Annotated in this window: 55 protein-coding genes and 6 tRNA genes (2 of these 61 only partly in view); 24 read left to right on the forward strand and 37 right to left on the reverse strand. The window is 72.3% G+C overall.

What is annotated here, in order from left to right; genetic code table 11:
• A protein-coding gene (locus RWE79_RS07540) for an SCO7613 C-terminal domain-containing membrane protein (RefSeq protein ID WP_475939239.1) crosses the window boundary here: on the forward strand, window positions 1-87 show its final stretch. The gene continues 2403 nt to the left of window position 1, outside the view; only the last 87 of its 2490 coding nucleotides appear in the window; its start codon lies off the left edge, out of view; it ends in the stop codon at window positions 85-87.
• A gap of 18 nt (window positions 88-105) precedes the next feature.
• On the opposite strand, the gene RWE79_RS07545 is transcribed toward RWE79_RS07540, so the two are convergent.
• From RWE79_RS07545 to RWE79_RS07580, 8 genes are all read right to left on the reverse strand, one after another.
• Complete coding sequence (locus RWE79_RS07545; protein ID WP_475939240.1) at window positions 106-1104, reverse strand: LacI family DNA-binding transcriptional regulator; 999 nt, start codon at window positions 1102-1104, stop codon at window positions 106-108.
• A gap of 5 nt (window positions 1105-1109) precedes the next feature.
• Entirely contained in the window at window positions 1110-3866 is a 2757-nt protein-coding gene (locus RWE79_RS07550; RefSeq protein ID WP_475939241.1) for an exo-rhamnogalacturonan lyase family protein, read from the reverse strand.
• Between the two features lie 67 nt (window positions 3867-3933).
• Window positions 3934-4506 carry a DUF624 domain-containing protein gene (locus tag RWE79_RS07555; RefSeq protein ID WP_475939242.1) on the reverse strand — a complete coding sequence of 191 codons (573 nt, stop codon included), beginning with the start codon at window positions 4504-4506 and terminating at the stop codon, window positions 3934-3936.
• Between the two features lie 6 nt (window positions 4507-4512).
• The gene (locus RWE79_RS07560; RefSeq protein WP_475939243.1) at window positions 4513-5370 is read right to left on the reverse strand and encodes a carbohydrate ABC transporter permease; all 858 of its coding nucleotides are present in this window, start codon (window positions 5368-5370) and stop codon (window positions 4513-4515) included.
• Window positions 5367-6374: a carbohydrate ABC transporter permease gene (locus tag RWE79_RS07565; protein WP_475939244.1), complete on the reverse strand. Its 1008-nt coding sequence runs from the start codon at window positions 6372-6374 to the stop codon at window positions 5367-5369. Before RWE79_RS07565 ends, RWE79_RS07560 begins: the two co-directional genes overlap by 4 nt.
• 31 nt (window positions 6375-6405) lie before the next feature.
• Window positions 6406-7686 (reverse strand): ABC transporter substrate-binding protein, encoded by a 1281-nt coding sequence (locus RWE79_RS07570; RefSeq protein WP_475939245.1) that lies wholly within the window; start codon window positions 7684-7686, stop codon window positions 6406-6408.
• A gap of 228 nt (window positions 7687-7914) precedes the next feature.
• Window positions 7915-7986 (reverse strand) — tRNA-Val (locus RWE79_RS07575).
• 100 nt (window positions 7987-8086) lie between these two features.
• Window positions 8087-8512 carry a TIGR02611 family protein gene (locus RWE79_RS07580; RefSeq protein ID WP_475939246.1) on the reverse strand — a complete coding sequence of 142 codons (426 nt, stop codon included), beginning with the start codon at window positions 8510-8512 and terminating at the stop codon, window positions 8087-8089.
• Between the two features lie 190 nt (window positions 8513-8702).
• Between RWE79_RS07580 and RWE79_RS07585 the strand changes: the two genes are divergently transcribed.
• Both RWE79_RS07585 and RWE79_RS07590 read left to right on the forward strand, forming a co-directional pair.
• Window positions 8703-9116 (forward strand): SsgA family sporulation/cell division regulator, encoded by a 414-nt coding sequence (locus RWE79_RS07585; RefSeq protein WP_003959770.1) that lies wholly within the window; start codon window positions 8703-8705, stop codon window positions 9114-9116.
• 182 nt (window positions 9117-9298) lie between these two features.
• Entirely contained in the window at window positions 9299-9859 is a 561-nt protein-coding gene (locus RWE79_RS07590) for a CGNR zinc finger domain-containing protein (RefSeq protein WP_475939247.1), read from the forward strand.
• Window positions 9860-9881: 22 nt separating this feature from the next.
• Here the strand turns inward: RWE79_RS07590 and RWE79_RS07595 are convergent, their stop codons facing one another.
• Both RWE79_RS07595 and RWE79_RS07600 read right to left on the reverse strand, forming a co-directional pair.
• Window positions 9882-10028 carry a hypothetical protein gene (locus tag RWE79_RS07595; RefSeq protein WP_475939248.1) on the reverse strand — a complete coding sequence of 49 codons (147 nt, stop codon included), beginning with the start codon at window positions 10026-10028 and terminating at the stop codon, window positions 9882-9884.
• 327 nt (window positions 10029-10355) lie between these two features.
• Entirely contained in the window at window positions 10356-10787 is a 432-nt protein-coding gene (locus tag RWE79_RS07600; RefSeq protein ID WP_475939249.1) for a hypothetical protein, read from the reverse strand.
• Window positions 10788-10888: 101 nt separating this feature from the next.
• Here RWE79_RS07600 and RWE79_RS07605 point away from each other — a divergent pair, with 101 nt between their 5' ends.
• On the forward strand, window positions 10889-11416 hold the full coding sequence (locus RWE79_RS07605; RefSeq protein WP_475939250.1) for a DsbA family protein: 528 nt from the start codon (window positions 10889-10891) through the stop codon (window positions 11414-11416).
• Window positions 11417-11436: 20 nt separating this feature from the next.
• Here RWE79_RS07605 and RWE79_RS07610 read toward each other — a convergent pair whose 3' ends face one another.
• The 3 genes from RWE79_RS07610 to RWE79_RS07620 are packed head-to-tail and all read right to left on the reverse strand — an operon-like array spanning window position 11437 to window position 14220.
• The gene (locus RWE79_RS07610) at window positions 11437-12258 is read right to left on the reverse strand and encodes a GNAT family N-acetyltransferase (protein ID WP_475939251.1); all 822 of its coding nucleotides are present in this window, start codon (window positions 12256-12258) and stop codon (window positions 11437-11439) included.
• A 34-nt stretch (window positions 12259-12292) separates the two neighbouring features.
• Window positions 12293-13123 carry an aminotransferase class IV gene (locus tag RWE79_RS07615; RefSeq protein WP_475939252.1) on the reverse strand — a complete coding sequence of 277 codons (831 nt, stop codon included), beginning with the start codon at window positions 13121-13123 and terminating at the stop codon, window positions 12293-12295.
• The gene (locus tag RWE79_RS07620) at window positions 13120-14220 is read right to left on the reverse strand and encodes a chorismate-binding protein (protein WP_475939253.1); all 1101 of its coding nucleotides are present in this window, start codon (window positions 14218-14220) and stop codon (window positions 13120-13122) included. Before RWE79_RS07620 ends, RWE79_RS07615 begins: the two co-directional genes overlap by 4 nt.
• Window positions 14221-14396: 176 nt before the next feature.
• Here RWE79_RS07620 and RWE79_RS07625 point away from each other — a divergent pair.
• The 5 genes from RWE79_RS07625 (at window position 14397) to RWE79_RS07645 (ending at window position 14850) form a co-directional block, all read left to right on the forward strand.
• Window positions 14397-14469, forward strand: a tRNA-Gly gene (locus RWE79_RS07625).
• A 33-nt stretch (window positions 14470-14502) separates the two neighbouring features.
• A tRNA-Cys gene (locus RWE79_RS07630) sits at window positions 14503-14573 on the forward strand.
• A gap of 4 nt (window positions 14574-14577) precedes the next feature.
• Window positions 14578-14649: transfer RNA gene (locus RWE79_RS07635), tRNA-Val, on the forward strand.
• Between the two features lie 43 nt (window positions 14650-14692).
• Window positions 14693-14764, forward strand: a tRNA-Val gene (locus tag RWE79_RS07640).
• Window positions 14765-14775: 11 nt separating this feature from the next.
• Window positions 14776-14850: transfer RNA gene (locus RWE79_RS07645), tRNA-Val, on the forward strand.
• A gap of 50 nt (window positions 14851-14900) precedes the next feature.
• Here RWE79_RS07645 and RWE79_RS07650 read toward each other — a convergent pair.
• The 4 genes from RWE79_RS07650 to RWE79_RS07665 form a co-directional block, all read right to left on the reverse strand.
• Complete coding sequence (locus RWE79_RS07650) at window positions 14901-15215, reverse strand: TFIIB-type zinc ribbon-containing protein (RefSeq protein WP_475939254.1); 315 nt, start codon at window positions 15213-15215, stop codon at window positions 14901-14903.
• A gap of 64 nt (window positions 15216-15279) precedes the next feature.
• Window positions 15280-16185 (reverse strand): phosphotransferase, encoded by a 906-nt coding sequence (locus RWE79_RS07655; protein ID WP_475945656.1) that lies wholly within the window; start codon window positions 16183-16185, stop codon window positions 15280-15282.
• A gap of 635 nt (window positions 16186-16820) precedes the next feature.
• Entirely contained in the window at window positions 16821-17024 is a 204-nt protein-coding gene (locus tag RWE79_RS07660; protein ID WP_475939255.1) for a hypothetical protein, read from the reverse strand.
• A gap of 247 nt (window positions 17025-17271) precedes the next feature.
• Window positions 17272-17514, reverse strand: a complete 243-nt coding sequence (locus RWE79_RS07665; protein ID WP_475939256.1) for a hypothetical protein — start codon at window positions 17512-17514, stop codon at window positions 17272-17274.
• Window positions 17515-17714: 200 nt separating this feature from the next.
• Here RWE79_RS07665 and RWE79_RS07670 point away from each other — a divergent pair, with 200 nt between their 5' ends.
• The 3 genes from RWE79_RS07670 to RWE79_RS07680 all read left to right on the forward strand — a co-directional run bounded on the left by RWE79_RS07670 (window position 17715) and on the right by RWE79_RS07680 (window position 21425).
• Window positions 17715-19007, forward strand: coding sequence for a serine/threonine-protein kinase (locus RWE79_RS07670; protein WP_475939257.1), 1293 nt, complete (start codon window positions 17715-17717; stop codon window positions 19005-19007).
• A gap of 121 nt (window positions 19008-19128) precedes the next feature.
• Window positions 19129-20310 carry an acyl-CoA dehydrogenase family protein gene (locus tag RWE79_RS07675; protein WP_475939258.1) on the forward strand — a complete coding sequence of 394 codons (1182 nt, stop codon included), beginning with the start codon at window positions 19129-19131 and terminating at the stop codon, window positions 20308-20310.
• Complete coding sequence (locus tag RWE79_RS07680; protein WP_475939259.1) at window positions 20307-21425, forward strand: acyl-CoA dehydrogenase family protein; 1119 nt, start codon at window positions 20307-20309, stop codon at window positions 21423-21425. Before RWE79_RS07675 ends, RWE79_RS07680 begins: the two co-directional genes overlap by 4 nt.
• A gap of 37 nt (window positions 21426-21462) precedes the next feature.
• Here RWE79_RS07680 and RWE79_RS07685 read toward each other — a convergent pair whose 3' ends face one another.
• The 5 genes from RWE79_RS07685 to RWE79_RS07705 form a co-directional block, all read right to left on the reverse strand.
• On the reverse strand, window positions 21463-22284 hold the full coding sequence (locus RWE79_RS07685) for a TrmH family RNA methyltransferase (protein WP_475939260.1): 822 nt from the start codon (window positions 22282-22284) through the stop codon (window positions 21463-21465).
• A 53-nt stretch (window positions 22285-22337) separates the two neighbouring features.
• Window positions 22338-23567: a uroporphyrinogen-III C-methyltransferase gene (gene cobA, locus RWE79_RS07690; protein ID WP_475939261.1), complete on the reverse strand. Its 1230-nt coding sequence runs from the start codon at window positions 23565-23567 to the stop codon at window positions 22338-22340.
• Window positions 23568-23771: 204 nt separating this feature from the next.
• Entirely contained in the window at window positions 23772-27194 is a 3423-nt protein-coding gene (gene cobT, locus RWE79_RS07695; protein ID WP_475939262.1) for a nicotinate-nucleotide--dimethylbenzimidazole phosphoribosyltransferase, read from the reverse strand.
• Between the two features lie 275 nt (window positions 27195-27469).
• Window positions 27470-28726 (reverse strand): precorrin-6y C5,15-methyltransferase (decarboxylating) subunit CbiE, encoded by a 1257-nt coding sequence (gene cbiE, locus RWE79_RS07700; protein WP_475939263.1) that lies wholly within the window; start codon window positions 28724-28726, stop codon window positions 27470-27472.
• A gap of 65 nt (window positions 28727-28791) precedes the next feature.
• Complete coding sequence (locus tag RWE79_RS07705) at window positions 28792-29442, reverse strand: GNAT family N-acetyltransferase (RefSeq protein ID WP_475939264.1); 651 nt, start codon at window positions 29440-29442, stop codon at window positions 28792-28794.
• A 219-nt stretch (window positions 29443-29661) separates the two neighbouring features.
• Between RWE79_RS07705 and RWE79_RS07710 the strand changes: the two genes are divergently transcribed.
• Together RWE79_RS07710 and RWE79_RS07715 are read left to right on the forward strand one after the other, a co-directional pair.
• On the forward strand, window positions 29662-30429 hold the full coding sequence (locus tag RWE79_RS07710) for a class I SAM-dependent methyltransferase (protein WP_475939265.1): 768 nt from the start codon (window positions 29662-29664) through the stop codon (window positions 30427-30429).
• Window positions 30426-30815, forward strand: coding sequence for an MmcQ/YjbR family DNA-binding protein (locus tag RWE79_RS07715; protein ID WP_475939266.1), 390 nt, complete (start codon window positions 30426-30428; stop codon window positions 30813-30815). The genes RWE79_RS07710 and RWE79_RS07715 overlap by 4 nt, the downstream gene beginning before the upstream one ends.
• Here the strand turns inward: RWE79_RS07715 and RWE79_RS07720 are convergent.
• The 3 genes from RWE79_RS07720 to RWE79_RS07730 are packed head-to-tail and all read right to left on the reverse strand — an operon-like array spanning window position 30799 to window position 33341.
• Window positions 30799-31626: a MetQ/NlpA family ABC transporter substrate-binding protein gene (locus RWE79_RS07720; RefSeq protein WP_475939267.1), complete on the reverse strand. Its 828-nt coding sequence runs from the start codon at window positions 31624-31626 to the stop codon at window positions 30799-30801. The two genes, RWE79_RS07715 and RWE79_RS07720, sit on opposite strands and share 17 nt — an antisense overlap.
• A 24-nt stretch (window positions 31627-31650) precedes the next feature.
• Window positions 31651-32319 carry a methionine ABC transporter permease gene (locus RWE79_RS07725; protein WP_475939268.1) on the reverse strand — a complete coding sequence of 223 codons (669 nt, stop codon included), beginning with the start codon at window positions 32317-32319 and terminating at the stop codon, window positions 31651-31653.
• Window positions 32316-33341, reverse strand: coding sequence for a methionine ABC transporter ATP-binding protein (locus RWE79_RS07730; protein WP_475939269.1), 1026 nt, complete (start codon window positions 33339-33341; stop codon window positions 32316-32318). The genes RWE79_RS07725 and RWE79_RS07730 overlap by 4 nt, the downstream gene beginning before the upstream one ends.
• 336 nt (window positions 33342-33677) lie before the next feature.
• Between RWE79_RS07730 and RWE79_RS07735 the strand changes: the two genes are divergently transcribed.
• A complete protein-coding gene (locus tag RWE79_RS07735) occupies window positions 33678-34046 on the forward strand; it encodes a hypothetical protein (RefSeq protein WP_475939270.1) in 369 nt (122 codons plus the stop codon).
• On the forward strand, window positions 34039-34509 hold the full coding sequence (locus RWE79_RS07740) for a hypothetical protein (protein WP_475939271.1): 471 nt from the start codon (window positions 34039-34041) through the stop codon (window positions 34507-34509). The genes RWE79_RS07735 and RWE79_RS07740 overlap by 8 nt, the downstream gene beginning before the upstream one ends.
• Before the next feature lie 31 nt (window positions 34510-34540).
• Here the strand turns inward: RWE79_RS07740 and RWE79_RS07745 are convergent, their stop codons facing one another.
• From RWE79_RS07745 to RWE79_RS07755, 3 genes are all read right to left on the reverse strand, one after another.
• Entirely contained in the window at window positions 34541-35056 is a 516-nt protein-coding gene (locus tag RWE79_RS07745) for a GNAT family N-acetyltransferase (protein ID WP_475939272.1), read from the reverse strand.
• 114 nt (window positions 35057-35170) lie between these two features.
• The gene (locus RWE79_RS07750) at window positions 35171-35680 is read right to left on the reverse strand and encodes a sigma-70 family RNA polymerase sigma factor (protein WP_475939273.1); all 510 of its coding nucleotides are present in this window, start codon (window positions 35678-35680) and stop codon (window positions 35171-35173) included.
• A 73-nt stretch (window positions 35681-35753) separates the two neighbouring features.
• The gene (locus RWE79_RS07755) at window positions 35754-36950 is read right to left on the reverse strand and encodes a glycerophosphodiester phosphodiesterase (RefSeq protein ID WP_475939274.1); all 1197 of its coding nucleotides are present in this window, start codon (window positions 36948-36950) and stop codon (window positions 35754-35756) included.
• 218 nt (window positions 36951-37168) lie between these two features.
• On the opposite strand from RWE79_RS07755, the gene RWE79_RS07760 reads away from it, so the two are divergent.
• On the forward strand, window positions 37169-37876 hold the full coding sequence (locus RWE79_RS07760) for a lysophospholipid acyltransferase family protein (RefSeq protein WP_475939275.1): 708 nt from the start codon (window positions 37169-37171) through the stop codon (window positions 37874-37876).
• A gap of 26 nt (window positions 37877-37902) precedes the next feature.
• On the opposite strand, the gene RWE79_RS07765 is transcribed toward RWE79_RS07760, so the two are convergent.
• From RWE79_RS07765 to RWE79_RS07775, 3 genes are read right to left on the reverse strand one after another with little or no spacing between them, the layout of a single operon-like run.
• Window positions 37903-39381 carry an MFS transporter gene (locus tag RWE79_RS07765; RefSeq protein ID WP_475939276.1) on the reverse strand — a complete coding sequence of 493 codons (1479 nt, stop codon included), beginning with the start codon at window positions 39379-39381 and terminating at the stop codon, window positions 37903-37905.
• Entirely contained in the window at window positions 39378-39929 is a 552-nt protein-coding gene (locus RWE79_RS07770) for a TetR/AcrR family transcriptional regulator (RefSeq protein WP_475939277.1), read from the reverse strand. Before RWE79_RS07770 ends, RWE79_RS07765 begins: the two co-directional genes overlap by 4 nt.
• 54 nt (window positions 39930-39983) lie before the next feature.
• A complete protein-coding gene (locus RWE79_RS07775) occupies window positions 39984-41372 on the reverse strand; it encodes a glycoside hydrolase family 43 protein (protein ID WP_475939278.1) in 1389 nt (462 codons plus the stop codon).
• Between the two features lie 303 nt (window positions 41373-41675).
• Between RWE79_RS07775 and RWE79_RS07780 the strand changes: the two genes are divergently transcribed.
• Window positions 41676-42698 (forward strand): LacI family DNA-binding transcriptional regulator, encoded by a 1023-nt coding sequence (locus tag RWE79_RS07780; protein ID WP_475939279.1) that lies wholly within the window; start codon window positions 41676-41678, stop codon window positions 42696-42698.
• A gap of 32 nt (window positions 42699-42730) precedes the next feature.
• Here the strand turns inward: RWE79_RS07780 and argH are convergent, their stop codons facing one another.
• The 4 genes from argH to RWE79_RS07800 form a co-directional block, all read right to left on the reverse strand.
• Complete coding sequence (gene argH, locus RWE79_RS07785; protein ID WP_475939280.1) at window positions 42731-44182, reverse strand: argininosuccinate lyase; 1452 nt, start codon at window positions 44180-44182, stop codon at window positions 42731-42733.
• A gap of 64 nt (window positions 44183-44246) precedes the next feature.
• Complete coding sequence (locus RWE79_RS07790; protein WP_475939281.1) at window positions 44247-45443, reverse strand: argininosuccinate synthase; 1197 nt, start codon at window positions 45441-45443, stop codon at window positions 44247-44249.
• A 92-nt stretch (window positions 45444-45535) separates the two neighbouring features.
• Window positions 45536-47002, reverse strand: a complete 1467-nt coding sequence (locus RWE79_RS07795; protein WP_475939282.1) for a sensor histidine kinase — start codon at window positions 47000-47002, stop codon at window positions 45536-45538.
• 8 nt (window positions 47003-47010) lie between these two features.
• Complete coding sequence (locus tag RWE79_RS07800; RefSeq protein WP_475939283.1) at window positions 47011-47763, reverse strand: response regulator transcription factor; 753 nt, start codon at window positions 47761-47763, stop codon at window positions 47011-47013.
• Window positions 47764-47899: 136 nt separating this feature from the next.
• Between RWE79_RS07800 and RWE79_RS07805 the strand changes: the two genes are divergently transcribed.
• From RWE79_RS07805 to RWE79_RS07830, 6 genes are all read left to right on the forward strand, one after another.
• Entirely contained in the window at window positions 47900-49279 is a 1380-nt protein-coding gene (locus RWE79_RS07805) for a ferredoxin reductase family protein (protein ID WP_475945658.1), read from the forward strand.
• Window positions 49280-49289: 10 nt separating this feature from the next.
• Complete coding sequence (locus RWE79_RS07810) at window positions 49290-49760, forward strand: FMN-binding protein (protein WP_475939284.1); 471 nt, start codon at window positions 49290-49292, stop codon at window positions 49758-49760.
• A gap of 78 nt (window positions 49761-49838) precedes the next feature.
• Window positions 49839-51209 carry a ferredoxin reductase family protein gene (locus tag RWE79_RS07815; protein ID WP_475939285.1) on the forward strand — a complete coding sequence of 457 codons (1371 nt, stop codon included), beginning with the start codon at window positions 49839-49841 and terminating at the stop codon, window positions 51207-51209.
• Between the two features lie 22 nt (window positions 51210-51231).
• Window positions 51232-51789, forward strand: coding sequence for an FMN-binding protein (locus RWE79_RS07820; protein WP_475939286.1), 558 nt, complete (start codon window positions 51232-51234; stop codon window positions 51787-51789).
• Window positions 51790-51871: 82 nt separating this feature from the next.
• Window positions 51872-52606, forward strand: coding sequence for an FAD:protein FMN transferase (locus tag RWE79_RS07825; protein WP_475945660.1), 735 nt, complete (start codon window positions 51872-51874; stop codon window positions 52604-52606).
• A 60-nt stretch (window positions 52607-52666) separates the two neighbouring features.
• Window positions 52667-53446 carry an SDR family NAD(P)-dependent oxidoreductase gene (locus RWE79_RS07830; RefSeq protein ID WP_475939287.1) on the forward strand — a complete coding sequence of 260 codons (780 nt, stop codon included), beginning with the start codon at window positions 52667-52669 and terminating at the stop codon, window positions 53444-53446.
• 66 nt (window positions 53447-53512) lie between these two features.
• Here the strand turns inward: RWE79_RS07830 and RWE79_RS07835 are convergent, their stop codons facing one another.
• On the reverse strand, window positions 53513-54064 hold the full coding sequence (locus tag RWE79_RS07835) for an arginine repressor (RefSeq protein WP_475939288.1): 552 nt from the start codon (window positions 54062-54064) through the stop codon (window positions 53513-53515).
• A 7-nt stretch (window positions 54065-54071) separates the two neighbouring features.
• Window positions 54072-55141, reverse strand: partial view of an acetylornithine transaminase gene (locus tag RWE79_RS07840; protein WP_475939289.1) — the 3' portion only. The gene runs 124 nt beyond the window's last position; only the last 1070 of its 1194 coding nucleotides appear in the window; its start codon lies off the right edge, out of view — the gene reads right to left on this strand; its stop codon occupies window positions 54072-54074.

Consider the following 55141-nt stretch of genomic DNA (forward strand, 5'->3'; position numbering starts at 1 on the left):
GTACTGCTCCTGGTCGTCGGCGGCACGTACGAACGGCGGCTGCGGGAGGTACGGCGCGTACGCGATCTCCTGGGGCGGCTGGGCTGAGCGCGTCCGCGCGGCGGGCTACCCGCGGCCCGGGGTGGTGGAGCGGCGGATGGTCAGTTCCGGGGTGAGCACGACGCGGTGGTGGGTGTGGCCGGGGTCGGGCTCGGAGAGCAGGAGCCTGGCGGCGCGGTGGCCCATGAGGAAGGCGGGCTGGCGGACGGAGGTGAGGGGGACGGCGGCGGCCGCCGCGAACTCGATGTCGTCGTAGCCGACGACGGCGAGATCCTCGGGGACCCGGACGCCGGCGGTGTGCAGGGTCTGGAGCAGGCCGAGCGCGACGAGGTCGTTGGCGCAGAAGACCGCCGTGGGGCGGGGGACGAGGCCCAGGAGGCGGGCGCCGGCGTCACGGCCGGCGGCGACGTCGAGGCGGGGGACGTCCAGGACGTGGAGGCCGGGGTCGGCCTCCAGGGCGCCGGCGAGGCGGTCCCGGCACTGGGTGAGGTGGAGGGGTCCGTTGACGTAGCCGATCCGCCGGTGGCCGCGGGCGACGAGGTGGCCGACGGCGAGCCCGGCTCCGGCGTGGTCGTCGACGGAGACGGAGCAGGCGGCCTCGCCCGGCCCGGCGAGGCGGTCGACGCAGACGTACGGGATGCCCTGGCGGCGCAGCGGGTCCAGGTTCCGGCCGGTGGTGTCGACCGGGGTGACCAGCACGCCCCGGACCCGCTGCTCGGCGAAGACGTTGAGGTATTCGGCCTCCTCCGCCGGGCTCTGGGCGCTGTGCCAGACCATGACGCCGAGCCCGGCCTCCCGGACGGCCGCCGAGGCGCCCTTCGCGACGGCCACGAAGAAGGGGTTGGCCAGGTCCATCATCACGAGCAGGGCGATCATCCGGCTGCGCCCGGCCCGTAACTGGCGGGCGGTCTCGCTGCGTACGTAGCCGAGTCGCTCGATGGCGTCGAGGACCCGGCCACGGGTGGCGGGGGCGACGAGATCGGGCCGGTTGAGCACGTTGGAGACCGTGCCCACCGAGACGCCGGCGTGCCGCGCGACGTCCTTCATGCCCACCGGCCCGGTCATCGCGTTCAGCCGGTGATCTTGTCGCCCAGCAGCGCGAGGTTCTGGATCGCCGCCAGGCCGTACTGGGCCGTGGTGTTGGTGGAGACCCAGGCCGCCTCGCTGCCGGGCACCAGGACGTCGGGGCCCTGGAGATCCTCGGTCTTCCAGTCCGTCGCGGACTCGACGTAGCCGTCGCTGTTCCAGAACTTGCTCCAGGCGCGGGTGGCCAGCGTGTCGTCGCCGGTCTGCACGGCGGCGTACGCGTCGAGCCGGGAGTGGCCCTGGAAGAGCAGCAGGGTGCCGAAGTTGGAGCCGTAGCGGGCGGCCTGCTGGGTCTTGGTGGCGTTGAAGTAGCGGCAGTAGTCCAGCCAGGCCTCCTTGAAGCCGTCGACCTCCACCAGGTCGATGACCTCGGCGCAGATCTCGACCAGGCCGAACACCGCGGACAGGTGGGAGACGCCGACGACGGGTTCGGTGGCGACCGCGAACCTGCCCGTGTCCAGGTCGTACAGGCCGCTGCCCTGGACGAAGCCGTTGGGCTGGGCGGCGATCGTCTCCATGGTGCCGAGCAACCGCGCCTTGGCCTTGTCCGCCTTGGGGCCGCCGCGTTCCCACTCGGTGAGCCAGGCGGAGGCCAGGCCGGACCAGTCGGTGCCGAAGCCGATGGACAGGGCGTTGCGGTCGGGGGTGTAGGGCTCGGTGCGGATCTTGCGGATGGGGTCGAGGACGAGGAAGGTCTCGTCGGAGTCGACGTTGGCGTGCATGAGGTCGCCGACGCGTTCGTCGGCGGTGAGGAAGTAGTAGTAGCGCCGGTAGGTGGTGTTGCTGATGCGCTGCTGCTTGGCGCTGTCGGCGTAGTGCTGGACGCCGTGCCGGGTGCCCAGGCCGGCCCACTGGCCGAGGTGGTAGACGTCGACCTCGCCGGTGTGGCGGGTCATGGCCTCGGCGAAGCGGAAGATGTCGGCGCGGCCGGAGCGCAGATAGGCGTACCAGAGCCACAGGTCCGGGGAGAGTTCGGAGTTGTCCCAGGCGTAGCCGCCGACGTCGTAGCACCACTGGTGCCGGGACGGGTCGTAGGTGTGCATGATGTCGCCGTAGTCCCAGAAGCCGTACCAGCGGCGCTGTTCGACCTGGTCCTGGTAGTAGGTGAAGAGGAAGTCGAGGTGGTCCTCGATCTTCGCCTTGGTGGCAGTGGAGCGGTCGACGGGGGCGAACAGCCCTCCGAAGACCTTGGCCTTGTGCAACTGCGCGGGGGCGGCGACGAGTTGGGCGGGGGTCCGGACGGTGGCGGCCTGTTCGGCGAGGACGGCGGCGGTGGGGGTGGCGGCGTTGGCCCAGAAATGGAGTTCGCTGGTGCGCGCGATGCCGTACGGGGTGCCGAATTCGGGCTCGTAGTCCTCGTAGGTGATGTTGAGGCCTTCGAGCTGTTCCGCGTAGGTGTCCTGGCCCATGCCGTCGTGGTAGAACCGCAGGTCCATGGGCTGGGCTTCGGGCGACCAGAGCCAGAGGGTGACCTCGGCCTCGTCGCTCGCGGCGCCCCGGATGTCGAGCTGCGCGGGGTGTTTCTGCCAGAAGTCGCGCAGGCCGAAGGAGAGTCCGCCGCTCGCGCCGCCGATATAGCCGAAGCCGGTGGCGCGGCGCCCGCCGCCGGCGGCTATCCAGCCGTGGCCCTCCGAGGTGCGCTTGCGCAGGGTGAAGCCGTCGGCGGAGAGCTGGCTGAGGGTGTAGTCGCCCCATTCGGGGATGTACTGGAGCCGGGTGGTGACCCGCTGGTCCCAGGTGGCGGGGTCGGCCAGCTTCTCGCCCTTGACCTGGGCGGCGCGGATGGCGGCGCCGGGGTCGCGGCGCAGACCGGTGATGCCCTTGACGGCCTCGCTGAGGAAGCCGGTCTTCCCGGCCGTACCGTCGGTGGACTGGCCCGCGAGGCGGATGTGGCGGTCGTACGCCTCGTCGCGCATCGGGACGGTGAAGCGGACGCCCAGGCCCCGGATGAAGTCGCCGGAGTTCTTGCCGGGTTCCTGGGTGCCGTCGTAGGTGATGGTGTGCACCATCCGGAAGGAGTCGGCGCCGGCGTAGAAGTAGAGCCGGACGGAGAAGGGGAGCCACTGGCGGCTGCCCTTGCGGTGTTTGCCGTCGATGCGCACGACGGCTCTGACCGGGCCGTCCTGTTCGACGGTCACCTCGCCGATGACGCTCTCGAAGCGTTCCCACTTGTCGCTGCCCTGGTCGCCGTCGCTGATCTCGGGCTGGCGGACCAGGACGAGCCTGCCGTCCTTGGCGATCTCGGTGCCGTCGCGGACGACGGACTTGACCAGGGTGCTGCCGCTCTTGCCGATCCTCGTGGTGACCACGCCGGTGTCGATGTCGACCGTGCCCCCGTGGCGGTCGACGGTGACGGTGTGCTCCGGCGCGGTGGTGGTGCCGGGGGCGAGGGTGTAGGCGGTGGCGGACCCGCCGTCGGGGCCCACCGCGTGGGCGGTCCACTTCAGGGTGCCGTCGGGCCAGTAGGCGGTGGGCCAGCTCTGTACGGGGACGTCCTCGCCGTTGTCCGCGGTGAGCGCGAAGGCCGTGTCGGCGGCGTACCTGCCCTTGGGCCAGGGGACGCCGAAGGTGCTGCCCGCGGCCTGGCCGAGCCCGCCGTCCTCCAGCCAGCGGATCTCGGCCGGTGAGTCGTCGGCGGCTTGCGCGGTGGGGGCGTTGGCGCCGAGCGCCCAGCTGAACTGGGCCGCGGCTCCGGCGATCGCGGCGGCTTTGAGCACGGTTCGCCTGGGGATCGGGGACATGGTCCTTCCCTTCCTTGACTGCGTAAGCGAAAAAGAATCAGGTGCATGACATGCGTAGGGCCGGCCCTCAGCCGCCGACGCGGCGCTCCACCGCCACCGCGGCCCCGGCCAGGGCGCCCAGCGCGGGCACCGCCAGCGGCAGCAGCATCCAGCCCGCCACCGCGACCACCGCCAGCCCGCCGGCCAGCAGCAGCGAACCGCCGGGGTCGGCAGCGCTGCGCCGGACCGCGACCCGGACCCCGTACGGCCGGCAGGCCGCCGTACGGAGCCCGACGACCGCCAGCGCCACCATGACCGTCACGGCCACGGCGGCCAGGACCCGGCCGCCCGGGAGCAGACCCGAGCGGGCCACCGTCAGATCGAAGGCCAGCAGAGCGAGCCCGGCCCACCACAGCAGCGACCAGCGCCACCCCGTCCGGGTCCCGGTCACCACGCCGGCCGCGAACTCCCGCCATCCGGCCCGCTCACCCGCCAGATACCGCCGCAGATGGCCGCAGGCGGCGGCGAACGCGGGGAGCAGCGTCACCAGCGGCAGCGCGGCGATCACCAGCCACACCCCGGTGAGCATGCACTCGGCGAAGAGCCCGAATCCGGCGTGGAGCCCCGTCCTTCGCCGTACCGACCGGGTGGAGGTGGCCACCGGCGCTCAGCCCTTCAGTCCGGACGTCGCCGCGCCCTCGACCAGATACCGCTGGAAGGCGAGGAAGAACAGCAGCACGGGCAGCAGCGCGGCCATCGACATGGCGACCATGCCTCCGTAGTCGGCGATGCTGTCCTGGTCGATGAACATCTTCAGGCCGAGCGAGACGGTGTACTTCTCCGGCTCGTTGAGATACAGCAGCGGCCCGAGGAAGTCGTTCCACGACCAGATGAAGGTGAAGATCGCGCTGGTGATCAGCGCCGGCCGGCACAGCGGCAGCACGATGCTCCAGTAGATCCGCGGATGCCCGCAGCCGTCGAGCCGCGCCGCCTCGTCCAGCTCCCCGGGAAGGCCGCGCATGAACTGCACCATCAGGAAGACGAAGAAGGCGTCCACCGCCAGGTACTTGCCGAGCAGCAGCGGTACATAGGTGTTGATCAGCCCGAGCTTCTGGAAGAGCACGTACTGCGGGATGATCAGCACGTGGTACGGGAGCAGCAGGGTGCCGATCATCAGGGCGAAGAGCAGATCGCGCCCGGCGAACCGGATCCGCGCGAAGGCGTACGCCGCCAGCGAGCAGGAGAACAGCACCCCGACGACCGAACCCAGCGACACCAGGAGCGAGTTGACGAAGAACGAGTAGACCGGGATGTCGGCGATGCCCTCGGTCAGCCGGCGGTAGTTGTCGGCGACGGGGTGTCCCGGCAGCAGTTGCAGGCTGCCGATGATCTCGTCGCCGGGCTTGAGCGAGGCACCGATGACCCACACCACCGGGTAGAGGACCACGGCCAGCAGGGCGAGCGCCCCGAGGTGCCAGGCGACGGACCGCGCGTTGCGGCGGCCGGCCGCGGTGAGTGTGCTCATGAGGTCCCCGTCCCTCCTTCCTCGTAGTGCACCCAGAGCCGCTGGGTCCGGAACAGTACGGCCGTCATCAGGGCGATGCCGAGCAGCAGCATCCACGCCATGGCGGAGGCGTAGCCCATACGGAGCTGCTGGAAGCCCTGGTCGTAGAGGTACCAGGTGTAGACCAGCAGCGAGCCGCCCGGGCCGCCGGCCTGGCCGCCGCCGGGACCGGCGATGACCAGGGCCGAGGTGAAGACCTGGAAGGAGTGGATGATCTCCAGGAGCAGGTTGAAGAAGAGCACCGGGGAGATCATCGGCAGCGTGATCGACCGGAACCGCCGCCAGGCACCGGCGCCGTCCACCTCCGCCGCCTCGTACAGCTCGCGCGGCACCTGCTTCAGCCCGGCCAGGAAGATCACCATCGGGGCGCCGAACTGCCAGACGGACAGGGCGACAAGGGTGGGCATCGACCAGTCCGGATCGCCGATCCAGCCGCCGGTGTGCAGCCCGAACAGCTTGCCGGTGGAGTCGACGACGGCGTTCTCGCTGAACAGCGCCCGCCAGACGATGCCGACGCTCACGCTCGCCCCGATCAGCGACGGGGCGTAGAACGCCGAGCGGTAGAAGCCCTGCCCCTTGCGGGGCCGGGCCAGCAGCAGGGCCACACCGAGCGCGACGGCCAGCTTGAGCGGGGTGGCGACCAGGACGAAGACCGAGGTCACCCGTACCGACTTCCACCAGCGCTGGTCGGCGAACATGTCCTGGAAGTTCTGCAGCCCGACCCACTTGGGGGAGTCGAAGAGGTTGTAGGAGGTGAAGGAGAGATAGAGCGACACCAGCATCGGGCCCAGCGTCAGCAGCAGTACCCCGACGCACCACGGGGACAGGAAGAGGTAGCCGGCCAGGGTCTCCCGGCCGCCGCCCCGCCGCCGGGCGGCGGCGGGGGGGGGCTGCTGGGCGGCGGTGTCGTGCGGCACCGCCGCCGCCGTGACGGGGCTCGCGCCGCGGGTCTGGGTTCGTGACACGGGGGGTCTCCTCAATGGTCTCCTCAGTGCCTCAGGAGCCGAGGGCGGTCTTCGCCTCGCTGAAGAAGGTGCTCACGCCCTTGTCCACCGAGGTGGTGCCCTGCGCGATCTCCCCGTAGATCCGGAGGAAGGACGCCTCGCAGACATCGGCGCCGGCCGGATGCGGGGTGATCTGCTCGATCACTCCGGCGTCGGCGATCTCCTTCTCGTACGCGGCGACCTTGGCGTCGACGCCGGTCGGCTTGTAGGCGTCGAACTGGGCGTTGGTGGGCAGCACGCCGCGGTTGTAGCCCATGATCCTGCCGACCCCGGGGTCGTGGGTCATGAAGTCGATGAACTGGGCGACCTCCTTGGGATGCCGGGTGCGGGCCGAGCCGCTGAGCATCAGGGAGGAGATGTACTGCCCGGTCTTCCTGCCGTCCTCGGTCGGGATCGGCGCCAGGGCGAGTTCGGTCTTGGTCTCGGCGGCGTACCGGACCAGGAAGTTGTCCCAGGTGAACTCGGAGGCCGACAGATCGGCGCTGACCGAGGACTTGGGCTTGACCTGTTCGCTCTTCTTGGCCGGCACCAGGTCGCCGGCCTTGTTCTCGGCGAGGTGGTCGCCCCACCACTGCTTGAGGTCGGCCTCGGTGAAGCCGAGCTTCCTGTCGGCGGTGAAGAACGCCTTGCCGTGCTGGCGCAGGTAGAGGTCGTACAGATACATCACGCCGCCGTTGTCGCTGGCGCCGTAGAGCTCGCCCTTGGCATCGCTGATCTTCTTGACGGCCTGGTCGTACTCGTCCCAGGTCCAGCCGAGCTTCGGCGTGACACCGGCCTTCTTGAACTCGGCCGGGTTGTAGACCAGCGCGAAGGTGTTGCCACCGACCGGGACCCCGAGCAGCCTGCCGTCGATGTCACCGGCCTTCTCCAGGCCGGCCCGGAAGTCCTTGAGGCTCAGATTCCCGGCCTTGACCTGCGAGTTGAGATCCAGCAGAAGATTCTTTTCACCATACTTGCGCAGGAATGCGACCGAGTTCTGGAAGACATCCGGCGCATTTCCACCGGCAGCCTGCGTGTTGAACTTCGTCCAGAAGTCGCCGTATTCCTGAAAGTCCGTCTTGACCGTGATGTTGGGGTACTTCTTCTCGAAGAGAGCGATCGTCTTCTTGATCAGCTCGGCCCGGTCCTGAGCCCCCCACCATGAGTAACGGATCGTCACCTTCCCGTTGGCCGAGCCCCCTCCGCCGCCACCGCATCCCGCGGCCAGCAGACCGAGGGCGGCGATCCCGACTCCTGCGGCTCTCAACGCGCGCGTACTCCGTCGAACGCTCACGACATGTCCCCTTCGGGCAGAGTCCCCCGCACCGTTGCGCGGGTTGAAACGTTTAAGGCAAGCGCTTGCCGTGAAACGTTAAAAGGTGACTCCCAGGACGTCAATGGTTCTCACAGAGGAACATGACAAGCGTGACAAGCGCTTGCCGGAAGACCCCGCCCACGAGGCCCGCACCCCACAACGCCGAGGGCCCGGAAGCCTCTCGGCTTCCGGGCCCTCGGACCGGGGTGGGCGATACTGGGATCGAACCAGTGACCCCTTCGGTGTGAACGAAGTGCTCTCCCGCTGAGCTAATCGCCCTCGCGCGGGACCAACATTACCGCACCTCAGACGGCGCCCCGACCACCCCCGCGGTCAGCCGCGGCCCTGATCAGCCGTGATCAGCCTCGGGCGGTCGCGGTCAGTTCGCGTTCCACGGCATGACCAGGCCGTAATGGGCCACGTAGATCCACAGCAGCACGCCGACGATCACCAGGCCCAGGGTGGTCAGAGTGATGTTCCGGCGCCGCACCTCGGGCTCCAGAGCCCGCTTCGTCACCTCGGTCACCTTGCGCCTGGTCCAGCGCAGCACCAGCTGCGCCCAGACGAACTCGGTGGCCCAGATCGCCATGCCACCGAAGATCACCACCCAGCCCGGCCCCGGCAACGGCAGCATGACCACCCCGCCGGCCACCACCGCCAGACCGACCAGGAAGACCCCCACCTGCCAGCTCAGGTGAAGCGCCCGGGATCTCCGGATGAAGCCGGGCGCCTTCGACCCCAGCCCGCTCCCGGCGTCGGAGGCCTCCTCCGAAGCCCGCGCCCGCTCGTCACTCTCCGCAGTCATATCTCCCAACTTACCCGACTCACGGCGATCACCGGAATGGCCTTCCGGGCGATAAAGGAACTCGGCCGGACGAGGTACCAGAAGCCTCACAAACCAGTCAGAGGGGTTTACAACGTCCCCGCTGGTGGCATGTCGATTTCGCCGACGTGCGAATCCCCGAGCGCACACTGAGCGAAAGGCCCTGGCGCTTATGAACACCACGGTCAGCTGCGAGCTGCACCTGCGCCTCGTTGTGTCGAGCGAATCGTCACTGCCCGTCCCGGCGGGCCTGCGGTACGACACGGCCGATCCGTATGCCGTGCACGCCACCTTCCACACCGGTGCCGAGGAAACGGTCGAGTGGGTTTTCGCCCGTGACCTGCTGGCCGAAGGGCTGCACCGGCCCACCGGCACCGGCGACGTCCGAGTCTGGCCGTCCCGCAGCCACGGCCAGGGCGTCGTGTGCATCGCCCTGAGCTCCCCGGAGGGGGAAGCCCTGCTGGAGGCACCGGCGCGGGCCCTGGAGTCGTTCCTGAAGCGGACCGACGCCGCGGTACCGCCCGGCACCGAGCACCGTCACTTCGACCTGGACACCGAGCTCTCCCACATCCTCGCGGAGAGCTGACCGCACCGTCCGCCGCAGTCCGCGGCCGTACTGATCTCGGGGGTACGCAGCGGACACGACCCAGCGCGACCGCACGACCGTGAGAGCCGCTGTCCGGAGCCCAGCTCCCGGGCGGCGGCTCTCGCGCTACAGTCACCGGAACGCAGACCGCAGACCGCCCTATCCGGCCAGGGAGCGATTCCGTGCTGATCAGCCACGACACCAAGTACGCCCTCGACACCGTCGTGGACCTGATCAACACCGCACCGGAACACAACGGGCCCGAGGGCCTGCCCGATGTCGCCGCGCTGCGTGACTACGTCGAGCGCAACGACGTCAGCGACGTCGGCCCGCTCACCGGGCCCGACCTGGAGGCGGTGCGCGAGATCCGCGGGCGCTTCGCCCGGGTCTTCGCCGCCGGCACCACCCCCGAGGCCGCCGCGCTGATCAACTCGCTGGTCGCCGAGGCCGGCACCACGCCCCGGCTCACCGACCACGACGGCTACGACTGGCATGTGCACTACTTCGCCCCCGGCGCCTCGCTCGCCGGGCACCTCGCCGCCGACTGCGGCATGGCCCTCGGGTTCCTGGTGGCGGCCGGCGAGCGCGAGCGGCTGCGCCGGTGCGACGCCCCCGACTGCGGGCGCGCCTTCGTCGACCTGTCGCGGAACCGGTCGCGCCGCTACTGCGACAGCCGGACCTGTGGCAACCGCTTGCACGTCGCGGCGTACCGGGCCCGCCGGCGCGAGGCCGGGGCGCTGTAGCGCAAGCGCTTGCGAATCCCGCTCAGAAGAACGGGCCCAGGTCGTACAGCGCCCCGATGCCGAGCAGTCCGCCGATCACGGTCAGGAAGAGCATCAGCGGCGGCTGGGAGAGGGCGAACAGACAGCCGCGCGGCTCAGTGGTCTCTGCTTCTGCTTCTACTGCTTCCATGGCCCTAGAAAGGTGCTCAAATGATCACTCGACGGGGGTGTGAACTCGCACAACCGTACGCCCCTGGGCTCGCCAAATGCCGTTCGGATGGCGGGAGTTGAGGTCGTCAGGGCGATGATGGCGCAGCCTTTGCCGCAGGCCCGGCCAACACGCGCCCCTTATGGGAGTGATCTCAAAGTCGCAGGGCCGAAATCTCACGATGTGGACACCGGGGAGAGCTCCCGGCGAGCGCGTCAGCCCCCCGCCGGACGCCGCCCGGCGTGAGCCCGGGCCGCCCGGACCCGGGCGGCCCGGGTCCGGGCGGTGTGAACCGGCGCGCGGTGGGGGTCAGATGCCGCGGCGTTTGAGGATTTCCTCGATCTCGCCGAAATCGGACAGTGCCGGGTCCTTGGCGGTGATCGCGCGGCTGCCGTCGGCGGCCTTCGGGGTCACGGCCTTTCCGCCCGCCGGGGCCGGGCCGACGCCCCGGCCCCGGCGGCGGGAGACCAGGCGCGTGCCCGCGTACAGCACCACCGACAGCGCCAGCACTCCGAAGCCCGCCCAGACGGAGGGCTTGAAGACCAGGTCGGCCGCCCAGTCGCCGACCGCCTTGCCGACCTTGCTGCCCAGCGTGACCAGACCGGTCATGTAGAGGCCGACCGGCAGCAGCGCCCACGCGGTGGTGCGGAGCGCCGCCAGATAACGCCTGCGGTAGGCGGTGAGCGCAGCGATCGCCAGCCCCGCCGCGGAGAGCGCGACACACACGGTCGAAGTGAGCATGTCTCCATCGTGCACCCGGCAGGCCCCCGCCGACCACGCCCCGGAGCCCGGATCAGGGTCATCTCCGGGGTGGGTCCTCCCCGGGTGGGAGACTGTCCGTCATGAACGATGCCTCTTCCGCCCCCTCCCCCGCCGGTTCCCCGGCCGTCGTCCTCGAGTACTGGTGCGAGCTGCAGTGCCCCGACTGCGCCGGCGCGCTGGAGGACCTGCGTGCCCTGCGGGCCCGGTACGGCGACGCGCTGGAGATCCAGCTGCGGCACTTCCCCCTGGAGAAGCACAGGCACGCCTACGCCGCCGCGCAGGCCGCCGAGGAGGCGTTCGTCCAGGGACGCGGCTGGGAGTACACCGAGGCCGTGCTGGCGCGGGCCGGCGAACTCGGTACGCGGGGCGAGAAGCTGCTCGTCGACATCGCGGCCGGGGTCGGGCTCGACGCCGAGGAGGTGGACACCGCGCTGGTGGACGGCCGTCACCTGCTCGTGGTCGACGCCGACCAGGCCGAGGGGCGGGCGATCGGCGTCACGGGCACGCCCACATATGTCATCGGCGGCCACCGCCTGGACGGCGGCAAGAGCCAGGAGGGCCTGCGGGAGCGGATCGAGGCCATCGCCGACGGTCTGCTGGCCGGCTGAACGGCCCGCCCCTCGCGGCGTCAGAGCAGCGGCTTGAAGAAGTGGTGGTCGGTCGCCCGGTAGCCGAGGGACTCGTAGAGCCGCCGGGCCGGGGTGTTGGCGGTGAGGACGTTGAGGCCCAGGCCGGTGACGCCGGAGGCGAGGCATTCGCGTTCGGCGGCGAGCATGAGGGTGCGGCCGTGGCCGTGGCCGCGGTGCGCGGCGGAGACCTCGACCATGAAGACCCAGGGCCGGTCGGCGAGTCGGACCCACAGGTGGCCGACGTCGGTGCCGTGGTGGGAGAGGATCCGCAGGGCCGTGCCGGGGGTGGCGGGGCCGTCGGGGAGGGTGGCGCGGTAGTCGGCGTCGGCGACGGCGGCGGCACGCTCGGCGGCCATGCCGCGGTCGATCCAGCTCCGGATGTACTCGGCGCGTTCGTGCTCGTGCCAGGCCGCGTAGCCGGCGTCGTCCATGGGGCGGACGGTGCTGCCCTCGGGAAGGGCGGGCGGCCGGTCCGGGAGCTGCTTGGCCATGCCCCGGTTGCGTTCGGTGTAGCCGAGCAGCGTGACGAGCCGCAGGGCCACGGCGGCGTCGGCCGGGACGCTTGCCTCGACCCGGCGGCAGCCCCAGCCGCGCAGGACCTCCTCGGCGGCCAGGGCGGCCACGGTGCCGCGACCGCGCCGCTGGTCGCCGTGGTCGATGCGCAGCGCGACGATCCGGCCCACCTCGGAACCGAAGCGGGCGTCGGTGCTGACGGTGACCTCGCCCACCGGGCGGCTGTTGACGCAGACGGTGTAGCGGCGGGCGCGGACGCCGCCGCTCCAGCGCTGCTCGGGCTCGGCGGGGCGAAGGGTGGTGGTCATGGAGTGGATTTCTACCGGGTCGGCGGCGTCCGCGTCACGGGTTCGGGTGGGCGGCGGCCCGCTCGGCGAAGATCCGCATCGCCTTGGCGGTGACGGACCCCGGGGCGGCGGTCATGGCTCCGACGGCCCGGCCGTCCACGGAGTGAACGCCCTGCACATCGCGCAGGGTGGAGGTGAGGAAGATCTCCTCGGCCCGTTCCAGGGCGTCGAGGGGGAGGTCGGCCTCCTCGGCGCCGCTCCACTCGGCGACGAGTTCGCGGGTGATGCCGGCCAGGCAGCCGGAGGCGAGCGGGGGCGTGAGCAGTTTGCCGCCGATGACCACGAAGACGTTGGTGCCGGTGCCCTCGCACAGCCGGCCCCGGGTGTTGGCGAAGAGCGCCTCGGAGGCGCCGTGCCGGTGGGCGCGGGCCAGGGCGACGACGTTCTCGCCGTAGGAGGTGGTCTTGAGGCCGGCCAGGGCGCCCTTCTCGTTGCGGGTCCAGGGCACGGTGACCACGGCGGTGGTGTCGGGCCGCACGGCGGCGGTGCCCAGGGCAACGACCAGCGTCGGGCCGGTGTCGCCGCGCTCGGAGCCGAGCGGGGAGGTGCCGCCGGTGTAGGTGATCCGGAGCCGGCCGAGCGGTACGGGGTTGTCGGCGAGCACCGCGGCGCAGGCCCGGCGGACCTCGTCGAGGTCGGGTTCGGGCAGGCCGAGGCCCTGTGCGGAGCGGGCCAGCCTGCGCAGGTGCCGGTCCATGGCGAAGGCGGTGCCGTCGACCGCCTTGAGTGTCTCGAAGACGCCGTCCCCCACGGTCAGCCCGTGGTCCAGCACGGACACCGTCGCCGCGTCCTCGTCCCGCAGCCCGCCGTCGACCCAGATGCTCACGGTGTCTCCTCGCTCGTCTCGCTCGTCGTCTCGCTCGTCGCTTCGCCCGCGCCGTCGTACGTGTCGTATGTGTCGTACGTTCCCGACGCTACCGCCAGCAGCCGGGCGGCCTTGAGTTCGGTCTCGTCCCACTCGCGTGCGGGGTCGGAGCCCCAGGTGATGCCCGCGCCGGTGCCGAAGCGCAGAAACGGTCCGCCGGGGCTCGTACGGTCGACCCAGAACGTCCGGATGCCCACCGCCAGCTCGCCGGTGCCGCGGTCGGCGTCGACCCAGCCGATGCCGCCGCAGTAGGGGCCGCGCGGGGCGGTCTCCAGCTCCTCGATGATGCGCAGGGCACTGGACTTGGGGGCGCCGGTGACCGAGCCGGGCGGGAAGGCGGCGGCCAGGAGCCCGGCCCAGCCGGCCGATTCCGGCAACTCGCCGCGCACGGTGGAGACCAGGTGGACCAGGCCCGGGTGCTTCTCGACGAGGCACAGCTCGGGGACGGTGACGGTGCCGGTGGCGCAGACCCGGCCGAGATCGTTGCGGACCAGGTCGACGATCATCACGTTCTCGGCGTGGTCCTTCGGCAGCAGGTCCGCCTCGGTGCGCCCGGTGCCCTTGATGGGGCCCGACTCCACGGTGGATCCCCGGCGGCGCAGGAAGAGTTCGGGCGAGGCGGTGGCGATCTCCACGCCGTGCCCGGGGAGCCGGATCGTCCCCGCGTACGGGGCCGGGTTGCCGCGCGCCAGGACGGCGGTGAGGGCGTCCACGTCGGCGTCGGGCGCGACCGGCGCGGACAGCACCCGGCACAGATTGGCCTGGTAGACCTCGCCGGCGGCTATGTACGCGCGGATGCGGCGTACACCGGCGGTGTAGGCCTCCCGGTCCAGGGAGGAGGTCCAGTCGGTACGGGCCGGCCCCCGCCAGTTCCCGGCGGGGTGCGGCCCGGGGTCCTCCCGTACGTCCGCGAAGCGCGCGCAGACGGTCCGGCCCTCGAAGTCGGCGGTCACCGCCCAGAAGCCCGAGGAGTCCAGGGCGGTGGGGTCGGTGGTGACATCGCGCAGGTCGGAGGCGACGCGGCCGCCGAACCTGGCCATGGGGGCGAGGTCGGGCACGGGGGTTCCTGGGTCGGTCGGAAGGGTCTGGTGCGAGTCTAGAACCGCGGCCGCCGACGAGATCGGCCGGTCACCTGCCCGGCACGCTGCGGAAACGCGTTTTGGAGGCGGCGCGGGTATCCGCTAGAGTTCAACACGTCGCCGGGACGCGGAAGCGCCCCGGAGTACCGGCACCTGCGGACGTAGCTCAGTTGGTAGAGCGCAACCTTGCCAAGGTTGAGGTCGCCAGTTCGAACCTGGTCGTCCGCTCGGAGTGGGGGTTCCTTACCGGACCCCCGCGTTGGTGGAGTGGCCGAGAGGCGAGGCAACGGCCTGCAAAGCCGTCTACACGGGTTCAAATCCCGTCTCCACCTCTACGGACGATTAGCTCAGCGGGAGAGCGCTTCCCTGACACGGAAGAGGTCACTGGTTCAATCCCAGTATCGTCCACTGGACTCCTCGTGGGTCCTGGCAGTAAGTCGCAGTAACCCCCGCGCGATTAGCTCAGCGGGAGAGCGCTTCCCTGACACGGAAGAGGTCACTGGTTCAATCCCAGTATCGCGCACGCAGCACCGCGGACGATTAGCTCAGCGGGAGAGCGCTTCCCTGACACGGAAGAGGTCACTGGTTCAATCCCAGTATCGTCCACCACCGCACGGCCCAGAGCCCCAGGTCAGTCACTGACCTGGGGCTCTGTGGTTTCAGGACGAGAAGAGCATGTGGCCCAGGCTGCGGTGCTTGTGGTGGCCGCCGTAGTGGCCACCATGGCCGCCGTGGCCGCCCTGGTGCGGGGCACCCCAGGCGGGGGCGTGCTGCTGCGGGTAGGCCTGCGGCGAAGCGGCCGGGTAACCCTGCTGCGGCGGCGCGGGCTGGGCGGAGTACTGCCCCTCGATACGGGTCAGCGCCTCCAGTTCCCCGTAGTCCAGGAAGATCCCCCGGCAGTTGCCGCACTGCTCGATCTGGACACCGTTGCGGTTGTACGTCTGCATCGGGCCGTGGCACTTGGGACAGAGCATCGTCGGCTCAACTCCTTGCTTGCGCTGGTTCACCCGCCGGAACGCCTGTCCGGCGGAGGTCGGTTCACGATACTTCCGCCATGCGGCGGCAGGCATCGAGGACGGCTTGTTCCGTTTCGTCGAGTACGCGGCCTTCGGCCGAGGCCCGGGTGACCGCGAGCGCCGCGGTCTGCACGGCCAACGCCCGCGCGGGGACGTCGAGATACGGCCACGGGTCGCCGTCGGGCGGCACGGCGGGCCCCCCGGCGGCGCGGTAGGCGCCCAGGAAACGGGCCCAGACCTCGGGCGCGAGCACCCCGGCGGCGAACCACATGGCCGGGCGGGCCAGATCCCAGGCGGGCTCGCCCGGCCCGAGGTCGTCCACGTCGATCAGCAGCCACGGGCCGTCCGGGGGCGGGTGCCGTACGAGTTGGCCCAGGTGCAGGTCGCCGTGGCACAGCGCCCGGCGGCGCGGGGGCTGCGGGGCCTCGGCGCGGGCCCAGGCCGGCAGCAGCGACCACGCCGCCAGCGGCGCCGGGTCCGGGTCCGCGCACTCCGCCAGCATCCTGGCCACCGCCCGCGCCGCCTTGGCGGGACCGCGCATCGCGGGCGGGAGCCACGGGCCCGCGGCGAGCGCGGTGAGCGGCACCCGGTGCAGCCGGGCCAGCAGCACGGCGGCCTCCTCCCACGGCGCGGCCTCGGGTTCGCTGTCCCGGTCCACCGGGACGCCGTACGGCCAGGCCGACACGGGCCTGCCCCGCACGGCCGCGGTCGGCGGCAGGCCGGGCAGCGGGGCCAGCAGTATCCCGGCCAGCAACGGATCCGCCGCGACGGCCAGCCGCGCGGCCAGCGCCCCGCGGTCGGTGTCGGCGGCGTGCGCCTTGACCACGGTGCCGCCACTGCGGACGACGGTACTGTCGCTGCGCTCGGCGAGCATGGCGGCTCCCTGCGCCGCGCCGCCCGGGTCGACAGCCGCGGCCTCCGCCAGCAACGCCTCGGCCAGCCCCGGCCCGGCGGCCGTGCCGGTGCGCGTGCGCGCGCCGGCGCCCACGCAACTGCCGTTGCCGGAACAGCTGCTGGCGCCGGAGGCCGCAGGGGCGCCCGCACCGCTGCCGGGGCCCGCGCCCGTGCCGGCGCCAGAACCCGGACCGGCGTCGGCGGCGCTGCCTGAGCCCGTCTCGGTGCCGCCGCGCACGCCGGGGCCCGCGCCCGTGGCCGTGCCCGCGCCCGTGCCCGTGCCCGCGTCGCCGCGCGGGCGGCTGCCCCCGTCGCTGTCGGAGCCCCCGCCCACGGCGGTGGCGGCGGTGACGGCGGTGACGGCGGCGGTACGGCCCGCATCGGTACCGCTGCGTGGGCGGGTACCGGCGGTACCGCCGGAGGCCGGGCGGGGGGCCGTGGTGATGTCCGCCGGTTGCTCTGCCATGCCCTCCCCGTCCCTTTCCCACCGTGCCGTCGGTGTGACGGCCGACCAGTCAAGCATGCCCGTGACCGGCCGCGACGCGGCAATGCCCGGGCATCATCGCTGATGCCCGGGCATTACATGCCGTCCGCCGGACCCCCGTCCCCACGGGATTTCGACACCGGTCTCTCCACCCGGACCGCTCTTCCGGGCAGTGGGGCGATCTGTCAGCGCCCCATGAGACCGGCCACGGACGACGCTTGGGTGACCACGGCCTGCCAGCCTCCGAAGGCCACGGCGAGCAGCACCGCGAGCGGCAGCACCATCGCCACCGCCACCAGCGGATGCCGGGTGCCGGACGGACGTATGCCGATCGCGGCGATCCTGCTGCCGCGGGTCGGCCGTACCGAACCGCTCACCGTGTTCGCCATGACCCTCTCCTGTGGTTCGTCGCACTTCCGCACGTCTGGGGCGGCGGGCGTGTTGACCTCGGGGGACGAGTGCTTGCGCCCGCCGCTTGACCTCAAGACTAGGGACGGGCGCGCTCCGGGTCGTCATGCCCTCGTACCGATTGCCGGGCCTCCCGGAGGATGACTCCGGGCGGCCGGCCTACTCCCCTGGGTGGAGGCGGCCGGCCCTTCCCCCTGGGGAATGTCAGGGGGAAGGTCCGGGCCACGGTCAGGCTGCCCCCTTCTCCTCCGACTGTTCGCGCGGCACGGGCTGCTCGACCAGGGCCAGCACGCGGGTGGCCATGAAGCGGGCCGTGCGCACGACGGTGCCGCTGCGAGTGACCTCGCTCACTTCCACCACCCCGCGCCTGACCGCCGTCTCGACCCGTCGACCGGCTCGGGTGGCGATCACCTCATAGGTCCGGGTGGTGTCCCCGGCATCGACGACTATCTCCACACGATCACCTTTCATGGCGTCAATCTCCTTTGCCCGAAAGACCGTTGACGACGGAAAGAACTGCCAGGAGCTGCCTTCGGCGAGCTGTTTCCCGTACGACAAGGATCCCACCCGGCACTGACAATCCCCCGTCCGGCGCATGCGCGGCCTATCAGCACACCGGGCGGTCAGTCCGTAAGCTGTGGGCGTCAGAACTGGCCAGGCAGGCAGCGGGGATGGACATGACGATGATGCGGCTCCGGCGCGAGGACCCGCGTGTCGTCGGCTCGTTCCGGCTGCACCGCCGGCTGGGCGCCGGCGGCATGGGCGTGGTCTACCTCGGTGCGGACAAGCGCGGCCAGCGGGTGGCGCTGAAGGTGATCCGGCCGGAGCTGGCCGAGGACCAGGAGTTCCGCTCCCGGTTCGCCCGTGAGGTGTCGGCGGCGCGGCGGATCCGCGGTGGCTGTACGGCGCGGCTGGTCGCGGCCGATCTCGACGCGGACCGGCCGTGGTTCGCCACCCAGTACGTGCCCGGGCCCTCGCTGCACGACAGGGTGGCCCAGGACGGCACACTCGGCGCGGCCGAAGTCGCCTCCATCGGGGCGGCTCTGGCGGAGGGTCTGGTGGCGGTCCATGAGGCGGGCGTCGTGCACCGGGATCTGAAGCCCTCCAACATCCTGCTGTCCCCCAAGGGGCCGCGGATCATCGACTTCGGCATCGCGTGGTCGACCGGTGCCAGCACGCTGACGCACGTCGGTACGGCGGTCGGCTCGCCCGGATTCCTCGCGCCGGAGCAGGTGCGGGGCGCCGCGGTCACCCCGTCGACGGACGTGTTCGCCTTCGGGGCGACGCTGGCGTACGCGGCGACGGCCGACTCGCCCTTCGGACAGGGCAGTTCCGAGGTGATGCTCTACCGGGTCGTGCACGAGGAGCCCGATCTGGGCGGCGTGCCGGACTCGCTGGCCCCGCTGGTCCAGGCCTGCCTGGCGAAGGACCCCGGGGACCGGCCCAGCACGGTCCAACTGTCCGAGCGGCTCGCGGAGATCGCGGCGCGGGAGGCCCGGGGCATCGGCACGGGCGGCACGGGTGTCCCGCGGCTCCCGGAGCGGCCCACCGGCGCCCGGGCGCAGGCGTACGCGGATCAGCGGACGGAGCGCCGTATCTCCGGCGGCGGCGCTGCGGGGGGCGCGGCCCCGGGTCCGGCCTCCGGCGCGCGGCCCACACCCCGGCACACCCCGCGGCCCACGCCGAGGCCGACGCCCCGGCCCACGCCGAGGCCCTCGCCTCGGACGCCGGCGGGGCGGCGGCCCGCCCCGGGGTCGGGCCGCAGGCTGCTGCGGCAGCGGCTCATCGTCTTTGTGACCGTGACCCTGCTGGTCGCGCTCGGCATCGCGGCCGCCCAGGGGTGCCAGGGGCCGGCGCGGGGCCTCGGGGTGCCCGGGGCGCCCGGGGCGCCGGCCGGCGAGGCCCCCCGTATCTGCGCGACCGCCGCCGGGTCCGCCCCGGCCGCCGGCTGCCCGGCGTTCTAGGCCTCGCCCAGCCCTCCCCCGCCGGGCGCCGGCGGGGGTATTTCACCGGTGTCCCTTGCTCCCCTGCCACTACCGGCGTAGGTTACCAAGCGCTTGCTTAGGGATGAGGAGGGCTCGGCGTATGACCACGGCGGAGGAGCTGCGGGAGCGGGTGCGGGCGCTGGTCGCCACGCACGACCCGGGGCGCACGGAACGGCTGGACTTCCTGCGGGCCCGGTTCGACGCGGGGCTGGCCTGGGTGCACTACCCCGAGGGGCTCGGCGGCATCGGTGCCCCCAGAGCCCTGCAGGAGGTCGTCGACGCGGAACTCGCGGTGGCCGGGGCGCCCGGCAATCAGCCGGAGCGGATCGGCATCGGGCTGGGCATGGCGGCGCCGACGATCCTGAAGTTCGGCACCCAGGAGCAGCAGGCACGGCTGCTGCGGCCCCTGTGGACCGGCGAGGAGGTGTGGTGCCAGCTCTTCAGCGAGCCCGGCGCCGGATCCGACCTGGCCGGGCTGCGGACCCGGGCGGTCCGCGACGGTGACGGGTGGGTCGTCAGCGGGCAGAAGGTGTGGACGTCCAACGCGCACAACGCCCGGTGGGCGATCCTCATCGCGCGCACCGATCCCGACGTGCCCAAGCACCGGGGCATCAGCTACTTCGTCTGCGACATGACCGACCCGGGCGTCGAGGTGCGGCCGTTGCGGCAGATCACCGGCGAGGCGGAGTTCAACGAGGTCTTCCTCACCGACGTCCGGATTCCCGACTCCCTGCGGCTCGGCGAGGTCGGCGACGGCTGGCGGGTCGCCCAGACCACGCTCAACAACGAGCGGGTGGCGATCGGCGGCATGGCACTGCCGCGCGAGGGCGGCATGATCGGCACCGTCGCGAGCACCTGGCGCGAGCGGCCGGAGCTGCGCACGCCGGATCTGCACGACCGGCTGATGCGGCTGTGGGTGGAGTCCGAGGTGGCCCGGCTGGCCGCCGAGCGGCTGCGGCAGCAGCTGGCCGTCGGGGCGCCCGGCCCGGAGGGGGCGGGCATGAAGCTGGCCTTCGCCCGGCTCAACCAGCAGGTCAGCGGGCTGGAGGTGGAGCTCCTCGGCGAGGAGGGCCTGCGGTACGGGGACTGGACCATGGTCCGCCCCGACATCGTGGACTTCTACGGGCGGGACGCGGGCTACCGCTATCTGCGCGCCAAGGGCAACTCCATCGAGGGCGGTACGTCGGAGATCCTGCGCAACATCATCGCCGAGCGGGTGCTCGGACTGCCCTCGGAACCCCGTACGGACAAGGACGCGGCGTGGAAGGACCTGCCCCGATGAGTGATCTGCTGTACAGCGAGGTCGAGGACGACCTGCGGGCGGCGGTGCGGGGCCTGCTGGCCGGCCGCTGCACACCCGGTGACGTGGTGGCCCGGGTCGAGAGCGAGCACCCGTACGACCTGGGGCTCTGGCGGACGCTGGCGCAGGAGGTGGGCCTCGCCGGGCTGCTGGTGCCGGAGAAGCTGGGCGGCCAGGGCGCTTCGGCCCGGGAGGCCGCCGTGGTGCTGGAGGAACTGGGCGCCGCGGTGACGCCGGTGCCGTTCCTGGGCAGCGCGGTGCTGGCGACAGCGGCCCTGCTCGGGGCCGGTACGGAGGCCGCCGAGGGCCTCGTCGGCCGGCTGGCGGCGGGCGAGGCGGTCGGCGCGCTCGCCGTGCCGCTGACGGCGGCCCCCGGGGCGGCCTTCCCGCAGGGCGTACGGGCCGGGGCCGACGGCACCCTGTCCGGCCGGGTGACCAGCGTGGCGGACGCCTTCGTCGCCGACGTGCTGGTGGTGCCCGCCGTCGGGTCCGACGGGCCGGGGCTGTACGAGGTCGCGGCGGGCGCCGCGGGCCTGAGCGTCGAGGTCGCGGTGTCCTTCGACCTGACCCGGCCCATCGCCGACCTGGGCTTCGACGGCGTCGCGGCCCGGCGGCTGGCCGGTCCGCGGACCGCGGCGGACGCCCTGGACGGGGCGCTCCTGACCGGCGCGGGCCTGCTGGCCTCCGAGCAGCTGGGGGTGGCCCAGTGGTGCCTGGACGAGACCGTGCGGTACCTGGGCGAGCGGCATCAGTTCGGCCGCGTCGTCGGCTCGTTCCAGTCCCTGAAGCACCGTCTGGCCGACCTGTGGCTGGAGGTCGTCTCCGCCCGGGCCGCCGCGCGCAACGCCGCCGACGCCCTCGCCTCCGGTGCCGCCGACGCGGCCCTCGCCGTCGCGGTGGCCCAGGCCTACTGCGGCCCCATGGCCGTACGGGCGGCGGAGGAAGCGGTCCAGCTGCACGGCGGCATCGGCATGACCTGGGAACACCCCGCCCACCTGTACCTCAAGCGGGCCAAGGCCGACGAGATCGCGCTGGGCACCCCGGGCCGCCACCGCGCCACCCTGGCCGGGCTGGTCGGGCTGCCGCCCACCGGCTGAGCGGAGCCGCCGTCCCCGGCCGGCCCCGGTCGTCGGGTCAGAGGGGGCGGCGGGTGGCCACGGCGTAGAAGGCGACGGCCGCCGCGGCGCCGACGTTGAGGGAGTCGACCCCGTGGGCCATGGGGATGCGGACCCATTCGTCGGCGGCGACCAGGGCCTGGGTGGAGAGGCCGTCGCCCTCGGCGCCGAGCATCAGGGCCACACGGTCCAGGCGGTCGGGGGCGGCCTCGTCGATGGCGGTGGCCTTGTCGTCGGGGGTGAGGGCGAGCAGCTTGAAGCCGGCCTCGCGAACCGCTTCCAGACCGCGGGGCCAGGTGTCGAGCCGGGCGTACGGGACGGAGAAGACCGCGCCCATGGACACCTTCACGGAGCGGCGGTAGAGCGGGTCGGCGCAGTCGGGCGAGAGCAGTACGGCGTCCATGCCGAGGGCGGCGGCGCTGCGGAAGATCGCCCCGATGTTGGTGTGGTCGTTCACGGCCTCCATGACCACCACCCGCCGGGCCCCGGTGCCGGACAGCAGTTCGTCGGCCGTGGGGAGGGTGCGGCGCTGCATGGAGGCGAGCGCGCCACGGTGCACGTGGTAGCCGGTGACCCGTTCGGCCAGCTCCGGGCTGACGGCGTAGACCGGGGCGGGCACCTCGTCGATGACGTCGCGCATCACGTCGACCCACTTGGCCGACAGCAGCATCGAGCGCATCCGGTACCCGGCGTGCCGGGCGCGCCGGATGACCTTCTCGCCCTCGGCGATGAACAGGCCCTCGGCGGGCTCGCGTCTGCGCCGCAGGTCCACGTCCGTCAGCGACGTGTAGTCGTGCAGTCGCGGGTCGTCGGGGTCGTCGATCGTGATGAGCTCAGCCACAGGGTGATACTGCCTTGTCCGAAGTACGGTGCCAACGCCGGGGACACCGGAAGTTACCGGCGGTTACTCGCACCTATCGACACGACCTCGCCGATGACGATCACCGCCGGCGGCCGGATCCCCTCGTCCGCCACCACCTGGGCGACGGTGGCGAGCGTGCCGTCCACCCGGCGCTGGGCGGCCATGGTGCCCTCCTGAACGACCGCGACCGGGGTGTCGGGCGAACGGCCGTGCTCCACGAGGGTGGCGGCGATCGCGCCGATCCGTTCGACGGCCATGAGCAGCACCAGCGTGCCGCGCAGCCTGGCCAGTGCCGTCCAGTCGACGAGCGAGCGGGGGTCCTCCGGGGCCACGTGGCCGCTGACGACGGTGAACTCGTGCGCGACCCCGCGATGCGTCACCGGGATGCCGGCCGCGCCCGGCACACTGATCGAGCTGGAGATACCGGGGACGACCGTGCACGCGATCCCGGCTTCGGCGAGCGCCTCGGCCTCCTCCATGCCCCGCCCGAACACGAACGGGTCGCCGCCCTTGAGCCGCACCACCGCCTTGCCGGCCTTGGCGTGGTCGATCAGCGCCTGGTTGATCGCCTCCTGCGCCATGGCCCGGCCGTACGGGATCTTCGCGGCGTCGATGACCTCGACATGCGGGGGCAGTTCGTCCAGCAGGTCGCGCGGGCCGAGGCGGTCCGCGATCACCACATCGGCCTCGGCGAGCAGCCGACGGCCCCGGACGGTGATCAGGTCGGGGTCGCCAGGACCGCCGCCGACCAGCGCCACGCCCGCGCTGCGCGTGCGGTGGTGGGGTGCCGCGAGGGTGCCGTCGCGCAGGCCCTCCACCACGGCGTCCCTCACGGCCGCCGACCGGCGGGGGTCGCGGCCGGTCAGCACGGCCACGGTGACGCCCTCGGTGCGCCCGGTGGCCGGCGTCCAGGCGGTGGCCGCCTCGGCGTCGTCGCTGCGCACGCACCAGACGCGGTTGGCCTCGGCCTCGGCGGACGCCCGCCGGTTGGCCGCGATGTCGTCGGTGGCGATCAGCGCGTACCAGGCCTGGGCGAGGTCGCCCTCGCGGTAGGCGCGACGCTCCCAGCGCAGCTCGCCCGCGTCCACCATCGCCTCCACGGACGGCGTCGCCGAGGGCGACACCAGCACGATGTCGGCCCCCGCCGCGACCAGGGGCGGCAACCGGCGCTGCGCGACCTGGCCCCCGCCCAGGACGACGACCCGTCGTCCGGACAGGCGCAGCCCGACAGGGTAGGCGGGCGCGTCGTCGTTACGGTCCATGGCTGTGCGGCTCCTTGCGTTCTGCTTTTACGGCAACCATAGGCGTACGGCCGGTTCCGGGGTGTGGGCAGGCCGTCCTGCCCCGGCCGGACGCCGCGAGGTGCCCCGCCGCCGGGCGCGGACGGGTAGGGACGGGTGAGGACCGGTGGGACCCGTGGTCCGTGGGAAGGGTCGGGGGCAGGCGGTCTCCCCCGACCCTTCCGGTCAGCCCTTCTCGGTGACCCCGGCGGAGTCGAACGTGGCGACCTCGTGCATCGCGCGCGCCGCGCTCTGCACCAGCGGGAGCGCCAGCAGTGCGCCGGTGCCCTCGCCGAGCCGGAGGTCGAGCTCCACGAGGGGGCGCAGGCCGAGCTTGTTGAGCGCCGCGCGGTGGCCGGGCTCGGCGCTGCGGTGACCGGCGATGCAGGCCGCGAGCACCTCGGGGGCGATGGCACGGGCGACCAGGGCCGCGGCCCCGGCGCTGACGCCGTCCAGGATCACCGGCGTGCGCAGCGAGGCGGCGCCGAGGAGCAGACCGACCATGGCCGCGTGCTCCAGGCCGCCGATGGCGGCGAGGACCTCGACCGGGTCGGCGGGGTCGGGCTGGTGGAGTTCGAGCGCGCGGCGGACGACATCGACCTTACGGGCGTGCATCTCGTCGTTGATGCCGGTGCCGCGGCCGGTGACCTCGGCCGGGTCGACCCCGGTGTAGACCGAGATCAGCGCCGCCGAGGCGGTCGTGTTGGCGACCCCCATCTCACCGGTCAGCAGGGCGCGGTTGCCCGCCGCGACCAGGTCGCGGGCCGTCTCGATACCGACCTCGATGGCGCGCAGCGCCTCCTCGCGGCTCATCGCCGGGCCGAGGGTGAAGTCGGCGGTGCCGGGCCTGACCTTGCGCGGCAGGAGTCCGGGGGTGCTGGGCAGTTCGGAGGCGACGCCGACGTCGACCACACAGACCTCGGCGCCCACCTGGTTGGCGAAGGCGTTGCAGACCGCGCCGCCGCCGAGGAAGTTGGCCACCATCTGGGCGGTGACCTCCTGCGGCCAGGCGGTGACGCCCTGGGCGTGGACGCCGTGGTCACCGGCGAAGATGGCGACGGCGGCAGGCTCGGGGATCGGCGGCGGGCACTGCCGCGACAGACCGCTGAGCTGGGCGGAGATGATCTCCAGCATGCCCAGCGCGCCGGCCGGCTTGGTCATCCGCTTCTGCCGCTCCCAGGCCTCGCCGAGCGCCTTGGCGTCCAGCGGGCGGATACCGCGCAGGGTCTCCTCCAGGAGGTCGTGCGGGGCCTCGCCGGGCAGGGCGCGGTTGCCGTACTCCTCCTCGTGGACGACCCAGGCCAGCGGCCGCCGCTTGGACCAGCCGGCCTGCACCAGTTCGGGGTCGTCCGGGAACTCGTCCACGTATCCGACGCACAGGTACGCGACGACTTCGAGGTGGTCCGGGAGTCCGAGCTCGCGCACCATCTCGCGCTCGTCGAAGAAGCTGACCCAGCCGACGCCGAGGCCCTCGGCGCGTGCCGCCAGCCACAGGTTCTCGACGGCCAGCGCCGACGAGTAGGGCGCCATCTGGGGCTGGGTGTAGCGCCCGAGGGTGTGCCGGCCGCCACGTGTCGGGTCGGCGGTGACCACGATGTTGACCGGGGTGTCGAGGATGGCCTCGATCTTCAGCTCGCGGAACTGCTTGGCGCGGCCCTTGGGGAGGGACTTGGCGTACGCCTCGCGCTGGTGCATGGCCAGTTCGTGCATACGCTCGCGGGTCTTGGCCGAGCGGATGACGACGAAGTCCCAGGGCTGGGAGTGGCCGACGCTGGGCGCGGTGTGCGCCGCCTCCAGGACCCGGATCAGCACCTCGTGCGGGATCGGGTCGCTGCGGAAGCCGTTACGGATGTCGCGGCGTTCGCGGATGACACGGTGGACGGCGTCGCGAACGGCGTCGTCGTAACCCTCCGCGGCGGGGACGGGAACGGGGACAGGGCCGGAAGCGGCGGCGGAGTCGGCGACGGGGTCGGAGTCGGCGGCGGACACCGCTGCGACCGCCTCCTCCTCGTGCTCCCGCGGCTGCTCCTCGGCAGGTTCCGCGGGCCCGGCGGGCTCGGCGGGCTGCTCGGCCTCGGGGGCGCGGGACTCCTGCGGCTCCTCGGGGGCGGGCTCCGCCACCGCCCCGGCGGGCGCGTCGGCGGCACCGGACACGGCGACCGGCTCGGGCACGGGCTCGTGCTCCGGTTCCGGCTCGGGGGCGGGCTCTGGGGCGGGCTCTGGGGCGGGGACGACCTCGGCGACCGGCTCGGGTTCCGGCTCCGGCTCCGGCTGGAGCTCCGGCTCGGGCCGGGGCTCGACGGGCGCGAACTCGGGGACGAACACCGCTTCCTCGACGGTCGGTTCGAGCCCGAAGGGCAGCGGCGCCACCTCGTCGTCGGGCTCGGCCACCGGGGCCGGAGCGAACTCCTCCGCCGCAGGGACCGGTTCGGCGACCGGGACCGCGACGGGAACCGGCTCCGGATCCGCGACGGGAACCGGAGCGGCCCCGGGGAGGGTCGCGGACGCCGGGGCGGGCCAGGCGACGCCGGCCACCGGGGTCACCGGGACAGCGGAGTCCGCGGCGACCGGCGCCGGCGGCTGTGCCTGCACAGGTTCCTGGACGGGCTCCGGCACCGGTTCCTGGACGGGCTCCTGGAGCGGGGGCGCGGGCTCCTCCACCGAGGGCTCGGGACGGACGGCCGTGGTGTCGTCACGCGGCACGTCGAGGTACTCGGGACCGGTGGTCGGCGGGCCGACCTGGCGCACCGGCACCGGGTTCGGCGGCGTCGACGGGACGACGGGCGGCGGCACGGGAGCCGCCGTCGGCGCCGCGGCCGGAGCCTGGGCCTGGGCGGGGACCTGGACCTGCAGCTGGGTCTGGGTCTGGGCCGGACCCCGGTCGGCCAGCGAGCGCACGACACCGCCCGTGGCGGGTTCGGGCAGCGGCGGCCCCATGTGCAGGGGCCGTCGTACCGGCGCCGGTACGGGGGCCGGCGGCGGGGTGGGCTGCACCGGTTCCGGGGCACGGACGGCCCCGAGGTCGATGGAGCCGGAGTCGGAGCCGGAGTCACGGCCGTCCGCCTCGTGTTCCTCCGGCGGGGCCGGTGCCGGAACCGCTGTCGACACGGGCGCCTCGGCGGCGACGGGCTCGGCCACGGTGGCGTCCGGCGCCGACGGCTCCGTGGCGGCGGGCCCGGCCGGGAGGGTGCCCTCCACGGGCACCTGGATCAGTGTGACCTCGGGCGTGGCCACAGGGACGCCCGGCGGGGGTGTCCCCAGCTCGAAAACCGGCTCGGGAACCGGTACCGGCACCGACAGGGTCGGCGACGGCTGCGGCGGGACCGGCTGCGGGTCGCCCCAGGAGGCCTGCGGACCCGGCATGAGAAGCAGGTCCTCGTCCTCGTCGGGCGAGCCGACGGCCATCGGCTCACCCGGCTGGTCGATGAAGGTGTAAGCGGGCGGGACCGGCGCGGTCAGCGGATCGGAGTCCCACGTGGGGGCACCCGTCGGCTGCTGCGCCGCCATCGCGGCGTTACCGGGGAGGTCGGCGTGCTGCGGGTGCAGAACCGCTTCTTCGCCTGCGTTCCCCGGCAGTCCCTCGCCCGGGAACTGGCCGGTGTCAGTCATGCGTGCCCCTCGCCCATCGGTTACTCCTTCCGTCGCCGCACCGCGCGCACCCCCACAGCATCAACGAGCGCGCGCTGTCGGCGGCACCGTCGGCGAAGAGTGCGAAGGGTGACCCGGCGCGCTGCCCCCTCTGACAGCTGCTCCGACAACCCGTCAACGCGCGACGACGGCACAACGATCCGCCAGCCTACCGTGCGGACGGCGTCCCGCATGCCCGAGGGGGTGCACCGCAATACGGACGCAAAGAACCGGCCAAACAGCCGTTCACCTGGCCTTCACTGCCGGTGGCCGCACAACGCGAAGGCCACCGCGCGCTCGGTTTCACCCCATTGGGAGTCGAGTTCGACAGCCTGCAGAAGAGCTCGCTCGACGCGGTAACCGCCGTCCTCCAGAGCCTGGCTGACGGCCTCGGCCTCATCGCGGTTGACGGCGCTGGCGGCGATCCGCTCGGGGCGGCGGGCCACGCACGCGGCGACCACATCGGCCCCGCAGCCGGCGCCCAGCCGGACGACATCGGGCTCGGGAAGATCTTCGAGAACCTGCGGGGCGGCGCCGTGCACGATCTGCACCTGTACGCCGAACTTCCGTGCGCTCGCCTCGATCCGGCCGCAGGCGCCGGCGTCGAGGTCCACCGCGATGACGGCCGCCCCGAAGCGCGCGGCCTCCACGGCGGCGGCCCCGCTGCCCGCCCCGATGTCCCAGACGAGGTCGCCGGTGCGCGGGCCGAGGTGGGCCAGCTGCAGGGCGCGCAGAGCGGCCGGGTCCCCGTCGGCCGGCGCGTCGGCCGACGGCACGTCCCGGTACTCCTGCGCGGGCAGCGCCCAGCCGCGTACGGAGCCGGGGAAGGCCTGGTCGCGGCCGGCGATCCAGCCTCCCCCGCGCGGCGCCGGGAGGGCCGCCGTGCCCGGCTCGGCGGAGGCGGCGGAGCTGACGCCGCCGACGACCAGGACCACGTTGGGGTCCCGCCAGACATGGTCGGCGACCTTGTCGGAGGTCAGGACACTGACCCGTTCCTGCGCGGTGCCCAGGGCCTCGCAGATGACGAAGGTGCGGTGCACTTCACCGAGCAGCAGCGCGAGTTCGGCGGGACCGGCGCCGGGCGCGGTGAGCACGGCGACCTTGGGGTGGGCGCGGCAGACGTTGACGGCGCGGCGCAGGGTGCGTTCGTGGGCGACCACGACGCAGGCGTCGTCCCAGGCCATTCCGGCCCGCGCGAAGGCCTGGGCGACCGACGACACGCCGGGCACGACCTCGACCTCCAGGCCGTGTTCCGGTGCGCGCAGCGCCCGTACGACACCGAAGAAGCCCGGGTCGCCGTCGGCGAGGACCACGGCGGTGCCCCGGTGCCCGGCGATACGGCGGGCGGCCAGGTCGATACTGCCGAGGACGATCCGCTCGGCGTCCGGCGGGACGAACGGCAGGGAGAGGTGGTGGCGGGTGCCGGCCACCAGGGTGGCGGCCACCAGGGCCGACCTCGCGGCCTCGGTCGGTGGTGAGCCGTCCCACCCGATCACCGTGACCCGGTCGGCCATGTGGTCTGCCTCCTGGGCGAGTCGCGGGTGTTTGCCCGCAGACTACCCCGACGGGATCTTGCCCGTCAGTGCCAGTCGGCGAATGCCGCGTAGTCCGATCCGTCCTCGTTCGTGGGGTGGCCGTCGGGACCCTCCAGGTCCTCGGGCAGCAGGCTCCAGACGATGAGGTCGGTGCGGATCTCCGCCCATCGCCCCTCGGGGTCGTCCTCGGGGCGGCTGCGGACGATACCCGCGTTGCGCAGCACGCCCTCGCTGATGCACCCGAGTTTCTGCGCGACCTGCTGGGACGCGGTGTTGTCGGCGGCCGTGCGCAGTTCCATGCGCTCGAACTTCTGGTCGTAGAAGAGCCACTGCGCGGCGCCGAGGACCGCCTCCGCCGCGTAGCCCTCGCCGCGCGCCCAGGGGGCGATCATGTAGCCGACCTCGCTGCTGCGGATGCGCCAGTCGGTGTTGTCCAGGTGGCAGATGCCGACCAGGCGCTGGGTGAGGAACTCGGTCACGGCGAAGACGATGCCGCGGCCCTCGGTGCGCACCGCGTGCGAGCTCACGGTCGCCCAGTCGTGGGCGACGGCCTCGGTGTACGGCTGGGGCACCGAGGTCCAGGCCGTGACGAGTTCGTCGTTCATCATCTCGGCGAGCGCGGGGATGTCCGATTCCTCGAACGGGCGCAGCACCAGCCGCTCCGTACTGATGGAGATGTCCGGAAAGGTGGTCATTCGCCGCTCCGTAGCCAGGGCACGTGTGCCTGATGAAGAGCACAGCATGCAGCATCGGCCGGGTCACGCGCAGGGCAGGGCCATGGGGGCTCGCCGCGGCCGTCGCTCAAGAATACGGCCAACCGTTCCTTCGCCGCGTGCAGTTGGCACGCTGTTCCCCAGGTCTTTTCGCAGGTCCGGTACCACACATGTCATACGGTCCTGCTAGCGTCAGCCCGCGTGACGGTGCACCACGCAGCAGGACTCGGATATCAGCGGGCCGCGGGTGTGTACGAGCGGTCCCGGCCCTCGTACCCCCTGGCGGCGCTCGCCGAGCTGGCTGACGCGCTGCCCCTGGAGGCCGGGCGCACGGTGGTCGACCTGGGCGCCGGCACCGGCAAGTTCACCCGGTTGCTGGCGCTGACCGGCGCCGAGGTGACCGCGGTGGAGCCGGTGGCGGAGATGCGTTCGCGGCTGGCCGAGCTGCTGCCGGGGGTCGCGGTGACCGCCGGCACGGCCGAGGCCACCGGGCTGCCGGACGGCTGCGCGGACGCGGTGGTGGCGGCCCAGTCCTGGCACTGGTTCCAGGAGGGCGAGGCGCTGGCCGAGGTGGAGCGGCTGCTGCGGCCCGGCGGCGCGCTGGCCCTGGTGTGGAACACGTACGACACCTCGGTGCCCTGGGTGCGCGACTTCCAGGACATCTACTTCCGGCTCGCGCCCCGCGATCTGCCCAGTCCGCTGGACGGCGGCTGGCGGAAGGCCTTCGCGGGGCGGCCCGGCTGGTCGTCGATAAGCGAGCGGCACTGGGCGAACCCGCACTCCACCACGGTCACCGACGTGGTGGAGCGGATGGTGTCCTCCAGCCATGTGACCGTGATGAGCCCCGCGGAGCAGGAGCGGGTGCGGGCCGAGGTGCTCGCGGTCCTCGGCTCCCACGACGCGACCCGGCTGCCGGGCAACATCGAGATGCCGTACACGACCGACGTCTACTGGGTGCGCTACCGATGACCGGACCTGATGAGCTCAGGGCTTTCTGCCTCGGCCTGAACGGGGCGGCCGAGGAGTTCCCGTTCGGCCCCGGGACCTCCGTCTTCAAGGTCGGCGGCAAGATCTTCGCCATCAGCGGGCTCGACGGCATTCCACTGAAGGTCAGCCTGAAGTGTGATCCCGAAGTCGCGGTCCGGCTGCGTGCCGGGCACTCCGCGATCGTGCCGGGGTATCACCTCAACAAGCGGCACTGGAACACCGTCACCCTCGACGAGTCGCTCCCCGGCCTCCTGGTCCGCGAGATGATCGAGGACTCGTACGACCTGATCGTGGCGAAGCTGCCGCGGGCGCGGCAGCTCGCCCTCGACTGGCCGGGAGCGTCGGCGGAGGTCAGAAGGACGGAATGACCGATCCTTCGTACTTGTCCTCGATGAACTTCTTCACCGCGTCGGAGGTCAGCAGCTTCTTGAGCTTCAGGACCCGGGGGTCCTTCTCGTTGCCCTTCTTCACCGCGAGGAAGTTGCCGTAGACGTTGTTCTCGGCGGACTCCAGGAGGAGGGCGTCCTTGGCGGGCTTGAGGCCGGCGGATATGGCGTAGTTGCCGTTGATCACCGCGGCGTCGACGTCGCTGAGGGAGCGCGGCAGCTGGGCCGCCTCCAGCTCCTTGAACTTCAGGTTCCCGGGGTTCTTGGTGATGTCGGCGGGGGTGGCGTCGTTGCCGACGCCGGACTTGAGGGTGATCAGGCCGTTGGCGGCGAGCAGCTTGAGGCCGCGGGCCTCGTTGACCGCGTCGTTGGCCAGCGCCACGGTCGCGCCGTTCTTCAGGGCGCCGGCCGACTTGAGCTTGTCGGAGTACAGGCCGAGCGGCTCCAGGTGCACGGTGACGACGGGCACGATGTGGGTGCCCTTCTTCTTGTTGAAGTCGTCCAGGTAGGGCTGGTTCTGGAAGTAGTTGGCGTCGACCGAGCCCTCCTCGGTGGCGGTGTTCGGCGTGACGTAGTCGCTGAACTCCTTCACTTCGAGGTTGAGGCCGGCCTTCTTCGCCAGGTTGTTCTTGACGAAGTCGAGGATCTCGGCGTGCGGGGTGGGGCTGGCCGCGACAACGAGAGGGTCGCTCGCGCCGTCCTTGGAGCCCGAGTCCGAGCCGCACGCGGTCAGGCCGAGGGTGAGCCCGGCGGCGGCGAGGACAGTGGTCGTGATCTTGACGGTGTTACGCACGAAAAGTGCCTTTCTTGACGGGTGTTACCGAGTGCGGGTGCGGTGCGAGACGCCACGGGCGGCCAGGTCGCCGGCCAGCTGGACGACGGTGACCAGGACGATCAGCAGGGCGATGGTGACGAGCATCAGATCGGTCTCGAAGCGCTGGTAGCCGTAGCGGATGGCCACGTCGCCGAGGCCGCCGCCGGCGACCGTGCCGGCCATCGCGGAGTAGCCGACGAGCGCGATCACGGTGGTGGTGAGCCCGGAGATCAGTGAGGGCAGCGCCTCCGGGAGCAGGGCCTTGCGCACCACGGTCCAGGTGCTGCCGCCCATCGCCTGGACGGCTTCGACGAGGCCGCCGTCGACCTCGCGGACCGCGGTCTCCACCAGCCGGGCGTAGAAGGGGATCGCGCCGATGGCGAGCGGCACGATCATCGCCTCGGCGCCGATGGTGGTGCCGATCACCCAGCGGGTGAAGGGCAGCAGGGCGATCAGCAGGATGAGGAACGGCAGCGAGCGGCCGATGTTGACGACCACGCCGACCACCTTGTTCACGGGGGCGTTGCGCAGCAGCCCGCCCTTGTCCGTGAGGACGAGGAGCACGCCCAGCGGCAGGCCGCCGGCGACGGCTATCAGCGCGGACCAGCCGACCATGGTCAGGGTGTCCCAACAGGCCTGGGACAGCAGGGGCTGCATCTCGGACCAGGTCATTTCACGGCCTCCTTGACCAGGGCCGGGGCGACGGGTGCCACGTCGACCTGGAGACCCTTCTCGCGCAGGAAGCCGATGGGCACCACGTTGTCCTCGAAGCGGCCGGGCAGCTCGATGCGCATCCGGCCGACCTGGCGGCCCCCGATGGTCTCCAGCGCGGCGCCCAGCACCGAGATGTCGATGTTGTACGTACGCGACAGCTGGGAGATGACCGGCTCGGTGGCGGACTCGCCGTGGAAGGTGAGGTCGACCACGGTGCCGCTCTCCGCCGAGGGCACGCCGCCCACCGGGAACAGCTCGTGGGCGAGTTCGGAGCCGGGGGTGGCGAGCAGCTCGGTGACCCTGCCGGCCTCCACGACGCGGCCGTCCTTCATCAGCGCGGCGGAGTCGCAGATCGTCTTGACGACGTCCATCTCGTGCGTGATGAGGAGCACGGTGAGGCCGAGCTGCTGGTTGAGGTCGCGCAGCAGCTGCAGGATCGAGCGGGTGGTCTCCGGGTCGAGCGCCGAGGTGGCCTCGTCGGACAGCAGCACCTTGGGGTCGCCGGCCAGGGCACGGGCGATGCCGACGCGCTGCTTCTGACCGCCGGACAGCTGCGCCGGGTAGGCGTGGTGCTTGTCGCCGAGACCGACCAGGTCGAGCAGCTCGCGGGCCTTGCGGGTGCGTTCCGGGCCGGAGACGCCGAGGATCTCCAGCGGCAGTTCGACGTTGTCCTGCACGGTGCGCGAGGAGAGCAGGTTGAAGTGCTGGAAGACCATGCCGATCCGGCTGCGGGCGGCCCGCAGCGCGGAGCCGGGCAGCGCGGTCAGCTCGGCACCGTCCACCTGGACGGTGCCGGAGGTGGGGCGCTCCAGCAGGTTGACGCAGCGGATGAGGGTGCTCTTGCCGGCGCCGCTGCGACCGAGGACGCCGTAGACCTCGCCCTCGCGGACGTGCAGATCGACGCCGTCGAGAGCGACCGTGGTTCGGGGATCCCGTCCACGCGAGCGGTAGACCTTGGTCAGGCCCGTTGTGGTGATCACAGGGGTGAGTCCGTCACTGTCGAGTGCGCGGCGCGCGTTTCAGCCGGGCACGAGGTTCTTGTGGGCAACATGAGCAACGCGGCATGACACGGCCCCGGGAAAGGGCGTGGGGGTCAGCGGCGGCAGGAGGGCAGGGCCCTCAGCGTGCGCACATTCGACACATACAACGAACACCGGGCGTCATCGCCTCGGTCGCGCGGGAGCGGCAGTTCGTCGTGGTCATGAGCACCAGTAAAGCAGACAGCGTTCCGATGTCCCACATTGCGGTCATGTCGTCCGCATTACGGACGGCCGCCCGCGCGCCCGGTCCCCTCCCGCCCGTATTAGAGTCACCGCATGCTCGACGCGCTCACCATCACCGTCTCGGTAACGGCGCTGCTGCTCGCCGCCTGGTGCGGATTCGCCGCCTTCCGGGACCAGTCCACCAAGGACTGGCACTTCATCGGCATGGCGGTCGTGTCGCTGCTGGTCCTGGCGCAGCTGGTGGTCGGCGTGGCCGAACTGGCCGCCGGCGAGAAGCCGCACGACGGGACCGTGATCTTCGTCGCGTATCTGGTCGGCGCCGCCTGCACCGTCCCGGCTGCCGCGTTCATGTCGCTGACCGAGCGCAGCCGCTGGGGCTCGGCGATCGTGGCGGCGGGCGGGATCATCCTGGCCGTACTGGAAGTGCGGCTGTACGACATCTGGGGAGGCATCAGTGCCTGAGGCCGAGACCGCGCCGGAGAACGCGCCGGAGACAGCGCCGCGGACCACGCCGGGGCAGGACACCGGGATCGGCCGGGGGCCCGGCCGGCTGCTGCTGTCGCTGTACGCGGTGTTCACCGTGGCCGCGCTGTCGCGCGCCATCGTGCAGATCAGCATGCAGTTCGACGAGGCGCCGCTGGCGTACACGCTGTCACTGGTGGCCGGGATCATCTACGCGGTGATCACCGTCGCCCTGTGGCGCGGCGGCGAGGCGGCCCGCCGGGTGGCGCTGGTGAGCTGCGCGGTCGAGCTGATCGGTGTCCTGGTGGTCGGCACCCTGACCGTGACCGACTCCTCGGCCTTCCCCGACCAGACGGTGTGGTCGGACTACGGGATCGGCTATCTCTTCCTGCCGGTCGTCGTCCCGGTCACCGGTCTGCTGTGGCTGCGCCGCTCGGGACGGCAGCCACAGCAGAACGCGTAAGGGCGTACGGCGTGAGCCGGACCGCCGCCGGTCAGGCGCTGGCGGCGTAGCTGGCCGCGATGGCGGGCTTCTCCATGTGCACCAGGCTCAGCCGGCGGGTCACCTCCTCGGTGAGGCCGATCTGGGCGTATCCGAGCTTGCGGTAGAGCCGGAGGTTGACCTCGCTGCGGTGCCCGGTGAACAGCCGGAACCGCGCGACGGAACGGGCCTGGGCGCCCTCGGCGAGCCGCTGTTCGATGGCCCGCAGCAGCCGGCCGCCGAGGCCGTGGCGCTGCATCCGCGGATGGACTATGAGCTTGGCGATCCGGGCGGTGCCGTCGGGATCGACGACGCCCCGCACCGAGCCGACCACCTCCGGGCCCAGCCGCGCCACCAGGACCGTGCCCTCGGCGAGCTCCGCACGCAGCGCGTCGAGGGTCTGGGTGAGCGGTTCGATGCTGTAGTCGCCGTACAGCTCGGCTTCGCTCTGATAGGCGAGATACTGCAGTTTGAGGATGTTCTCGGCGTCGCCTTCGGCCGCCGTAGAGATGGTCACGCTCATGCCCATGTGCGCAGGCCTCCCCTTCGAGTCGCCCGGACGCTGGAGGGTGAGGGTCGCGCCCGGGACGTGTGCCCTGATGGAGCCGGCGCAGGTTGCCACCGCCTCCGTGGCGCCGTCTGTTTACGGTGCCTTACCCGGGCCTGCAGCAGTTCGAACCCGGGTGTTCAGGATCGTACGCAGACACCCCAGGCAGCGGGAACGGAGCGGGCCCAGGCTCCCCTGTGAGATACCCAACTCACGGGCGATCTCCGGATACGTGGGATCCGCGCGGGAGATGAGCGCCGACACCAGCTGCGGGCAGCGGCCCGGCAGCCGGGCGACGGCCGCCCGCAGGTCGCCGCGCCGCTCGGCGTCGATCAGCTGCTGCTCGGCGGACGGCCCCGCGCAGGCGGGTTCCAGGGCCGTCTCACGGCGCAGCCGCCGTGCCGCGCGCCGCACCTCGGCCCGTACCGCGGCACGCAGCCAGGGCGCGGGGTCGGCCGGCGGCCCGGGGAGTTCCAGGAGCCGCAGCCAGACGGCCTGTTCGAGGTCGGCGGCCTCGATGCCGCCGGGGACGGCCTCGGCCGCGGCCTCGGCCACCAGCAGCGGGCGCAGGCGGGTCAGTTCGTGGTCTCGTACGCGCGGGGTCATGCCGTACGGGACACGGCGGCCGCGCCGGGTGGTTGCCGTGCGGCGCCGCAACCACCCGTACGCGGCAGCGGGATCAGCCGGCGTTGACCCCGTCGGCGTCTCCGAGGAAGTCCGCACGGGCCAGGACGGCGGTGTCGGCGTTGTCGGAGAAGATGCCGTCGATGCCGGTCGCGAAGTAGGTCGCGAAGGCGCCGAAGGGGTCGCCGTAGGCGTTGGGGTCGGTGCCGGTCCGGTAGTCGGCGGGCAGGAACTGGTTCTCGTTGCGCATGGTGTACGGGTGCAGGACGAGACCGGCGGCGTGGGCGTCGGCGACCAGGGTGGTGGGCGTGGTGAGCCGGCCGCTCGCGTCACGCGGGATGACCAGCAGCAGTGTCGGCCCGATGCCCTGGGCGAAGCCGGCGATCCACTTCAGGCCCTCGGGGGTCACCAGGTCGGCCACGGTGCGCGGGTCGCCCGCGACCACGAAGTCGTACGGGCGGGTGGTCGCCGCGTCCAGCAGGGCGATCTTGGGGGCGGCGACGCCCAGCCGCCCGAGCCGCTGGAGGCTGCTCGGCTCGAAGGACTGGAGGAACTGCGGCGCGTGCCTGGTGTGCCGGCCGTACGGGCGGAGCAGCTTGACCAGCCGCTCCTCGATGCCGAGGCCGATGGAGCGGAAGTAGGTGGGGTGCTTGGTCTCGGTGTGCAGCCAGACCGCCTTGCCGCGCCGGCGGCCCTGCTCGTCGGCCCACTTGAGCACCTCCTCGAAGGTGGGGATCTCCCAGCGGCCGTCGTAGACCGTGTTGCGCTGCCGGACGGCGGGCAGCCGTTCCACGGCGCGCAGCGTCTTGAGCTCCGCGAGGGTGAAGTCCTCGGTGAACCAGCCGGTGGTCGCGACGCCGTCGATGGTCTTGGTGACCTTGCGGTCGGCGAACTCGGGGTGGTCGGCGACGTCGGTGGTGCCGCCGATCTCCGGCTCGTGGCGGCAGACCAGATGGCCGTCCCGGGTCGGGACGAGGTCCTGCTCGACGACGTCCGCGCCGAGTTCCAGCGCCAGCTCGTACGAGCCGAAGGTGTGCTCCGGGCGGTAGCCGCTCGCGCCCCGGTGGCCGATCACAGCGGGCACCGGGAGGCGGCGGACCGGCGCCGCGGAGCCACCGGAGGCGGCGGAGGTGCCGGCGGCGGCCGCCGCCCGTGCCGTGCCGGGCACCGCGACCGCTCCGAGGGCGGCCGCGCCCGCGATGAGGGCCCTGCGGCCCGGGCCCCGTCGGCTGCCCTGTTGATCCTGCGTCATGAAGCGCTCCCTCGTGTCCCTGACAAAACGACGGGCGCATCGTAGGCGTGTCCTGCTTTCCTCCGGGAGGCATCGGCCGGAACATGGCGGAAACGCACGTCAACAATGCGTACCGGTCGTGTGAACCCGGTGTGCGTTCGACCGGCCGACGGAAGTATCGTCGGCAAGGCACCCTTTTCGATCCGTTCCGAGCCGTACCGACCCCGACCGGAGGACCCGTGTCCCGCATCATCCTCAAGGCGCTGCTCGGACTCGTCATGCGCGTCCTGTTCCGCCCCAAGGTCGAGGGAGCGGAGCTGATTCCGGGTGACGGCCCGGTCATCCTCGCCGGGAACCACGTCACCTTCATCGACTCGATGTTCCTCGGGCTGGTCGTCAAGCGGCAGGTGTTCGTCATCGGCAAGGACGAGTACGTCACGACGCCGGGCGTCAAGGGCTGGTTCATGGCCAAGTGGTTCACCGCCATGGGCATGATCCCCGTCGACCGCGACGGCGGCCACGGGGGTGTCGCGGCCCTCATGACCGGCCGCCGCATCCTGGAGGAGGGCAAGGCCTTCGCCATCTACCCCGAGGGCACCCGCTCCCCCGACGGCCGGCTCTACCGGGGCCGCACCGGCGTCTCCCGGCTGGCCCTGATGACCGGCGCCCCCGTCGTCCCCTTCGCCATGGTCGACACCGACAAGGTCCAGCCCGGCGGCGCGGGCGTGCCCCGCATCCACCGCTTCACGGTCCGCTTCGGCGCCCCGCTGGAGTTCTCCCGCTACGAGGGCATGGACCGCGACCGCTACGTCCTGCGGGCGGTCACCGACGAGGTCATGAGCCACGTCATGCGGCTCTCCGGTCAGGAGTACGTCGACATCTACGCCACCAAGGCCAAGGCCACGCGCGCGGCCGCCGACGCCGGCGGGCACGCGAAGGCCGCGTGACCCCGCAGGGGCGGTGACCGTACCGGTCAGCGGCCGCCGGCGAGCCGCTGACCGCGCAGCAGGTGCCAGGCGGTGGCGGAGCCGAGCAGCAGGACGGCCGCTCCGACGGCGGACGCGGTCCGCAGGCCGGCGGTGAAATCGTGGCCGGAGCCGGTGACGATCGAGCCCAGCACAGCGATACCGAGGGCGGCGCCCAGCTCGTAGGCGGTCTCGGAGACCGCCGACGCGGCACCGGCCCGGTCCGGCGGAGCGCTGGAGAGGATCACGTCGGCGGTGACGGTGAAGGAGAAGCCCGCGCCGGCGCCGATCACGAACAGCCCAGTGCCGATCAGCGCGTAACCGGAGTCGGGACGCAGGGTGCTCAGCGCGGCCAGGGCCAGGCCGGTGGCGGCGAGGCCGCCCGCGACGACGGTACGGACGGACAGGCGCCGGGCGGTGAACCCGGCGACGAGGCCGGTGCCGACCGCGCCGAGGGTCGCCGGGAGTTCGGCGGCAGCGGCTTCGACGGGTGAGCGGCCCTGCACGAGCTGGAGGAACTGGGAGAGGAAGAACACCATTCCGGCCAGGCCGAAGACCGTCGTCAGGTCGGCCAGCACCGAGGCCGAGAAGCCCCGGTCACGGAAGAGCCGCATGTCCAGCAGCGGTGCGGGCAGCGTGAGTTGCCTGCGGATGAAACCGGCCAGGCAGAGCAGCCCGACCGCACCGGCGGCCAGCGGGACGACGGCGAAGCCGTGCGCGGCGATGTCCTTGATCGCGTAGACGACGCCGCCCATGCCGAACAGGGACAGCAGCACTCCGGCCGGGTCCCAGGGCCCGGGCGCCGGGTCGCGGGACTCGGGCAGGTACCGGGCGCCGACCACCAGCAGGACCGCCATCACCGGAATGTTGATGAGGAAGACCGAGCCCCACCAGAACCGTTCCAGCAGCACGCCCCCGATCACCGGGCCGAGCGCGGCACCGGCCGTGGAGACCGCACCCCAGACGCCGATGGCGAAGCTGCGCTCACGCGGCTCGGTGAAGAGGTTCCGGATCAGCGCGAGGGTGGAGGGCATCAGGGTCGCCCCGGCGACCCCCATGAGGGCACGGGCCGCGATGAGCGTGCCGGGCGTACCCGCGTAGGCGGCCGGCAGCGAGAGCGCGCCGAAGGCGGCGGCACCGGTGAGGAGCAGCCGCTTGCGGCCGATGCGGTCGCCGAGGCTGCCCATGGAGACCAGGAGGCCGGCGATGACGAAGGAGTAGGCGTCGCCGATCCAGAGCAGCTGGGTCGAGGACGGGTGGAGGTCCGCCGCCAGGAAGGGAATGGCGAGCCCGAGCACGGTCGCGTCGACCGTGACCACCAGCAGCGCCAGCGTGAGCACCCCGAGCGCCAGCCACCGAGCCGGATGCCGAGGATCCGCCGGGCCTGTGGCGCCGGTGGCGGTGGCGGTGGCGGTGGCGGTGGCGGTGGCGGTGGCGGTGGCGGTGCTGGAGCCGGAGCCGGAAGCGGTGCCGGAGGCGAGGCTCATGACGCCGGGCCTCGCAGCATTCCGCCCAGGAGGAGCTCGGCGACCATCCGGCCGGAGTCGCGGGCGGCGAGGCGGCCTTCCTGGACGGACCAGCCGGAGGCGGCGATCAGGGCGTAGAGCGCCTCGCCGAGCCAGGCGGGGGTGAGGTCGTAGCGGAAGGCGCCCTGTTCCTGGCCTCGGCGGATGAGCCGGCTGACGCGGTCGTCGATGCGGGCCCAGCCGGCTTGGGTCTCGGGCAGGTCGTAGAGCTGGTTCTCGCCGTAGAGGAAGCCGAGGAAGCCGGAGACGGGGATCGCCTCGTCGATGAGCCGGCGGACGGCGTCGACGGGGTCGCCCTCCTCGGTGCGGGCGGCGTCGAGGGCCTCCTCGACCTGCTGGATGCCGAGCGCGCCGAGGGCGCGGACGAGGGCGTCGCGGCCGGGGAAGTGCCGGTGGAGGGTGGCGCGGCTGATGCCGGCCGCCCGGGCGATGTCGTCCATGGAGGCGGTGGCCCGCCGGGAGAGGAGGGCCGCCGCGTCCCGGAGGACCTGCTCATGGTCGAGGCTCATGAGACGAGACTACCTCGCATGAGACATCAATGTCTCATGCGCGTCGCGTGCCGCTCAGGCCCAGGCGGTCACCGCCGCGAAGGAGCTGTCGGCGCGGAAGAGGTCGGTGTTCGCCTCGGGGTCGAGGCGGAGCACGTAGTTGTAGTGCCGCAGGTAGTAGCCGGGGTAGTTGTACGACTCCAGGCGGACGGCCCCGGTGGTGGGGCTGGTCCGGGCGACGAACGTGGCGTCCTTGGCGAAGGTGCCGGTGCCGTCGTCGGCGTCGAAGCGGCCGGCGTAGTTGTAGTGCCGCAGGTAGTTGCCGGAGGCGTCGCGGAAGGAGTAGGCCGACGCGTCGGCGAGCCCGGCCACGACGGTGAAGGTGGCGGCCGATCTGGCGGCGGCGGTACTGGAGGAGGTGATGACCGCGAGGTTGACCGCCCCGGTGGCCTCGCTCCAGTAGCGGGTGGGGTAGTTCGCCGACTGAAGGGAGCGGCTGACACCGGTGGGCAGGGTCACCCCGCCGGAGACGGTCTCCTTGACCACGGTGAAGTGGCGGACGGTGCCGCTGACGCCGGGCAGTTCCCTGGGGGTGCTCCAGGTCGCGAAGGTGTCGTAGCTGTCGCTGAAGTAGTACTTGCCGTCGCCGTAGCCGTCGAAGAAGATCCGCCAGCCGCCGTTGTCCAGCTGCACCAGGGCCGGACCCTCGCGGTAGCTGCCCCAGCCGGCCCAGTCACCGGTCTTCCGGATCGTCCAGGTGCCGCTCAGGCTCGAAGCGGTGGCGTACTCGATGTACTTGGTCGTCTCGTTCTTGGTGAAGGCGTGGTAAGTGGAGCCGGACTTCACGATGAACGTGTCGATGTGGTTGCTGCCGATGCCGGTGAGGGCGGCCGGGGCGGTCCAGGCGGTGAGGGCGCTACTGGTGGCGGTGAGGCGGTAGGGCGTGAAGATCCACTCGTCGTCGGTGGTCGAGCAGGAGACGATGATGTTGACACTGCCGTCGCTGTCGACGAACCACTCGGGCGCCCAGGCCCGCGACAGGTTGGTGATCGGGACGGTGTAGTCGTACAGATGGGTCCAGGTGGACCGGTCGGAGCTGCGGGCGAAGCCGATGGTGGTGCTGGTGTCCTGCCAGGTGTGGGTGGTGTAGGTGAGGTAGTAGTAGCCGTCGGTGTGCCGGAAGACGCTGACGTCGCGGATCCGGTCGCTGGGCGGGGTGTAGGCAGAGGCCTTGAGCAGGGTGAAGCCGGTGGCGTCCTCGGCCTGGTAGACGTTGACGGTGTAGTCGCTGCTGTTGGTGAACGCCACGATGGTGTACCGGTCGGCGTATCCGGCGGCGGGGGCCGCGGCCGCCGCCGAGCCGAGCACGCCGGGCAGGCGGCTCAGGACGAGGACCGACAGGGGCAGCGCGGCGGCGGCGCGCAGCAGTCCACGACGGGAGGTTACGGGGGTGTGATCGCTCATCGGGCCACGCTCCGGCGTGAGTGGGGGGTTACTGATGTTTGCGCAAACATGGGTGGGCTGAGCGCGAGTGTCGTGCCGTCAGTCGCCGGACGTCAAGAGGTTGTTGCGTTTTCCGAAACACGAAGTGCCGTGTGGCGTAACGCGTTTGACATCCCGGCGCGCCCCCGGCGCGTCCCCCGCCCGTCCCCCGTGCGCCCCCGCGCCTTCCCGGCGTTCGGCCCGTCGTACGAGGCCTATGGATCAGCGAACTTTCCTCGTTAGAGTGGGTGTTTGCGCCAACACGAGCAAGGGGGACTCACCCGCATGAACGCTGCCCGCACCCGTCCGCCGTCCCAGGCGGACGTGGCAGCCCTGGCCGGTGTCTCCGCCCAGACCGTCTCACGGGTCGCCAACGAGCGGACGAACGTCGACGAACAGACCCGGGAGCGCGTGCTCTCCGCGATGCGCACCCTGGGATACCGGCGCAACAGCGCCGCCCGCGCACTGGCCACCGGGCGCTTCCACATGCTCGGGGTCATCACCTTCGACCTGAGCGCCCACGGCAACGCACGGACCCTGGAGGCCATTTCACGGGCGGCCCGCACCGCCGGCTACGCGGTGAACGTGGCCAGCGCCCAGGACCAGACCGAAGGGGCCGTCCGGCAGGCCTTCTCGCAGCTCACCGGGCAGGCGGTCGACGGCATCGTGCTCATCGAGGCGCAGATCCTGGACCGCCCGGGGCTCACTCCCCCGCCCGGTGTGCCCGTCGTCGTCGCCGACGGCGATCCCGAACAGCGCTTCGCCTCCGTGGACATCAACCAGGCGGCGGGGGCCCGCGCGGCCACCGGGCATCTGCTCGGCCTCGGCCACCGCACCGTCTGGCACATCGCCGGGCCGCAGGACTCGTACTCCGCCCGCCGCCGGGCCACCGCCTGGCAGGCGACGCTGGAGGAGGCGGGCGCCGTCGTCCCGCCGCTGCGGATCGGCGACTGGACGGCGGACTCGGGCTACCGGATCGGCCAGGACCTCGCCGCCCGCGACGATGTCACGGCGGTCTTCGCGGCCAACGACCGTATGGCGCTGGGCCTGTTGCGCGCCCTCCAGGAGGCCGGCCGTTCGGTGCCGGGGGACGTGAGTGTGGTCGGCTTCGACGACGTGGCGGAGTCCGCGTACTTCCACCCCGCGCTCACCACCGTCCACCAGGACTTCGAGGAGGTGGGCCGCCGCTGTGTGGCGCTGCTCCTGGAGGAGATCACCACCGGACGGCGCGGCGCCGCCGCCACGGCCTCGCTGGTCGCGCCGCGACTGGTGCGGCGGGCCAGCACGGCGGCACCGGCGGCGGGCTGACACTCGGAGCCTGTGTCCGGCGTCCCGGCGGGTCAGCTCCGGGCCGTCGCCCAGGCGAGCTGGACGGCCAGGTTGTCGCGGATCTCGACGAGCTGCACGGCGACCGCCGAGGGGGCGGTGCCGCCCCGCCCGTTACGGGAGGCCAGGGCGCCCCGGACGTTGAGCACCGTACGCACCTCGGGGGTGAGGTGGGCGGAGATCTTGGCGAACTGCTCGTCGGTGAGCTGGTCGAGCTCGATTCCCTCGCCCTCGCAGACCTTGACGCACTCGCCGGCCACCTCGTGGGCGTCACGGAACGGGACACCCTGCTTGACCAGCCACTCCGCGATGTCGGTGGCGAGTGAGAACCCGGCCGGGGCCAGCTCCTCCATCCGCTCGCGGTTGACGGTGAGGGTGGCCATCATGCCGGTGAAGGCGGGCAGCAGCACCTCCAGGGTGTCGCAGGAGTCGAAGACCGGCTCCTTGTCCTCCTGGAGGTCACGGTTGTACGCGAGCGGGAGGGCCTTCAGCGTGGCCAGCAGCCCGGTGAGATTGCCGATCAGACGGCCGGACTTGCCGCGCGCCAGCTCGGCGATGTCGGGGTTCTTCTTCTGCGGCATGATCGACGAGCCGGTGGAGAAGGCGTCGTGGAGGGTGACGAAGGAGAACTCCTTCGTGTTCCAGATGATGATCTCCTCCGCGATCCGGGACAGGTCGATGCCGATCATCGCCGTGATGAAGGCGAACTCGGCGACGAAGTCCCGGGAGGCGGTGCCGTCGATGGAGTTGGCGACCGAGCCGTGCTCGAAGCCCAGGTCCTTGGCCACCGCTTCCGGGTCCAGGCCCAGCGAGGAGCCCGCCAGCGCCCCGGAGCCGTACGGCGAGACGGCGGTGCGGGTGTCCCACTGGCGCAGTCGCTCGGCGTCCCGGGACAGCGCCTGGACGTGGGCCAGCACATGGTGGGCGAAGAGCACCGGCTGCGCGTGCTGGAGGTGGGTGCGGCCCGGCATCGCGACGTCCGGGTGGGCTTCGGCGAGGCCGACCAGGGCCTGCTGGAGCTCGGCGACCAGGCCGCCGATGACGCGGGCGTGGTCGCGCAGGTACATCCGGAAGAGCGTGGCGACCTGGTCGTTGCGGGACCGGCCGGCGCGCAGCTTGCCGCCGAGGTCGGGGCCGAGCCGCTCCAGCAGCCCCCGCTCCAGGGCGGTGTGGACGTCCTCGTCGGCGATGGTGCCGGTGAAGGTGCCCGCCGCCACGTCGGTTTCGAGGGCGTCGAGGCCGGCCAGCATCCGGTCCAGCTCGTCCGCGGTCAGCAGCGCGGCGCCGTGCAGGACCCGGGCGTGCGCCCGGGAGCCGGCGATGTCGTACGGGGCGAGACGCCAGTCGAAGTGCACCGACGCGCTGAGCTTCGCGAGGGCCTCCGAGGGCCCGTCGGCGAAACGGCCGCCCCACAGGCGTACGTCGCCGCCGGTCGCGGCGGGGGTCTGCGGGGCGTTGCTGGTCACCGGTGCTCCTCGGGTGGCGGTCGTACGTGCGGTGCGTGGGGGGCGGACGGGCGGGCGGCTGCGGTCAGCCCTGGAGGTCGCGCTTCGCGGCGATCTTCGAGGACATGCCGAAGATCTCGATGAAGCCCTTCGACAGGGACTGGTCGAAGGTGTCGCCGGTGTCGTACGTGGCCAGGTTGAAGTCGTACAGCGACTCCTGCGAGCGGCGGCCGTTGACGACGGCGCGACCGCCGTGCAGGACCATCCGGACGTCCCCGGAGACATGCTGGTTGGCCTCGTCGACGAAGCCGTCCAGGGCGCGCTTGAGCGGGGAGAACCACAGGCCGTCGTAGACCAGTTCGGCCCAGCGCTGCTCGACCTGCCGCTTGTAGCGGGCGAGTTCGCGCTCGACGGTGACGTTCTCCAGCTCCTGGTGGGCGGTGATCAGGGCGATGGCGCCGGGGGCCTCGTAGATCTCCCGGGACTTGATGCCCACGAGCCGGTCCTCGACGATGTCGATCCGGCCGACGCCCTGCGCGCCGGCCCGCTCGTTGAGCTGCTGGACGGCCTGCAGGACGGTGACGGGCCTGCCGTCGACGGCGACCGGGACGCCCTCCTTGAAGGTGATGACCACCTCGTCGGCGTCACGCGGGGTCGCCGGGTTCCGGGTGTACTCGTAGACGTCCTCGACCGGGGCGTTCCAGATGTCCTCCAGGAACCCGGTCTCGACGGCCCGGCCGAAGACGTTCTGGTCGATGGAGTACGGGGACTTCCTGGTGGTCGCGATCGGGAGGTTCCTCTCCTCGCAGAAGGCGATCGCCTTGTCCCGCGTCATCGCGTAGTCGCGGACCGGGGCGATGCACCTGAGCTCGGGGGCGAGCGAGGAGATGCCGGCCTCGAAGCGGACCTGGTCGTTGCCCTTGCCGGTGCAGCCGTGGGCGACGACGGACGCGCCGTGCTTCCTGGCGGCGGCGACCAGGTGCTTGACGATGGCGGGCCGGGAGAGGGCCGAGACCAGCGGGTAGCGGTCCATGTAGAGGGCGTTGGCCTTGATCGCCGGGAGGCAGTACTCGTCGGCGAACTCGTCCCTGGCGTCGGCGACCTCGGCCTCGACCGCGCCGCAGGCGAGCGCCCGCTTGCGGATGACGTCGAGATCCTCGCCGCCCTGGCCGACGTCCACCGCGACCGCGATGACCTCGGCGCCCGTCTCCTCGGCGATCCAGCCGATGGCGACGGAGGTGTCAAGACCGCCTGAATAGGCGAGTACGACGCGCTCGGCCACGGGTCTCTCCCTCTGGTGCGGTAACGCATACACTGTTGGGTATAAGTATGCACTCCACCGTATGTTTCGTCAATCAAGGGCGGCTCCGCAGGTCATACCCGGCCGGTCGGGCTCCGGAGCGGCAGCAGTACGGTCAGGACCGTCGCCCCGGGACTGCTCTCCAGCTCCACGGCGCCGCCGTGGGCGTCGATCACGCCGGCCACGATGGCCAGCCCCAGACCCGCCCCGCTGCCGGCGCCGGGGCGGCGGCGGTCGGCGTGCGTGAACCGCTCGAAGACGGTGGGCCGCACCTCCTCCGGGACACCCGGACCGTCGTCGGTGACCCGCAGCGCGACGCTGTCGTCGCGGGTCTCCAGGGCCACGCCGACCTTGGTACCGGCCGGGGTGTGCACCCGGGCGTTGGCCAGCAGGTTGGCGACGACCTGCTGCAGGCGGTGGGCGTCGCCGGGCACGGTGACCGGCTCCTCGGGCAGGTCGAGGGTCCAGCGGTGGTCCGGGCCCGCCGCGCGCGCGTCGTCGACCCCGTCCAGGACGAGCCGGGTGAGATCGACGGGCTCGTCCTCCAGCGGGCGGCCGGCGTCGAGGCGGGCGAGCAGCAGCAGGTCGTCGACCATCTCGCCCATCCGGCCCGACTCGGCGGCGACCCGCTCCAGGGCCCGGGTGATCTCGGGCGGTACGGGCCCGGGGTGGCGCAGCGCCAGTTCCGCGTGGCCCCGGATGGAGGCGACCGGCGTGCGCAGTTCATGGCTGGCGTCGGCGGCGAAACTGCGCAGCCGCTCCTCGCTGCGGTGGCGCTTGGACAGGGCGTCCTCGACATGACCGAGCATGAGGTTGAGCGCCGTACCGACCTGTCCCACCTCGCTGCGCGGGTCGGTGTACGGGGCGCGGGTCCGCAAGGCCACCTCGCCGCTGTCCAGCGGCAGCCGGGTGACGGCGACTGCGGTCGCGGCCACCTGGCGCAGCGGCCGCAGCGACCAGCGCACCCACAGCGCCCCGGCCACGCCCAACACCACCAGGGCCCCGCCGAAGACCGCGGCCTCGACCAGTTCCAGCTGGTGCACGGTCTGCCCGACCGCCGCCAGCGGCAGGCCGGTGATCAGCACGTCGCCGTCCAGTCCCGCGCCGGCGACGACGCGGTAGCGGCCGAGCGCGGACAGTTCGATGTCACGGGCCCGGTTGTCCACCGGGAGCGCGGCCAGCGCCGCCCGGTCGGCGCGGCTGAGGGCCACGGTCAGGTCGGCGCCCGAGCGCACCACCGCGCGGTCGGTGACGACACCGTCCAGCAGCCGGGCGCCGAAGGTGCCGGTGGACTGCTTGCGCGTGTCGCCGTTCTCGTCGCCGTCGTGGTCGGAGTGCCTGGTTTCGGTGTCGGAGTCGCCGCGGCCGTGGTGCTCCAGACTGGCCGGGAAGCTGCTGCCGACATCGCTGAGCTGCTGGTCGACCCGCTCGACCAGGAAGCCGCGCAGCGCCAGCACCGCCGCCACGCCGACGGCCGCGCAGCTGACCGCCAGCAGCACCACGAGCCCGACGGTGAGCCGGGCCCGGAGCGTGCGCGGCACGAACCGGTTCACGTCACGGCCGGCTTGAGGATGTAGCCGGCGCCGCGCACCGTGTGGATCATGGGGACCCGGCCCGCGTCGATCTTCTTGCGCAGATAGCTGATGTAGAGCTCGACGACATGGGCCTGTCCGCCGAAGTCGTACGACCAGACGCGGTCCAGGATCTGCGCCTTGCTGAGCACCCGGCGCGGATTGCGCATGAGGAAGCGCAGCAGCTCGAACTCGGTGGGCGACAGGTCGATGACCTCACCGCCCCGGGTGACCTCGCGGGCCTCCTCGTCCATGGACAGGTCGCCGACCACGAGCAGGGAGTCGTCGGCGACCTCCCGGCTCATCCCCGACCTGCGCAGCAGCCCGCGCAGCCGGGCGAGGACCTCCTCCAGGCTGAACGGCTTGGTGACGTAGTCGTCGCCGCCGGCCGTGATGCCCGCTATACGGTCCTCGACCGAGTCGCGGGCCGTGAGGAAGAGGACGCAGACGTGCGGGCGCTCGGCGCGCAGCTTGCGCAGCACCGTCAGCCCGTCGAAGTCGGGGAGCATGACGTCGAGGATCACGGCGTCGGGCTCGAACTCACGGGCGGCGGCGACGGCGGAGGCCCCGTCGGTGGCGCCGCACACCAGCCAGCCCTCGTAGCGCAGGGTGCCGCACAGCACCTCGGTCAGATCGGGTTCGTCGTCCACGACGAGGACCCGGACCGGCGTGCCGTCCGGCCTGGTCAGTGCGGGGAGGTTGCGGGCGGATGCCGCTCGTCGGATTTCCATGGTCAATACAGGATGTAGCAGAAGTCTCTGGGTTTTCTCTGAGTCGGGCCTTTTCGACCCTTCCGACAGCCGGCTGAGAGTCTTCTCAGAGGTTACGCGACCACAGTGGGCCTTCCGCCACACCCGGAAGGGGTTCATCTTGGCCACCCTCCACGGCCATCCCACGGCCCGGCACCGAGCCGCGCCGCCCGCCGCCCGCCGGCCCCGGCGCTCACCGGCCCCCGCGGTGCTGACCCTGGTCTGGGCCGGGGCGGTGGCCGTACTGGCCCTGTGGTGGCTCGACACCCCGGCCGTGACGACCCGGGCGGACTGGCTGACCGGCGCGGGCCGGATCGCCGGGCTGCTCAGCGGCTACGCCTGCGCGGTGCTGGTCGGACTCATGGCCCGGGTTCCGGCGCTGGAGCGCGGGGTCGGCAGCGACCGGGTCGCCCGATGGCACGCCATGGCCGGCCGCTGGACGGTCTGCCTGCTCGCCGCGCATGTCGTGCTGATCGTCCGGGGCTACTCGGTCCAGGGGCGCTCCTCGGTGTGGACGGAGACGGTGAGCATCGTCCTGGACTACCCGGAGATGCTCAAGGCGACCGCCGGCACGCTGATCCTGTTCACCGTCGGCATTGTCTCTGCGCGCGCTGTGCGCAGGCGGGTCCGGTACGAAACCTGGTACTTCCTGCACCTGCTCACCTATGCCGCGCTGTTCCTGGCCTTCGGCCACCAGCTCGCGCTGGGCACGGAGTTCGCCGGGAACGAGGCCGCGCAGGACGCCTGGTACGCGCTGTACCTGGGGGTGGCCGCGCTGGTGCTGTGGTTCCGGGTGCTGGCCCCCGTACGGCTCAACCTGCGGCACCGGCTGCGGGTGGCGGCGGTGACACCGGAGGCGCCGGGGGTCTTCTCGGTCCTGGTGCACGGGGAGCGGCTGGGTGAACTGGCCGCCGAGCCGGGGCAGTTCTTCCGCTGGCGCTTCCTCGTGCCGGGGCTGCGCCTGACCGCCTCGCCGTACTCGCTGTCGGCGGCACCCGGACCGCACGGGCTGCGCATCACCGTCAAGGCGCTCGGCGACCACAGCGCGGCCGTCGGGACGCTGCGCCCCGGCACGCGGGTGTGGGCCGAGGGACCGTACGGGGCGCTGACGGCGGCGCGCAACAGCAGGGACAAGGTGCTGCTGCTGGCGGGCGGGGTGGGCATCACACCGCTGCGCGCGCTGTTCGAGTCGCTGCCGACCGCCCCCGGCGACCTGACGCTGCTCTATCGGGCACGGACCTCCCAGGAACTGGCGCTGCGCGGTGAGCTGGAGGCGATAGCGGCGGCGCGCGGCGCCCGGCTCTTCTACGCGGTCAACGGCCCCGACGGCAGCCGCGCGCCGATCACCGCGGCCGGGCTGCGCGAGGTGCTGCCGGACATCGACCGGCACGACGTCTACCTGTGCGGCCCGCCCGGGATGGCCGAGGCGTCGTACGACGCGCTGCGCGCCGCCGGGGTGCCGGCCCGCCACATCCACCACGAGTCCTTCGAGCTGTGAGCCGCCTCTCATGAACCCCTTCCGTACGTATCCGCTGCGCCGGGTGGTGCTGGGCACCGTCGCGACGGTGTCGGGCGTCACCGCGCTGCTGGCGCTCAAGCCGCACACCCCGGCCACCACCGTGACGGCGCAGCCGGCCGCCTCGCCCACGTCCACGCCGACGGAGCCCTCGGCGTCCTCCTCGGGGCCGGTCTCCGCCGCCGCCACGAAGAAGGCGACCGGCGACGCGATCCGGACCCGCTACGGCCCGGTCCAGGTGGAGATCACCCTCAGGGCGGGGAAAATCACCGCCGTCTCGGTGCTCCAGGTGCCCCAGGACAATCCCAAGGACTCCGAGATCGCCCAGTACTCGGTCCCGATCCTCACCCAGGAGGCCCTGACCGCGCAGAGCGCGGGCATCGACAGTGTTTCCGGGGCCACCTTCACCAGCGAGGGCTATATCAGATCGCTCCAGAGCGCATTGGACAAATCCGGGAATTGAGTGGTTCGGACCCTTCCACCGTAGGGACTGGTGCTGGAGAGGTGCTCCGGGCACTCGCGCGGGAAGGGGATCAGGCCGTTGACGATGATTCAGAACAGCCGGGCCGGCCGGCGGCTGGCCATGCGCCAGATCCGCCCCCGCCGCTCCCCCGCCGTACCCCTGGTCGCGCTGGCCTGGGCCGGCGCGGCGGGGGTCATCTGGATGTGGTGGAACAACACCCCCAATGTCGTCGGCACCGCGAACCAGCTCATCGCCGCCGGACGGCTCACCGGACTGCTCGGGGCCTACAGCATCTCCCTCGTCGTCGCCCAGATGGCCCGCGTCCCCGCGCTGGAGTCGCGGGTCGGCTCCGACCGCGTCGCCCGCTGGCACGCGATGAGCGGCCGTTACGCGATCTCGCTGATCGTCGCCCATGTCGTCCTGACCATCTGGGGCTACGCCGAACTGTCCAGCACCGACGTGGTGTCGGAGACCACCACCGTGCTCTTCGACTACCCCGACATGCTCAAGGCGCTGGCCGGCACCCTGATGCTGCTGCTGGTCGGCTTCGTGTCGGCGGGCGCGCTGCGGCGCCGGATGCGCTACGAGACCTGGTACTACCTGCACCTGCTCACCTACGCCGCGGTCTTCCTCACCTTCTTCCACCAGCTCACCGCCGGCGCCGAGTTCATCGGCAGCGCCACCAGTCGCACCATCTGGTACGCGCTGTACCTCACCGTCGCCGCGCTGGTCCTGTGGTACCGCGTACTGACCCCGGTGCGGCTCAACCTCCGGCACCGGATGAGAGTGGAGAGCGTCGTCGAGGAGGCGCCCGGCATCGTCTCCGTCCTCATCACCGGCCGCAAACTGCACCGTCTCGGCGCCGAGGCGGGGCAGTTCTTCCGCTGGCGGTTCTTCGCCCCGGGGCTGCGCTGGAGCTCCAACCCGTACTCGCTGTCCGCCCCGCCCCGGCCCGGGCTGCTGCGGATCACCGTCAAGGCGGTCGGCGGGCACAGCGGCGCGCTGGCGAGCCTCAAGCCCGGCATCCGGGTGTGGGCGGAGGGCCCCTACGGTGCCATGACCGCCGCCCGCCGCAGCCGCGGCAAGGTGCTGCTGCTCGCCGCGGGCGCGGGCATCACGCCGATGCGGGCACTGTTCGAGACACTGCCGGCCGCGCCGGGCGACCTGACCCTGCTGTACCGGGCCAAGGCGACCGAGGACCTGGCCCTGTGGGGCGAGTTGAAGGCCATCGCCAAGGAGCGCGGCGCCCGGCTGATGTACGCGGTCAACGCCCCGGACGGCTCACGGCCCGAGATCACCCCGGAAGGGCTCAAGGCCCGGCTGCCCGACATCGACCGGCACGACGTCTACATGTGCGGTCCGCCGGCCCTGGCGACGGAGTGGTTCCATATGCTCCGCCAGGCGGGGGTTCCCGAACGCAGTATCCACCACGAGTCCTTCGAACTGTGAGAGGCGAAGCACCGTGTACGCGATGAAGAAGAAGCATCCGCTGCGCCGGGTGATCCTCAGTACGGCCGCCACCGTCTCCGGCATCGTGCTGCTGCTCGCCCTCAAACAGCCCGCCGACGGCTCCGCCTCGGCCGCCGCCCAGGCACCCGCCCCCTCGGCGCCCGTGGCGTCCGCGTCGCCGTCCGAGTCGGCGTCCGGCGCGAGCAACGACAAGGCGCACGCCCAGGGCAGCGAGGGCTCCGAGCAGGACACCGGTTCGGCGGACGCGCAGGCCTCGGCGGCGCCGTCGAAGTCGGCTGCCAAGGCACCGGCCGCCGCCGCGAAGACCTTCACCGGGGACTCCGTGTCGGCCCAGTACGGCGCGGTTCAGGTCAAGTTGACGGTCAAGGACGGCAAGGTCACCGCCGCCCAGGCCGTGCAGGGCCCGAGCACCGGCCCGGGCGGCACGGCGATCCCCACCCTCAACCAGGAGGTGGTGTCGGCGCAGAGCGCCGGCATCGACGCGGTCTCCGGCGCCACCTTCACCAGCGAGGGTTACAAGAAGTCCCTGCAGAGCGCGATCGACAAGGCAGGTCTCTGATATGCCCCAAGCCCCCTCCGCCCAGGCTCCCTCCACCCAGGCAGCCGCCCAGGACACCCGGCTACGTCACGTCGAACACGCCATGGGCACGGTGTTCTCGTTCGACGTCCGCGGGGCCGGGGCGGGTACGGACCGGACGCGGGAGGCACTGGACGCGGCGGTCAGCTGGCTGCACCGGGTCGACGAGGTGTTCTCCACGTACCTGCCCGACAGCCAGATCAGCCGGCTGGCCCGGGACGAGATCGAGCTGTCGCGCTGCGACCAGGACGTGTGGGCGGTCATGCGGCAGTGCGAGCACGCCGAGCGGATCAGCCAGGGCTGGTTCAGCGCGGGGTACGCGGGCGGCTTCGACCCGACCGGTCTGGTGAAGGGCTGGGCGGTGGAACGGGCGGTCCGGATGCTGGTCTCGGCCGGTGCCGACGCGGTCTGCCTCAACGGCGGGGGCGACATCCAGCTGCACGGCGGGCCGTGGCGGATCGGGATCTCCGACCCGCACACCCCCGGCTCGCTGGCGGCCGTCGTGGAGGCCGACGGCGAGGTCGCCGTGGCCACCTCCGGCCCGGCCGAGCGGGGCTGCCACATCCTCGACCCCAACACCGGCAAGCCGCCGGCCAGCGACCTGGCCTCGATCACCGTGGTCTGCCCCGGCCTCACCGAGGCGGACGCCTGGGCCACGGCCGCGTACGCGATGGGCGGCGACCGGGCCCGCGCGTGGGTCGAGGGCCTGCCCCACGCGGAGGCCTTCGCGGTCACCGCCGACGGGGGCACCTGGCACACCAGCGGGTTCGGCCGTTACGCGGCGGCGGTCCGCGCCTGACGGACGCCGCCGGCGACCGCGCTTGACGCACGCCATGGGCCGACCGCGAGAATGCCGCCCATGGATCTGGAACTCAAGGACAAGGTCGTACTGATCACCGGTGGCTCCGACGGCCTCGGCGCGGCCTTGGTGCGGCGGCTGGCCACCGAGGGCGCCCGGGTGGCGCTGTGCGGCCGGGACGCGGAGCGCGTCGGCCGCGTGGTCAAGGTGCTCGGCGAGACCGGCGCGGATGTGCTGGGCGTACCGGCGGACGTCACCCGCCGGGAGGACCTGGAACGCTTCGTGTCGGCCGCCGAGGGCCGCTGGGGCCGTATCGACGCCGTGGTCAACAACGCCGGGCGCAGCGCGGCCGGCCCCTTCGAGGCCCACGACGACGACGCGTGGGAGGACGACCTTCAGCTCAAACTGCACGCCGCCGTCCGCCTGACCCGCCTGGCGCTGCCCCATCTGCGCGCGGCGGGCGGCGGCAGCGTCATCAACACCCTGGCGATCGCCGCGAAGGCGCCTGGCGCAGGCTCGGCCCCCTCCTCGGTCTCCCGGGCGGCGGGGCTGGCGCTGACCAAGGCCCTGTCCAAGGAGCTGGGCGCGGACAACATCCGGGTCAACGCGGTGCTCATCGGGCTGGTCGAGAGCGGCCAGTGGGTGCACAAGTCCGCCGATCTGGGTGTCCCCCTGGACGACCTGTACGACTCCCTGCTCGCCAACTCCGACATCCCGCTCGGCCGGCTCGGCAAGGCCGAGGAGTTCGCCGACCTGGTCGCCTTCCTGCTGTCCCCCCGGGGGGCGTACATCACCGGCACCGGCATCAACTTCGACGGCGGCCTCAGCCCGGTGGTCTAGGCCCGGTGGTCCGGGCCCGGTGGTCCGGGCCTTGTGGTCCGGGCCTTGTGGTCCGGGCCCGGTGGTCTAGGGAGTGTGCTGGCGGTCGCCGGCGGCCAGCCTCAGCAGGTGGTCGGCGACGGCCTGGCCGCCGCTGGGGTCGCGGCTGATCAGCATGACGGTGTCGTCGCCGGCGATCGTACCGAGGATGTCGTGGACCTCCGCCTGGTCGATCGCCGAGGCGAAGAACTGGGCGGCGCCGGGCGGGGTCCGTACCACGACCAGGTTCGCGGACGCCTCGGCGGAGATGAGCAGTTCGCCGGCGAGCCGGCGCATCCGCTCCTCCTTGACGGACTCGCCGAGGGGGGCCTGCGGCGTGCGGTAGCCGCCCTCGCTGGGCACGGCGTAGATCAACTCACCGTTGTTGGTGCGGATCTTGACCGCGCCCAGCTCGTCGAGGTCCCGGCTGAGCGTCGCCTGGGTGACGCTCAGCCCGTCGTCGGCGAGCAGCTTGGCGAGCTGGCTCTGCGACCGCACCGCCTGCCGGTTGAGGATGTCCACGATCCGGCGGTGGCGTGCCGTGCGGGTCTGCGGTACGGACTGGCCGCTGCCGCTCTGCTGCGCCTGGGCCTCGGTCATCGTCGTGTCATTCCCCGGCTCGCGTTTCGTCGGATACGGCATGGAGGATGCCCGGCAGGGCCCGGAGGAACGCGTCCGTATCGGCGTCACCGAGGATCAGCGGCGGTGCCAGCCGTACCGTGTCGGGCACGGCGGCGTTCACCAGGAAGCCGGCATCCTGAGCCGCCTGCTGCACCTTCGCGGAGACGGGCTCGGTGAGCACGATACCCAGCAGGAGGCCGGAACCGCGCACATGATCGACCAAGGGGTGGCCCAACGCCTCGATCCCGTGCCGCAGTTTCTCGCCCTGCCGCTTGACGTTGTCCAGGATCCCGTCGGCCTCGATGGTGTCCAGGACGGCCAGCGCGGCGGCGCAGGCGACCGGGTTGCCGCCGAAGGTGGTGCCGTGCCTGCCCGGCGTCAGCAGGTCTGCCGCGGGGCCGAAGGCGAGGATGGCGCCGATCGGCAGGCCGCCGCCGAGGCCCTTGGCGAGGGTGACGACATCGGGCTCGACGCCCTGGGCCTGGTGCTCGAACCAGTGGCCGGTGCGGCCGATGCCGGTCTGCACCTCGTCCAGCACCAGCAGGGTGCCGGTGGCCCGGGTGATCTCCCGGGCGGCCGCGAGATAGCCGGCCGGCGGTACGACGACACCGTTCTCGCCCTGGAGGGGCTCGATGATGACGATGGCGGTCCGCTCGGTGACGGCGGCCCGCAGCGCGTCGGCGTCCCCGAAGGGCACATGGGTGACGTCGCCGGGCAGCGGGTGGAAGCCGTCCTGCTTGCCGGGCTGGCCGGTCAGGGCCAGGGCGCCCATGGTCCGGCCGTGGAAGGAGCCGGTGGTGGCGACCATGTGGGTGCGGCCGGTGAGCCGCCCGATCTTGAAGGCGGCCTCGTTGGCCTCGGCGCCGGAGTTGCAGAACAGCACCCGGCCGGTCCGGCCGGACAGCTGGAGCAGCCGTTCGGCCAGCGCCACCGGGGGTTCGGCGATGAACAGGTTGGACACATGGCCCAGGGTCGCGATCTGCCGCGAGACGGCCTCCACGACGGCCGGGTGGCCGGTGCCGAGGGAGTTGACCGCGATACCGCCGAGGAGGTCCA

Source organism: Streptomyces sp. RLA131 (genome assembly GCF_056270125.1).

Excerpts from the sequence above, each read along its gene's own strand:
- RWE79_RS07545 (WP_475939240.1), bottom strand. The coding sequence starts at position 1,104 with ATGACCGGGCCGGTGGGCATGAAGGACGTCGCGCGGCACGCCGGCGTC.
- RWE79_RS07550 (WP_475939241.1), bottom strand. The coding sequence starts at position 3,866 with ATGTCCCCGATCCCCAGGCGAACCGTGCTCAAAGCCGCCGCGATCGCC.
- RWE79_RS07560 (WP_475939243.1), bottom strand. The coding sequence starts at position 5,370 with ATGAGCACACTCACCGCGGCCGGCCGCCGCAACGCGCGGTCCGTCGCC.
- RWE79_RS07580 (WP_475939246.1), bottom strand. The coding sequence starts at position 8,512 with ATGACTGCGGAGAGTGACGAGCGGGCGCGGGCTTCGGAGGAGGCCTCC.
- RWE79_RS07585 (WP_003959770.1), top strand. The coding sequence starts at position 8,703 with ATGAACACCACGGTCAGCTGCGAGCTGCACCTGCGCCTCGTTGTGTCG.
- RWE79_RS07595 (WP_475939248.1), bottom strand. The coding sequence starts at position 10,028 with ATGGAAGCAGTAGAAGCAGAAGCAGAGACCACTGAGCCGCGCGGCTGT.
- RWE79_RS07600 (WP_475939249.1), bottom strand. The coding sequence starts at position 10,787 with ATGCTCACTTCGACCGTGTGTGTCGCGCTCTCCGCGGCGGGGCTGGCG.
- RWE79_RS07605 (WP_475939250.1), top strand. The coding sequence starts at position 10,889 with ATGAACGATGCCTCTTCCGCCCCCTCCCCCGCCGGTTCCCCGGCCGTC.
- RWE79_RS07610 (WP_475939251.1), bottom strand. The coding sequence starts at position 12,258 with ATGACCACCACCCTTCGCCCCGCCGAGCCCGAGCAGCGCTGGAGCGGC.
- RWE79_RS07650 (WP_475939254.1), bottom strand. The coding sequence starts at position 15,215 with ATGCTCTGTCCCAAGTGCCACGGCCCGATGCAGACGTACAACCGCAAC.
- RWE79_RS07660 (WP_475939255.1), bottom strand. The coding sequence starts at position 17,024 with ATGGCGAACACGGTGAGCGGTTCGGTACGGCCGACCCGCGGCAGCAGG.
- RWE79_RS07665 (WP_475939256.1), bottom strand. The coding sequence starts at position 17,514 with ATGAAAGGTGATCGTGTGGAGATAGTCGTCGATGCCGGGGACACCACC.
- RWE79_RS07670 (WP_475939257.1), top strand. The coding sequence starts at position 17,715 with ATGGACATGACGATGATGCGGCTCCGGCGCGAGGACCCGCGTGTCGTC.
- RWE79_RS07675 (WP_475939258.1), top strand. The coding sequence starts at position 19,129 with ATGACCACGGCGGAGGAGCTGCGGGAGCGGGTGCGGGCGCTGGTCGCC.
- RWE79_RS07680 (WP_475939259.1), top strand. The coding sequence starts at position 20,307 with ATGAGTGATCTGCTGTACAGCGAGGTCGAGGACGACCTGCGGGCGGCG.
- cobA (WP_475939261.1), bottom strand. The coding sequence starts at position 23,567 with ATGGACCGTAACGACGACGCGCCCGCCTACCCTGTCGGGCTGCGCCTG.
- cobT (WP_475939262.1), bottom strand. The coding sequence starts at position 27,194 with ATGACTGACACCGGCCAGTTCCCGGGCGAGGGACTGCCGGGGAACGCA.
- cbiE (WP_475939263.1), bottom strand. The coding sequence starts at position 28,726 with ATGGCCGACCGGGTCACGGTGATCGGGTGGGACGGCTCACCACCGACC.
- RWE79_RS07705 (WP_475939264.1), bottom strand. The coding sequence starts at position 29,442 with ATGACCACCTTTCCGGACATCTCCATCAGTACGGAGCGGCTGGTGCTG.
- RWE79_RS07715 (WP_475939266.1), top strand. The coding sequence starts at position 30,426 with ATGACCGGACCTGATGAGCTCAGGGCTTTCTGCCTCGGCCTGAACGGG.
- RWE79_RS07725 (WP_475939268.1), bottom strand. The coding sequence starts at position 32,319 with ATGACCTGGTCCGAGATGCAGCCCCTGCTGTCCCAGGCCTGTTGGGAC.
- RWE79_RS07735 (WP_475939270.1), top strand. The coding sequence starts at position 33,678 with ATGCTCGACGCGCTCACCATCACCGTCTCGGTAACGGCGCTGCTGCTC.
- RWE79_RS07745 (WP_475939272.1), bottom strand. The coding sequence starts at position 35,056 with ATGGGCATGAGCGTGACCATCTCTACGGCGGCCGAAGGCGACGCCGAG.
- RWE79_RS07750 (WP_475939273.1), bottom strand. The coding sequence starts at position 35,680 with ATGACCCCGCGCGTACGAGACCACGAACTGACCCGCCTGCGCCCGCTG.
- RWE79_RS07755 (WP_475939274.1), bottom strand. The coding sequence starts at position 36,950 with ATGACGCAGGATCAACAGGGCAGCCGACGGGGCCCGGGCCGCAGGGCC.
- RWE79_RS07765 (WP_475939276.1), bottom strand. The coding sequence starts at position 39,381 with ATGAGCCTCGCCTCCGGCACCGCTTCCGGCTCCGGCTCCAGCACCGCC.
- RWE79_RS07770 (WP_475939277.1), bottom strand. The coding sequence starts at position 39,929 with ATGAGCCTCGACCATGAGCAGGTCCTCCGGGACGCGGCGGCCCTCCTC.
- RWE79_RS07775 (WP_475939278.1), bottom strand. The coding sequence starts at position 41,372 with ATGAGCGATCACACCCCCGTAACCTCCCGTCGTGGACTGCTGCGCGCC.
- RWE79_RS07780 (WP_475939279.1), top strand. The coding sequence starts at position 41,676 with ATGAACGCTGCCCGCACCCGTCCGCCGTCCCAGGCGGACGTGGCAGCC.
- RWE79_RS07800 (WP_475939283.1), bottom strand. The coding sequence starts at position 47,763 with ATGGAAATCCGACGAGCGGCATCCGCCCGCAACCTCCCCGCACTGACC.
- RWE79_RS07810 (WP_475939284.1), top strand. The coding sequence starts at position 49,290 with ATGAACCCCTTCCGTACGTATCCGCTGCGCCGGGTGGTGCTGGGCACC.
- RWE79_RS07820 (WP_475939286.1), top strand. The coding sequence starts at position 51,232 with ATGAAGAAGAAGCATCCGCTGCGCCGGGTGATCCTCAGTACGGCCGCC.
- RWE79_RS07825 (WP_475945660.1), top strand. The coding sequence starts at position 51,872 with ATGGGCACGGTGTTCTCGTTCGACGTCCGCGGGGCCGGGGCGGGTACG.
- RWE79_RS07830 (WP_475939287.1), top strand. The coding sequence starts at position 52,667 with ATGGATCTGGAACTCAAGGACAAGGTCGTACTGATCACCGGTGGCTCC.
- RWE79_RS07835 (WP_475939288.1), bottom strand. The coding sequence starts at position 54,064 with ATGACCGAGGCCCAGGCGCAGCAGAGCGGCAGCGGCCAGTCCGTACCG.